Here is a 57,671-nt window from a genome sequence, read left to right as displayed (position 1 = left end):
TGCAAGCCTGGAATATGCGCCAAAATATCGCGGGCTGGCAGGCCGATGCGATGGGCTTTTAATTGACAAGGCGGATGGTAGGGCAAGCTCTCTTCGATTGCACCCAAGTTGCGATCAAATTTGCCTGCTTCGTCGAGCAAACGCAAATATTCAAAAATATCGTAGGTTTGTTCGGCCACCAATTGAACCTCAGGATCATGCCAGCCCAACAATTCGGGAGCTTCATCTTTGAGCGTCAAAGTACAACTGGTCGAAGTTCCTACCACCACATAACCTTGGCGAATCCATGGCAATAAGGCATGAACATTGGCGGCATGATAACGGCGGGCTGCATTAAACTCACCATTAGAAAGCATCGGCAACCCACAACAACCCTGATTAGCCAACACCACCTCACAGCCATTGCGGGTCAGCACTTCTAAGGCAGCTTTGCCAACATGTGGCTCATAATAATTGGTTGAGCAGCCATGAAAATAGACGACTTTACGTGAAATTGTGGAAACTGCTGGTTGTAGGGTTTGAGTTTGGACCAAACGGCGTTGTTCAAGCGGCACAAGCGCGGTGCGGCTGAGCCACGAACGCAGGCCATACGTCCAGCGTAACGGTGTGGCAGCGCGGGGCAGATGTTTGCGTGCCCAGCCGCGCAAGGTATAGCCAGCCCACTGTGGCAGCGGCGCACGCCGATCGATCTTAAATAATTTTTCAATCAACCAACGAATTGGCCGATTGCTCATTGTCCAATTGGCTAGCGGGGCGAAGGGTGTGCCCAGCATTCCCAACAGCTCCGAGCGCCCAAGCAGGCGGTTGCGCAAGGGCAAGCCATGTTCGCGTACCATCTGCGCTCGGGCACGGGCATTGAGTTCAGCGATTGGCACGCCAGTTGGGCAAACCTCGTTACAAACTCGACAGCCAGAGCAATAATCCACTGAATGATCGGGCGAATGCTCAGCTTGATCATGGCGAAAACGGCCTGCTTGCGGCCCGACATACTTGGGACCAGGAAATTGATCGGTGACCGCTGCCACCGGACATGCAGTCGTACAAATATTACATTTAATACAAAAATCGAGCGATTGCTCCAGCCTGATTGATAATCGGTCATCCATAGCGACAAGCCTCAATTGCGATTTAAAGCTTTAGAACGGCCTAAATCGCATTCTATCATAAAACGGCCATGTTTGTTTGTTGTCTTGACAAAGTACCAAATAGTTGCTAAAATCGGAGCCACTTACCAAGTAGGAGCCTGCAAATGAATCGTCCTTCGGCATTGACAGCTGATCTGAGTTTGATGCGAGAACTCAACCGCGCCCTGGTACTCCAGTTAATTCGGCGTGAAGGACGGATTTCGCGGGCAGATATCGCCAAGCACACCAAGTTAAGTCGTTCGACCGTTTCAAGCATCATTAACGATCTGATTGACGCAAGCCTTGTTACGGAAACGGGCATTGGTACCTCAAAAGGTGGCCGACGGCCAATTATCCTCGAATTCAATTATCAAGCCAATTATATTATTGGGCTTGATGTTTCGCGCAACGCCGTTAGTGCCGTTATTACCGATTTGAACGCCCGAATCTGTTCGCGTCGTCAAATTTCCTTCAATGTTAATGATGGCCCTACCGTTGGCATGCCGCTAATCAAACAATTGATTAGCACGATGCTGACCGAATCGCCGGTTGGCCGTGGCCGCATTAGTGCGATTGGGGTTGGCGTGCCTGGCCCATTGGATTTTCGCAATGGCCGCACAATTGCCCCGCCAGTTATGCCTGGTTGGGATAACGTGCCAATTCGCGAAGAGTTAAGCCAAACCTTCCGCTTGCCCGTATCAATTGATAACGATGCCAACTTAGCCGCGATGGCCGAGTATCGTTGGGGCGCAGGTAAAGGTGCGCAAAACATGGTCTACTTATATATGAGTAGCGCCGGGATTGGCGCTGGCTTGATTATTGATAGTCATTTGTTCCGCGGCTCGATTGGTAGCGCTGGCGAGGTTGGGCATACCACCCTCAGCGTCGAAAACGATGAATCATTTGGCCCAATCAACGCTGGCTCACTCGAAGCCTTGGCTTCACAAATCACGGTTTTACGGCTAGCCCGCGAGCAAAAGCTGATTAGTGCCGATGATGATGTGCATGCCTTGGTGCGTAAAGCCGAGAGCAGCCCCGAAATTCAAGCTATTTTGCGGCGAACCGCCCACTATCTTGGTGTGGCAATTGCCAGTATCATTAATATATTCAATCCTGATCGGGTTGTGATTGGCGGGGTTATTCCGGAAACCTCACCATTAGTAATCGAGACGATTCGAGCAACGGTGGCGCGACGCGCTTTAGCGATTGCAGTGAATAATACCTCGATTGTGCCCGGCGCACTAGGCCGCAATGTCGCAGCCTTGGGAGCCGCAGCCCTTGCTACCGAGCGCTTATTCGCGCCGCCAGCCTTGGAACGCCCTGCAACTTTAGGGGTGCATTCCAACGAGGTTGGTTCGTTGGCAAGCTAACAATTGCCCTTGATCGAGCGTGAATAACCTTCACGCGCTCATATTCACCTGTTCGCCCTAATCGGCACGGTAACAGATTTTTCAATATGGTACAAAGGAGTGTACAGCAATGAAGCGTATTTTGAGCTTCCTGCTCGTCAGTATCATGATGGTCGGTTTATTGGCAGCTTGTGGTGGCGAAACCACCCCAACCACTGCTCCAACCACCGCAGCAGAACCAACCGCCGCCCCAACTACTGCGGCAGAAGCAACCGCTGAGCCAACCGCCGCAACTACAGAAGCAACCGCTGCTCCCGAAGCAACTACCGCCCCAGCAACTGGCGGCATGGCAGCAACTGGCGATATCACCTTGTGGCACGCTTACAGCACCGGTGGCGCTGAAGATGCAACCTTGACCGAGTTGATCGAAAAAGCCAAGGCTGCGTTCCCAGAAGCCAACATCAGCGTGTTGCAAGTACCATTCGACCAAGTATTCAGCAAGTTTGAAAACGACGTTGCTGCTGCTGGCGGCCCAGACTTGCTCTTGGCTCCAAATGATAGCTTGGGCGATTTGGCTCGCAAGAACTTGTTGGCCGACCTCGACGCTTACAAAGCCAACTTGACCAACATCGCTCCTGCTGGCGTTGCTGGGATGTCGGTTGATGGCAAGCTCTATGGTATTCCAGAATCATTCAAAGCCGTTGCTTTGTACTACAACAAATCAACCGTAGCCACCCCACCAGCAACCACCGACGAGTTGTTGCAAATGGTCAAAGATGGCAAGAAATTGGTCTTGAACCAAAGCGCTTACCACAACTTCGGCTTCTTCCAAGCTTTCGGTGCTAGCTTGTTCACCGCCGACAAGTCATGTGGCTTAGTCGATGGTGGCGGCGATGCCTTGAAGTATTTGCAAGATCTCAAAGCTGCTGGCGCAACTTTCTCAACCGATGGTGCTCAAGCTGATGCCCTCTTCCGCGAAGGCCAAGCTGACATGATCATCAACGGGCCATGGGTTTTGGCCGACTACCAAGCTGCTTTGAGCGACAAACTTGGTGTTGCCGCAATGCCTGCTGGTCCTAAGGGTCCTGCTGGCCCATTGACTGGCGTTGACGGTTTCTATGTCAACATCAACAGCCAAAATGTTGAAGGTGCAGTTGCTTTGGCAATGTACTTGACCAACACCGAATCACAAAAAATCTACACCGAAAAAGCTGGCCACGTTCCAGCTGATGTCAACGTTGTACCAACCGATGCGTTGGTGCTCGGCTTCAGCCAAGCTGCTTCAACTGGCTATGCTCGCCCACAAGACCAAGAACTTAACAACTTCTGGACTCCAGTTGGCGATGCTGTAACCAAAGCACTTGATGGCGGCGAAGATGCAACCAAGGCGATCACTGATGCCTGTGCTGCAATGGATACCGCTAACGGTAAATAAGGCAATCAACCGACCCGTTCCTTCCTTGTGAGGGAACGGGTCGAGCCAAGGCTATGGTGGGCTTAGCGAAAGATAGTGCTGTAACGATGCCGTAGTCTGGCCTGTTCCTCGCTCACGCGATACCAAATCATCACAGACCCCGCCCCTGTCAGCAAAGGAGCCACGCCATGGCATCGGCAGAAAGCAGCGTCGAGCGTGCTAGTGATAGCGCCATCCCACGACCTTCGTGGTGGGCACGCACCAGAACCTCGCGAACAGCCTATACGTATCTTTTTCCCGCTCTGATCGTGATGTCGATCATCACGTTCTATCCGATTCTCTACCAATTTTGGATGTCGCTAACCGACTTTGGCCCATCCAGCATCAACCCTCTTGCCAAAAACTATACGCCACCCAAATATGTGGGCTTTGAAAACTATCAATTAATTTTGCAAGATAAGTTGGCTACTAAAAACGCCGACTTAGCCAGCTTCAAATTCTGGCGAACCTTGGGCTTCAACATTTGGTGGACATTCTCGAATGTGATTTTTCACGTTTCACTGGGGATCGTCATCGCCGTGATGTTGAACGTCGAGGGTTTGTGGTTTAAAAAGATCTATCGCGCAATTTATATCTTGCCCATGGTGCTGCCACAGTTGGTTATTGCCACGATTTGGCGCAATATGTTCGATGGGCAATATGGCGCGATCAATATGATGTTGAAGATCTTTCTTGGCCCAGCCTTTCCCGATAAGGGGATCGATTGGTTGCAACAAATTCAGCCAGTCGCCTTTGGCTTACCACTTTCGTACTTTGCCATGTTGATTGCCAATATCTGGCTGGGCTGGCCATTTATGACGATTGTGGCCACTGGCGCACTCCAAAGTATCCCCAAAGAATTATATGAAGCGGCTTCAATCGACGGCGCAACTGGCTGGAATAAATTCTGGACAATTACGCTGCCATTGCTGCGCCCCGCCATGGTTCCAGCAACCATCTTGGGGATTATCCAAACCTTCAATCTATTCCATGTGATTTACTTTATCAGCGGCGGCGGCCCACTCGGCCAAACCGAAATTTTGGTGACCCAAGCCTATAAGCTGATCAACGGTAACTCGCTGTTTGGGATTGGGGCAGCATTTAGCGTCTTTATCTTTATTATTCTGGGCTGTATTTCAGCAATTACCGCCAGAATTTCACGAGTAGCGGAGTCATACGATGGCTAATTCATCTATTGCACAACCGACCAGCCGCAAAGGCCTGTTTGCTCGTGGGCGCGGTGCTGGCCGTCAATTGGAATGGTGGCAACAATTGCTGTTGCAGGCATTTTGCTTGACCGTGGCAATTTCAGTCTTGTTTCCAATTATGTGGATCGTTACGCTTTCGTTCAAGGAAGCAGGCAGTGCCCGACCACTCAAATTGGAAGTTATTCCATCGTCGATCTCGTTAAGCTCCTATCAAGCAGTGATCGAGCAACCGCTTTCCAAATCAGCAGGCGATATCTCGTTCTGGAAGTTGATGGGCAATAGCTTTTTCTTGGCAGCAGGGGTCTCGTTCTTCTCAGTGATGATCGGGGTTTCAGCAGCCTATGCCTTCTCGCGCTTGAACTTCGTCGGGCGCAAATTGATTTTCTTGAGCATTGGCTTTATTTTGTTGATGCCAGGGATTGCTACGCTTGCGCCATTGTTTGCGATGTTGGCCAAAATTAGCACCAGCCTTGAAATCTTGCGCATCATTTATTTCACGATGGCAGGCTTGTTGGTCGCTGGCCTAGCGCTTATGACGATCTCACGGGTTCGCTCCGATGATTTTCGGGCTGGCTCAGCTGCATTCTTGGTTGGCGGTTTAGCGGTGGCTGCACTGTTCTTATGGGGCGGTACGCAGATTGAAATTCCTAAAAATGCCCGACCATTTGAGCTTGGTCGCTCGCTATATGGCGTAGGCTTGGCCATGATTTCCGGCGCGTTACCATTCGCGATCTGGAATCTCAAAGGCTATCTGGATACGATTCCCAAGGAGTTGGAAGAAGCCGCGATTATTGACGGCGCTTCACCAAACCAAATCTTCTTCCGGATTATTCTGCCGTTGGCCACCCCAGCTTTGGCCGTAACTGCCTTCTTGGGCTTTATGGCTGGCTGGACAGAATTTGCTTTGACCGCACGCTTTATCAACAAGGCCGACAATTATACCTTGGCAATTGCCTTGCAAACCATGACTGGCCAATATGCCACAGTTTCATGGTCGAATTTTGCGGCGATGTCGATTATGATTTCGCTGCCAGTCTCGATTGTCTATCTGGCGTTGCAAAAATATATCGTTGGCGGCTTAACCTTGGGCGGGGTAAAAGGTTAATCAGCTTCAGCGGGCTTTTGGTATCGCAAACAAAAAACCACTCCAATTGCTGGAGTGGTTTTTTCGTGCCAACTAATTGGCTTATTTGCCAAGGCTTTCGGCGACCAATTTCGCGATATCGGTGGGCAATTTGGCAACTTTCGCGCCAACTGCTTCCAAGGCTTCGATTTTTTCTTGGGCAGTGCCTTCGCCACCAGCGCCGATAATTGCGCCAGCATGGCCCATGCGCTTGCCTGGAGGAGCCGATTGACCAGCGATAAACGAGACCACTGGCTTGGTGACATTTTCCTTGATAAAGGCGGCGGCATCTTGCTCAGCGTTACCACCAATTTCACCGATCAACACAATCGCTTCGGTGGCTGGATCAGCTTGGAACATCGCCAAAACATCGATGAAGTTGGTGCCGATAATTGGGTCGCCACCAATCCCGACGATTGAGGTTTGGCCAAGGCCAATGCGGGTCAAGGCATCGACCGCTTCATAGGTCAATGTACCTGATTTGGAGACCACGCCAACTGGGCCTGGTTTGGCAATCGAGCCGGGGATAATCCCCAATTTGGCTTCGCCTGGGGTCAACAAGCCCGGGCAGTTTGGCCCGATCAAGCGTGAACCTTTGAGCTTTACAAACTCATAGGTTGCCACCATATCCAGCGCTGGCACGCCTTCAGTGATACAAACGATCAACGGAATGCCTGCATCAGCGGCTTCGCGGACGGCATCGGGTGCAAAAGCAGCGGGCACATAAATTACCGTAGCGTTTGCGCCAGTTTCCTTGACGGCTTGCTTGACCGTGTTGAACACAGGCACACGGCCATCAACGGCTTTTTGGCCGCCGCGACCAGGTGTAACCCCACCGACCAAATTTGTGCCATATTCCAGCATTTGGCGCGAATGAAACTCACCTTCGCGGCCTGTAATCCCCTGCACAATCAGGCGGGTATTTTTATCAGCCAAAATACTCAATGGAAATGTCCTCCTTGACAAATGCAAGGATGAGGGATGAATGATGAAGGATGAAATAGTGACGATCAATCAGTTTCATCCTTCAACCCTCATCCTTCATCCTTATGAAATCCGGTATTCATGTTTCAATAATTCGAGGTCAGCTTCGACCATCATGGTCACCAGTTGCTCGAAGGGCGTTTCTGGTTGCCAACCTAAAATGCGCTTGGCCTTGGCTGGGTCGCCAATCAACAAGTCCACTTCGGCAGGTCGCATAAAGCGTTCGTCGATTTTTACATAGTCGGCATAATTTAAGCCAACATGGCCAAACGCGATCTCGCAGAAGCGGCGCACTGAGTGGGTTTCGCCCGTTGAAACCACAAAATCATCGGGCTGGTCTTGTTGCAACATCAAATACATCGCTTTGACGTAATCGCCAGCAAAGCCCCAATCGCGCTGGGCTTCGAGATTACCCAAACGTAATTCAGTCGCTAAGCCAAGCTTAATTCGCGCTACTGCATCGGTGATTTTGCGGGTGACAAATTCGCGGCCACGGCGTGGGCTTTCGTGATTGAACAAAATGCCTGAGCAAGCAAACATATTGTAGCTTTCACGATAATTCACGGTGATCCAGTGGCCATAAACTTTGGCGACCCCATACGGCGAGCGTGGGTAAAATGGCGTATTTTCGGTTTGCGGTACTTCAACCACTTTGCCAAACATCTCCGACGAACTCGCTTGATAAAAGCGAATCGAAGGATCGACCGTGCGTACTGCGTCAAGAATCCGCGTCACGCCCAAGGCTGTAGCTTCGCCAGTAAAGACTGGTTGTGACCATGACGTTTGGACAAAGCTTTGGGCTGCTAAGTTATAAACCTCGGAAGGTCGATAGGTTTGCAGCAAATTAATTAACGAAACTTCATCGAGCAAATCGCCCGTGACCAGTTCGATATCATCTTGAATATGTTTGATGCGTTCGAAATTAACTGTGCTGGAACGCCGTAGCATCCCGACGACGCGGTAGCCTTGGGCCAGCAAATGTTCAGCTAAATACGAACCATCTTGGCCGGTAATTCCGGTCACCACTGCGACTTTATTGGTCATGCTATCCTCATTCGATCTAGGCTAGATTTTATATCGTTCTAGCATAGCTCGATATGGTTGGGGTGGCTGCTAAGTGGCTTAGCAATCACCTTGGCGAATGTGCAGTATCATCAACAGCACCATGTTTGGGAGTATTGTTCTATGCCAGAATCATTTGGCCAGCGGTTGGGCCGTTTGCGGGCTTTGCATGGCTGGACACAACAAGCCCTTGCTGATCGCTTGGCGCTTTCGCGGGTGGCGATCTCCCACTTTGAAATGGGTTTGGCCACGCCTTCGGAGCGCACGGTTATTTTGCTGGCAGGCTTGTTTCGGCTCGAACCCCATGAGTTAGTCGCCGATACGTTTTACCCTGAAGGCAAAAGTTTGCGTTTGCCCAGCGTTGCGCCGCGCTATAGCGAAGTTGAGCTACAACTGGCCTTGTGTGCCCGTGATTTGGCGTGGTGCGAACGTTTGCCAGCAGCTAGAACCGAAACGCTGCTGTATTGGCAAACCAACTTAGAACAACTCCACCGCAATTGTGTTGATCTGCATGAACGCCAATTGATTCAGGCGATGTTAGCCCAACTTAGCTAAATTATTGTTTGGCAATATCAACAGCTTTTTGGGCTGCGTCGGCCAAGGTTGAAGCTGGAGTTAAGCTGGCATCAGCCAAAATGCGTTGGCCTTCGGCTTCGTTGGTGCCAACCAAGCGTACCACCATCGGCACTTGGCGCTTGATAATCTTTTGGGCTTCGACAATCCCCTTGGCAACTTCATCGCAGCGGGTGATGCCACCAAAGATATTGACCATCACAACTTTAACGTTGGGATCATCGAGAATGATATCGAGGGCTGCGGCGACTTTTTGGGCGTTCGCACCACCACCGATGTCAAGGAAGTTGGCTGGTTCGCCACCGAACAGATTTACCACGTCCATGGTGGCCATTGCCAAGCCTGCGCCATTGACCATACAGCCAATATTGCCATCAAGCTTGATAAAGGTCAGGCCATTTTCGCGGGCTTTGATTTCTGATTCTGGCTCGCCTGCGATATCGCGCATGCCAGCAACTTCGCTGTGGCGGAACAAGCCGCTATCGTCAAGCACAATTTTCGAGTCGAGGGCTTGTAATTGGCCGTTTGGCAACACCACCAAGGGGTTGATTTCGGCTAATTCAGCATCATTTTCGACAAATGCCCGATACAAACCGGTTGCAATGCTGGAAAATTGGCGAGCTTGCTTGGCATCGGTAATGCCAATGCTATAGGCCAATTCTTGGGCTTGGTAGGGTTGCAAGCCAAGTAAGGGGTCGGCTGGCAATTTGATAATTGCATCAGGATTGGTTTTGGCGACTTCTTCGATTTCAACGCCACCCTCTGATGAAGCAATCAGCACCACCCGCTTGGTCGCGCGATCCAAAATCACCCCAAGATAAATTTCTTTGTCGAAGGTGATCGCTTCGGCTACCAAGACTTTTTCAACCGTCAAGCCTTTGATATCCATGCCCAAAATCGCTTTGCCAGCATCGAAGGCTTCAGCTGGCGTGTTGGCCAACTTGATCCCGCCAGCTTTACCCCGACCGCCAACATGCACTTGCGCCTTGACCGCCACCGGGCCGCCAATTTGCTCGGCAACTTTTTGAACTTCTTCCGCCGTCGCAGCAACACCGCCGCCTGTCACTGGAATGCCATAACGAGCCACGATATCACGGGCTTGGTATTCGTGGAGCTTCATTGCACCTCCGCACGAGTAAATGCATCAATCAAGATGGCTAAACAGAGGTGTTTAGCCCTTGGGCATGGTATCAGGCTCACCAAGAGAAGTCAAAGTAAGGATGAAGGATGAGGGATGAGGGATGAAGTGAACATAGAGCAAAGAACATAGAACATAGGAGTTGAGGATTGGTATTAACCGCAGAGATCCAGGAATATGAATGATCAGCGAGAAAATTGAACCACGAAGGGCGCGAAGAACCGCTAAAGTTAATTATTTCGTGTCCTTCGTGTTCTTCGTGGATCGATTCTTTAACACAGAGGTACAGAGCAATTATGGCGGTTGGCTATTGGCGCTAGGCTATCGGCTATCGGAACGTTTTTGGGATTGGAATTATCCATTAATCCTACGGCCAAAAGCCAATCGCATGCTTTATGGCTCGTTTCTAGCGAATGCCAATTCGCACATGGTAACTGAAATACCACGGAATTGGCTGCTTGCCAATCAGATCGTGGGCTACTTGTCTGAGTCGATCAAACCCAATTTCCTCCTCAGTAACCGTGCCATGCTTGAGATGATGGCTATATCCACTACTCAAGATCAGACCAATAAAACGATTCGCATCGCCATATTCGCAATGATGGAGCACTAATTCTTGGGTATGTTGAAATAGCCCACTCTGCTGCATTCGCGCAAGGTGTTGCTCCTTGGCCCAACCTGGGCGTTCCGTTGGTGTGCCACGGGTTGCAATTAGGTGCTCAAACCGCTGATCGACCTCTTGAAAAATCTGGTCAATTTCCCAATGAATGGTTGGCGGCCAACTATAATCATAGGCTGCGAACACACCGCCAGGTCGAAGAATGCGAGCAATTTCAGCCAGCGTTGCCGTTGGTTCCATCCAGTGAAAGGCTTGAGCACAGGTAATAATATCGACACTGTTAGATTCAAGACTTGTTTGGTGTGCTACTCCAGCTTGGTAGCTGATAGTTGTAGCTGAAATATGGGCCGCAAGATTTTGGATGGCAACGTTGCGCATTGGCTCACTTGGCTCAATCCCAATGACTTGGGCTGCTCGTTCGTTCCAGATCGTCGTTGATCGACCAGTACCACACCCCAAATCAACGACAAGTTTGGGACGTGGAGTATGGATCAACTGAGTCAGAATATCAATCAAGACCAAAGGCGGTGTCGGACGCGTTTGATCATAACGCTTAGCTTCACCAACCCATACTGCGCTGGAATCAGTCATAGAGTTAGTCCTCATGATCGAATATATGGCGGTTGGCTGAAGGCGCTAGGCTATCGACGATTGGTTGATATGGACACCAATCTTCGATAGCCCAAAGCCCAAAGCCTTGTCTTTCGCGACCTTAGTGCTCTTCGTGGATTGATTCTTTAACGCAGAGGCGCAGAGCAACTATGGCAGTTGGCTGAAGGCGCTAGGCTATCGACGATTGGTTGGTAGGCACACCAATCTCCGATAGCCCATAGCCCAAAGCCTATAGCCACGCTTTACATTCGCTCAGGAGCAGTGATTGAGAGCAGCGCTAAGCCGTTACGGAGCGCTTGAGCAGTGGCAGCAACCACATGGCCACGCGCAACCCGTAACTCTGGCGTTTCGGCTTTGAGCACTGAACAGGCATCGTAGAAAGCCGAAAAGGCCCGTGCCGTGGCATATAGCCAATCGGCGACCACGAACGGCGCATAGCGTGCCGCTGCTTCTTCAATAATTTGGGGCAAACGGGCTAGCTCTTTCAACAAGCCAGTTTCAGCAGGGTGGCTCAACAAACTGCCATCATAGCTAGCAGGCAATTCGCCAAAATCGCGCAGAATTGAACAGCAACGAGCGTGCATATATTGCAAATAGGGCGAGCTATTGCCCTCGAATGCCAACATGCGATCCCAATCGACGGTAATATTACGCTTGGTATCTTGGTATAAATCGTTGTACATCACCGCGCCCACCCCAACTTGCTCGGCAACTTGATCGATCAATTCGGCGGTAAGCTGGGTTTTACCTTCAGCCATTTTTTGCTCAATCAAGGCTTTGGCGCGATTGCGGGCTTCATCCAGCAAGGTTTCGAGATAAATCATATTGCCCTTGCGGGTTGAAAGTGGTTGGCCCTTAGCATCAAACACCGTGCCAAACGAAATATGAATCAACTCGGCATCGGTGTAGCCTAAGGCCTTGCTGATGGCAAAGGTTTGGCGGAAGTGCAATTCTTGGGGCTGACCCACAATGTAAATCATCGCATCAGGATTGTAAGTTTGCTCACGATATTTAATGGTGGCAATATCGCGGGTGATGTAGAGCGTGCCACCATCCGAGCGCTGAATCAAAAAGGTTGGTAATTTTTTGCCGCGATGGTCGGGTAAATCTTTGACAATAATTGCTTTGCCATCACGCTCCGCAAGGTCGCTCTCGCCTGCATCGCTGATGATTTCGGCCAACATATCTTTGTAAAAACTTTCGCCATGTTGCACATCGAAATGCACGCCCAAACGATCATAATTGGGCTGATTGGCAGTTTTGGTTAAATCAACCATCCATTGCCAAATTTCAACTGCTTGGGGATCGCCCTGTTCTAATTTCAACGACCAAGCGCGGGCTTCATCATCCAAATCAACTTCGGCATCGGGATCATAATCGGCATCGTCGGGGTTTGCGCCCTTCATCAACAAATTGTAGCGTTTGTATTGTTCTTCGATCGCTGCGAGCACGGCCTCGCCTTCGCCTTCGGGCTTGCCAAAGCGCAAGGTGGCGGCAATATTAACCCCGAATTGCTTGCCATAATCGCCTAAGTGATTATCGCGAATCACTTGATAGCCCAGCCGTTGGTAGAGATTGGCAATCGCTTGGCCGATGATCGTTGAGCGAATATGGCCAACGTGCATGCGCTTGGCAATGTTGGGTGACGAATATTCGACAATCACTTTGCGATTATTGCCTTTGGTGCTGCTACCATAAGTTGTGCCGCCAGCCTGAATATCGGCCAAAACGGCTTTGGCAAAGGCTTGAGGGTTGAGATTGAAATTAACGTAAGGGCCAGAAATTGTCGCACTGGCTACCAAGCTATCGGGCGCAAATTGTAGCGCGGCAACTAATTCTTGGGCAACTTGAGCAGGGTTGCTGCCACGGCTTTTGGCGGCACGAAAACAAGGCAAGGCTAAATCGGCCTGTACGCCAGCAGCTTTGGGTGCGCCTAAATCAATATCGGCGGCGCTAATTAAATTGGTGGCAAGCAAGGCCTCGCGAATGGCTTGCTCGAAGCGAGCAAAGGTATACATTATTGAAACTCCAATTGGTGAATATCTAGCGGCAGTATAGCCGAAAAGCCTTATTTTAGCCGATCAAAAAGCACCCATCGTTGTCGATGAGTGCGAGCAGAAAAAGCTGCTGGATGCTATCGACTAGACCAAATATTGCTTAAACCAAGCCAGCGTTTCAGCCCACGCCGCTTGGGCAGCCTCTGCATTATACCGCTGTCCAGTATCATTATGAAAAGCGTGATTGACCCCAGGATAAATTTCTTTGCGATAGACTTTGTTGTTTTGTTGCATCGCTGCTTCAACCTCGGCTACCGTGCTGGTAATTCGATCATCCTGTTCGGCGTAAATTGCCAAAACGGGTGCATTGATTTTGGGAATTTCGCTGCTTGGCACTGGTGGGCCGTAAAATGGCACGGCGGCTTTTAATTCGGGCATGCCTGCCGCAACCAACCAGGTAACCCCACCACCAAAGCAAAACCCAACCATGCCAATTTTGCTGGTATCGGCAAACGACTGAGTTTTGAGATACTCGACTCCAGCCTTGAAATCGGCCACATGGCGTTCGGGTGGTGCGCCGCTGAGCAAGCCAGGCACACTATCAGCGTCGGTAATGCTGGCCGTGCCGCCTTCACGCGAGAGCAAATCAAGCGCTAAGCCAACGTAGCCAGCCTTGGCCACCCGCCGCGCAACGTCTTGAATGTGTGGCGTAAGCCCACGGTTTTCGTGGCAAACCAACACAACTGGAAACGAACCATCACCAACTGGCTGCGCCAGATAGGCCATTAGCTGGCCGTCGCCACCAGCAAACTCCACCATTGCCGCTTTGATCGCTGGATCATTTTCGGCCACGCTGTTGGGCACGCTGCTGCCTGTACTGGCGGTGGTTGGTGTGGCTTCAGTTGCAGCGGCAGTCGTGGCGGTTGGTGCGGTAGTTGGGTTGGGTGCACTGGTCGCCGTTGCAGGCGTAGCTGGATCGCCACAGGCTGCCAACAACTGGGTTGCTACCACTAATCCCGTAATGCCTGCGATTTTCTTCAAGGCCTGCCGCCGACTAATCAGCCCTTCTTGATAATCCTCGACGAACTCATCGACCAGATACTGTTGTAAATGATTCATCGTTCATCCTCACACGAATTTCAGTCCATACCTCAGTCTACGCCTGTTTTGGCCTGAACGGATGGCTTGAAAGATGAGGATTTATTAATTTCATTTACTATTTGAATTACACCATCCCCCTCTTCACTCGCGCCTTCGCGATCTTCGCGTTCTTCGCGGTTTCGTGGAGCTGAACCCTTGCCTCTGACAACTCGATTCGCCACCCTTCGCGCTCTTCGCGTTCTTCGCGGTTTCCTCTGCCTGAAGCCTAGCCCCTGACAACTGATCCCTCAGCTTAGGCCGCTAGGCGCTTGGTGCGGCGTAAGGCTAAGCCAGCGATGGTTGCAACCAAAACGGCTTTGTGAGTGTGCAAGCGATTTTCAGCTTGATCAAACACAATCGAACGTTCGCCATCGGCGACAGCAGCGCTAATTTCTTCGCCGCGATGCATTGGCAAGCAGTGCATAACTTTGGCTCCAGTTCGCGCGGCGGCTAAAAGCTCAGCATTAATTTGAAATGGTTGTAAGGCTTCCAAATGACCTTCGGCCACGACTTGACCCATACTGACCCAGACATCGGTATACAACACATCAGCATCTTTCACCGCTTCCAAGGGATCATTGGTCACAACGATTTTAGTGCTATTGGCGGCTGCTTGCAGGCGAGCTTGGGCCAACAAATGCTGATCAACATTGGCCACAAATGGCGTGCCGATCGCAAAATCCATGCCCAAGCGTGGGGCAAGCTCAAGCAACGAATTGGAAACATTATTAGGATCGCCGAGATAGACTAATTTTACGCCTTGGCAGCTACCAAAATGCTCGCGAATGGTCAGGGCATCGGCGAGCGCTTGCACTGGATGCAGCCAATCGGAAAGCCCGTTGATTACTGGCACATCGGCAGCCTGAGCCAACTCGACCAAGGTTGCATGATCATTGACCCGTGCCATAATTGCATCGCACATGCGGCTCAGCACGCGGGCAGTGTCGCCAATTGTCTCGCCACGGCCAATTTGGGTATCGCGCGGGCTAAGGTAGATGCCATGCCCGCCGAGTTGAACCATGGCCGATTCAAAGCCAACGCGAGTGCGGGTTGAGGGCTTTTCGAAAATCATCGCCAAGGTGCGGTTGGCCAAAAGAGGGTGAGCTTTGCGGCGTTGTTGGCGTAGTTTGAGTTCGGCGGCAGTTTCCAGCACGTCGAATAATTCAGTGTCGTTCCAATCCGCCAGGGCCAGTAAATCGCGACCAAGAAGTGGGTGTGTCATTGGGAAGCCTCCGTTTGATTAACGGCAGGGCGAGGTGCTAGCAGCCACCTCAACCTTCTGCTAAAACGTGTTGAGCAGCAATCAGTTGGTCGCGCACGGCGTTGGGCGCTGTTCCACCAGGTACGTCGCGCATGGCGACGGAACGAGCAAAATCGAATAAACCTGCAACATCGGTCAGGCTTGGGTGGGCGGCTACGAAGCTTTCGGCAGGCAATTGGCGCATGCCAACCCCACGTTGTTCGGCTTCGCGTACCAAACGCCCAGCAATATGATGCGCCTCGCGGAATGGCACTCCCCGGCGTACCAATTCATCGGCCACATCGGTTGCCAGCATTGCATCATCAAGCGCCGATTCCATGCGTTTGGTGTTGAAACGAGCGGTGCGAATTGCGCCCGCCACCACTGGCAAGGTCAGGCTTAATGTATCGATCGCATCGAATAAGGGCGCTTTATCTTCTTGTAAATCTTTGTCGTAGGCCGATGGTAGGCCTTTGAGCAAGGTCAAAACGGTAATTAAATTGCCGATCAAACGGCCAGATTTGCCGCGAGCCAACTCCAATGAGTCGGGGTTTTTCTTTTGGGGCATTAAACTTGAGCCAGTTGAATAGGCATCGTCTAGCGCGACAAAACCCCATTCCGAGCTGCTCCAGATGATCCAATCTTCGGCGAGCTGGCTAATATGCACGCCCAACAGCGCAATTGCTGCCAAAATTTCCACAATATAATCGCGGTCGCTGGTCGCATCAAGGCTATTTTGGCTGATGCTGGTAAAACCTAATTCGGCTGCCAGTGCTGCCCGATCAACTGCAAAGGCTGTACCAGCCAGTGCACCTGAGCCTAACGGCAGCACGCTGACGCGCTTGGTTGCATCGTGCAAACGTTGACGATCACGATCTAAACGCCAAAAATGGGCTAAAAGTGCGTGCGATAACAAGACTGGCTGCGCCCGTTGCAGGTGGGTATAGCCAGGTAAAATTGCTTCGCCAACTGCTTTGGCTTGTTCCAGCAAGGCCGCTTGCACATCGCGAATAAGATCATCGGCCAATTTGAGTGCGCCCAATGTCCACAAACGGGTATCGGTCGCAACTTGATCGTTGCGTGAGCGGCCAGTGTGCAATTTGCCCGCCAAGGCTCCGATAAAATCACCCAAGCGGCGTTCGACCGCCGTGTGAATATCTTCGTCGCTGGTTAAGGGCAAAAATAGGCCTTCTTCAAACTCTTGATAGACTTGGCGCAAGCCTGCGATCAATTCTTGGCATTCGGCGGCTTGCAAAATGCCAGCGCGTTCCAGGCCATTGGCCCAAGCAATTGAGCCACGAATATCCTCGGCCCATAAGCGCCGATCGATTGGAAACGAATCGTTGAATAAGCGCATATGCTCAGCCAACGAGCCACTAAATCGTCCACCCCACATGGTTTGGTTACCTCGTTATTTGGATGTCGGTAGTTGGGGATTGGGGATCGGTAAGGCTATAGGCTTTTGGCTATTGATATTTGGTTTTGCAACGAAATTCCACTAGCCCATAGCCTATAGCCTACGCATCTCTGTGACTCTGGGTTAAAACTCCCGATCCCCAAAAACCGATCCCCGATCCCCAACCTCTACGTCCGATAATCAGCGTTAATTCGCACATATTCCGCGCTAAAATCGCAGGTCCAAGCGTAGCCAATGGCCGCGCCAGCCCCAAGATTTAGGCGAATTGCCACCTGTTGGCCGCTGATTTGGCTAGCAGCTTCGCGTTCGTTGTAGTTGGTGGGCGTGCCACCAGCAACTAATTGCACCTCGCCTAACCACAATTCAACTTGGCTGGGATCGAATGGAACACCCGCGACTCCGGCTGCCGCCAAAATTCGCCCCCAATTGGGATCGCCGCCGTGAATCGCGGTTTTGACCAAGGGTGAGCAGGCAATTTTGCGGGCAATGGTACGGGCTGCGGCCACACTCGGCGCATGATCAACCGTAATGGTGATTAACTTGGTTGCGCCTTCGCCATCGGCAGCAATTTGTTTGGCCAAATCGATGCAGACAATTTCAAGCGCTTGGCGGAAGGCCGTAATATTGCTGGCGTTGATCGTCACACCACTCACGCCTGAAGCCAACAACAATAGCGTATCGTTGGTGCTCGGGTCGCCATCCACCGTTACACAGTTAAATGATGCATCGGTGACTTCGCGCAACAAACTTTGGGCCAAATCGGCATCGATTGCTGCATCGGTGGTGACAATTGAAAGCATGGTTGCCATCATCGGATGGATCATGCCTGCGCCTTTGGCCACCCCAGCCACCGTTACCTCAACCCCATCGATCACCGCCGTGGCGCTCGACGTTTTGGGGCGGGTATCGGTGGTCATAATTGCTTCGGCCAGCGCTGGAGCATGCTCAACGCCCAGTTCAGGCGCAATTGCCGCCACGCCCTTGGCAACTTTTTCAACATTCAGTTGATGGCCGATTACGCCAGTTGAAAGCACCAAAACTTGGTGTGGCTCGCAACCAACTGCTTCAGCCGCCAAGCGGGCCATCTCACGAGCTGCCGCATCGCCTTGTGCTCCGGTACAAGCGTTGGCACAGCCAGCATTGGCAATAATTGCCCGAATTTCGCTGGCATGCTCGGCCAACACTGCTTGATCGTAGAGCACTGGCGCGGCTTTGACGAGGCTGGTGGTAAAAACCCCAGCCCCGGTGCAAACACTATCAGCAACAAGTAAACTTAAATCAGGATTACCACTGGCCTTCAAGCCACATCGCCCCGCAGCACTGCGGAAGCCGGCGGCAAAACGAAAGATACTCATGCTTATTCGGCTCCTGAGGTTAAGGCTTCGACTTTTTGAGGCAAGCCAAAGAGCTTGATAAAGCCTTCAGCATCGGCTTGGTTATAAACGGCATCTTCGCTGAAGGTTGCCAAATCGGGCACGTACAAGCTGCGTTCAGCCTTGCGCCCAACCAAATGCACACCACCCTTGAAGACTTTCAAGCGGGTAACGCCTGTAACATTCTTTTGGGTTTCACTGAAGAATGCCGATAAGGCATAGCGCAACGGTGACCACCATTGACCGTTGTAAATCAACTCTGAGAAGCGGATTGCCAAGGTATCTTTGAAGTGCAAGGTTTCGCGATCAAGCGCCAATTCTTCGAGGCCTTGGTGAGCACGATAGAGCAATGTACCGCCTGGCGTTTCGTATACGCCATGGCTTTTCATGCCAACCAAGCGATTTTCGACCAAATCGACGCGGCCAACGCCATGACGAGCGCCAATGTCGTTAAGGGTTTGCAGCAACGCCACGGGGCCAAGTTGCTCGCCATTCACGCTCACTGGAATACCACGTTCGAAGCCAATTTCCAAATATTCGGGTAAATCGGGGGCTTCTTCAGGGGTCACGGTGCGTTGGAACATGGTTAATTCTGGCTCTAACCATGGATCTTCCAACGAGCCACCTTCATGGCTCAAGTGCCAAATATTGCCATCGCGACTGTAGATCGAGGCGCGAGTGCTGGTGACTGGCACATTATGTAATGCAGCATAATCCAGCGCATCTTCCCGTGAGCGAATGTGCCATTCACGCCATGGCGCGATAATTTTCATGTGGGGAGCCAAGGCCATGTAGGTCAATTCAAAGCGCACTTGATCGTTGCCTTTGCCGGTACAGCCGTGGGAAAGTGCATCAGCGCCAACTTTCAAGGCGGTTTGCACCTGACCGCGAGCGATCAATGGGCGAGCGATGCTCGTGCCGAGCAAGTAGGTGCGTTCGTAGGTTGCACCTGATTGCAACATCGGGAACAAGAAATCGCGCACAAATTCTTCGCGCAAATCTTCGACATAGCAGGCACTTGCGCCCGAAGCAATTGCTTTGGCCTCTACGCCGCTCAGATCGTCATCTTGGCCAAGATTGGCGCAATAGCAGACGACTTCACAGCCATAGTGTTCCTTCAACCACGGCACGATCACGCTGGTATCCAAACCACCAGAGTAGGCTAGCACCACTTTATTTGCAGTCGCATTCGACATGACCAATGAACTCCTTATTGAAAGGATGAAGGAAGAATTATGAGGGATGAAATCCCTGAACTGTCCTTCATTTCACAACAGACAACGTTAAGAATAAACCTAAGCTAAGGATGAAGGAAGAATTATGAGGGATAAAATCCCTGAACTATCCTTCATTTCACAACAGACAACGTTAAGAATAAACCCAAGGGATTGGATCTTCATCCTTCATCCCTCATCCCTCATCCTTTTATTTAATGTTCCCAAACGACGGCGGTTTCGTCACAGCAGGTGACGAGTGGACACTTGACACAATCGCGCCAAACCTTTTCGGGGAAGCGTTCTTTGTCGGTGATGCTAAAGCCCAAGCGCACAAAAAACGAGACAGCGCGGGTCAAGGCAAAAACGGTATGAATGCGGCGCAATTTGGCTTGAGCAACCAGTTCGAGCACAATTTTGGCTCCTACGCCAGCAGCGCGATACTCGGTTGCTACAGCTAATGAGCGAACCTCGACCAGATCAGGATTCATCAGCAACAACGAGCCGATGCCAATCACCCGTTGGCCATGGCAGGCAACTACCCAATTTGCTAAAGAAGCACGAATTTCGTCAGCGGAACGGGGTAATAAATGCCCAGCCCGCACATTTTCAGCTACCAATTCACTCATGCCAGCCACATCGTTTTCATGGGCGGGCCGAACCACAATGTCCGCAGGATCGATTGGAGCCAAAAGTGTACTGTGTTGAATGGCAACCATTGATTGGTTACTCCCAAAACGGCTTGCGCCGGATAATGTTTAAATATCGATATATGTTAGGCCCAATACAGGGCTTGATTTCGTTGATCAATGCTCATGGTTCTCCACCCTTCTGTACCATGGGTGGTTTCCCATCCCCCAACAACCAATCCCCAAGCCTCGTTTCTCCACCCTTCCGTCCCGCCGCTGGCGGGAGACGCAGGGGGTTTTCATCCCCCTGCACCCCCAAATATTTGTATGCTGGATTGTTGATGCGTTTCTGTAACTCCAGCCTTCGCGTGCTTCGCGCTCTTCGCGGTTTCCTTCTCTCTGAATCCTGATTAGCTCCAGTCGATTGCTGGTGGGATTGCCCAACCAGATTCAAAGCTGCTAACGAATGAATGGACGGCGCTTGGGCGTTGGCCTTGAGCCAAAAACGTTGCCAACGATTTCAGCTCTTTGGGCCAAAATGGCATGCTAGCAATTTCAGCCAACGCTCGCCATTCGGGCATTGGTTTATCGGCAGCCTCGGCACGAAGTGTAGCTTGCGGATCTAACGGCGTAGCATACAGAAACACTTCTAAGCCATAGTTTGGCTCGCGATCATTTGGGTCGATGATGGCATAGGTTGGAATAACCCACTCGCGCAAGAAAGCAACTTTGCCAACTTGCACCCGAATGCCGCATTCTTCCCAAACTTCGCGGGCAGCACAATCGGCCAACGATTCGCCCTGTTCTAAACCACCGCCAGGCAAGCGCCAAACCAATTCTGGCTGATCTTCGGTGGCTAGAATCAAGAGTTCTTGCTCACGTAGCACAATCACTCGCGTTCGAATATTGTCGTAAACCGAATGACTGGGCATTAGGCGGCCTCGATAATTGTGCCAGCATCGAGCTGATCGATATTCGTGATGCGCACGATTTTTACGCCAGCTTGCAAGCCGCTCAAGGCCGATTCGACCTTAGGAATCATGCCGCCGCTGATTGTGCCGTTAGCGATTAATGCCTGAATGTCGTTGGTGTTGAGCCGTGGCGAAACCACACCATCAACCAAAACCCCAGGCACATTTGAGATAAACACAGCTTCGTCGGCTCCAACGGCGGCGGCGATCGCGCCCGCAAACACATCAGCGTTGACATTCAGCGTGCCGCCAACGCCATCAGCGCACAAAGGAGCCAGCACAGGCACAACATCTGCCGCTAAGGCTTCATATAAAACCGTGGCACGAATGCGGGCTGGCTTGCCGACCGCACCCAAATCGCCAGCGGCATGCTCTAAGCGGGTGGCATACACCAAGTTGCGATCAACGCCCGACAAGCCGAGGGCTTCTACGCCAACCGCATTCAAGGCTGCAACTAAGCGAGTACTGACCATGCCACAAAGCACCATCGTGGCCGCTTTGAGCGCCGTTTGATCGGTGACACGCAGGCCAGCCACAAATTGCGGTTCGCCACCAAGCGCTACCTGCAATTGGCCAATTTCTTTGCCACCGCCATGCACCAAAATCGGCACATCGTTGACATTGACCATGGTTTGGATCACCGCGACCAAGCGAGCTAGCCAAGTTGGATCATCTATTTCATTGCCGCCAAGCTTCAAGATCCGCATTGCACACTCCTAGCGCAAGCCCGTGGTTTCAGGCAAACCAAACATAATATTCATATTTTGAATTGCTTGACCCGAAGCACCCTTGAGCAAATTATCAATCGCCGCTGTGACGATCAACATGCCAGGCTGAGCGAGCGTCAAGCCAATTGCACAATCGTTGGTATGCACAACATGCGCCAAACTGGCCAACTGACCTTGATCAAGCACATTGACGAATGGTTCAGCAGCATAACGCTGGCGATAAAGCGCATGAATACTGGCCAAATCCAGCTCTGGCTGAATTGGCACATAGATTGTGCTTAAAATACCGCGTTGGGTCGGCAAGAGGTGTGGTGCAAAAATCGTATTAACTGGTGCATTTGCCAACTTGCTCAGTTCTTGCTCAATTTCGCCAACATGGCGATGGGTATGGCCAATGTTGTAGGGGCTATAATTTTCGTGAGCCTCGACAAAATGTAAGTGCTGTTTGGGTGCGCGGCCAGCGCCCGAAACGCCCGAAGCAGCATTAATGATGATGGTTTGGCCAGTTTGCCACCAGCCTTGTTCCAGCAAAGGTGCTAAACCAAGCAAAACACTAGTGGGATAGCAACCTGGGTTGGCGATCGCTGGCACATCAACCAATGCAGCGCGATTCAGTTCAGGCAAGCCATAGGGAGCGTTCAAAAGTTCAGGGTGGGGATGCGTGTGGTCGTACCAGCGGGTGTAAGCGGCGGGGCTGTCCAGGCGAAGGTCGGCGGAGAGGTCGATGGCTTTGACACCATGCTTGCGGGCCTCTGCCACCGTTTGGGCAGCGACACCGTGCGGCAACCCCGTGAAAATCAGATCAACCGCCTGCCAATCAACCTGATTCGCAGCCAACAACGGCATGTCAAGTGGGCCAGGCACAACCTGCGCCAAGCGCTTGCCCGCCGACGATTCGGAAACAGCCCAAACCACGCTGGCGCTTGGGTGGCGCTGCAACCAGCGAGCTAGTTCGTATCCAGCGTATCCAGTTACGCCAAAAATACCAACACGAATCATTGCGAACTCCCTACGGTTAAGGATGAAGGATGAATTATGAGGGATGAATACATGGCTAGTGCATCATTCAAATGTTTCATCCTTTATCCCTCATCCTTCATAATTTTGCCTAAAAAAGATTCCCCCCGAACCATCAAATGAGGTTCGGGGGGAAACGCTTGGGCGTTTGTTATCTTGCTCGTTGCCTGTTATGCAGCACAAACGGCGCAAGCCCACCGAACCTCGTTGGTACGGGGACGACGCAGCCGCAATGCTGGCGAAAAAAGGGTTGTGAGCATTTGTTTCTTCATAATGTCGCGAATAATAGTGCGATTTAGATATTTTGTCAAGTAGTGCTTAAAAGCTCAATTTAGCCCATTAGAATCGGCTAAATAACGCGTTGCAGCACAGGTTAAATCTTGATTATATTTGGTCGTTCGCCGGTGTAGCGAGCGCGTGGCCGAATCAACCGTGCATCGCTATATTGCTCCAAGGCATGGCCAATCCAGCCAAGGCTGCGGCCTAGGGCAAATAGGCTCATTGCGCTGCCCAAGGGCAAATTCAGCACCCGCCCAACCCACGCCAAGCCAAAATCGATCGTCGGATGATCGCCTAATAATTCATAAACGGCTTGGATAATGCGATCAATATCGTTGCTAAATTGTGGCGCTAATCGACGAATCAGATCGAGCAATACCTTGCCGCGTGGGTCGCCGTTGGGATACATCGGGTGGCCAAAGCCAGGTATCGGCTGGCCTAAGCGCAGTTTTTGGGCCAACGCTGCATACATATCAGGGCTACGCAAGAGCTCATCCAACAGCAGCTCGCTTAATTCGCTTTGCTTGCCATGATGCACTCCACCCAGCGCCGCCAAGCCTGCACTAACTACAGCATACAAGGTTGTGCCCGCCGAAGCCACGCAGCGAGCAGTAAACGATGAAACATTGAGTTCATGATCGGCGCTAACAATTAATGCAGCATTGAGCAACGGCTGTAAATCTGGCGGAATCTTCCAAGCCTCGGCCAATTGCGCCACGATCGGGCCTTGCAAGGGACGTTTGGCGGCCACGCTGATCAACAATTGCACCACGCGTACCGCTGTGCGTTGCAAGCCTTGCGGGCGTTGATCGAAAGCGGCATGATCGTTGCTGCCAACGATTGCCAACGCTACCACAAATTGTTCAAGCAACGGTAGATCAGGCAACTGGGGAATGTTCAGCGCTGGCAAATCTCCCCATAATTGCTGGCTTTGTTGCCGATCGCCGACCCAAATCAGGCTAGCAACCTCTTCGATGCTGGCACTACTGGCCAATTCGCGCACATCAAACCCACGATAATAGACCTGTTGATTATCGATCAGCGTGATCGCTGAATCGAGTACTGGCGTGCCCCAGTGCAATGCTCCAGCCGCCACACTAGCCGGATTGCGCCGACCTTCACGGCGTAATTTCAATTGCTCAACCTCATCAAATAAATAGCGATGAGCATGCGCTCCGGCTGGCTCCGAGTGCAACAACCCGCGACTCACATAGGCATAAACGGTTGGCACACTAATTCCCAAATGCTCGGCCACTTCGCGAGCACTCAAATAGCGCGTCATTGCGTTGCTCCATTCCAATATTGATTTGTCAATCAACATTGACAACATTGATAAATCTATTTATAGTCGATAGCAGCAGGAATTTCAAGCGGCAAAATTGCCGCTCAAGGCCTAACACGCTGGAAAGGATCGATTGTCAATGGCGACTGAAACCCAAGTTCATGTAGGTTTAGAAGGGATTGTTGCTGCGGCAACGCGGCTCAGCAGTGTCGATGGCCAAGCTGGGGAATTAATTATTGCCGGTTTTCCCTTGGAGCGTTTGGCTCCGTTTGCAACCTTCGAGGAAACGATTTTTCTCCTCTGGAATGACCATTTACCAAGCCAAAGTGAGTTGGCCGAATTGCGCCAGAGCCTTGCCAGCCAGCGCCAATTGCCAGCCCTGACCTTAGAAGTTGCTCAACAGCTGGGCCGCGAACAGGCCGACCCGATGGATGCACTGCGGGCTGCGACCGCCACATTAACCCCATTGGCCGATGAAAAAGCTACGGCCCAACGAATTGTGGCTGCTTTGCCAACGATTGTGGCGGCCTACTGGCGAGCACGTAACCAAGCCGAATTTATCGAACCACGCAACGATTTAAGCCATGCTGCCAATTATTTGTGGATGTTGACTGGCAAAGAGCCAAGCGCCGAACAAGTGCGGGCACTCGAAACCTATCTCAACACGGTGGTTGACCATGGCCTGAATGCCTCGACCTTCACCACCCGCGTGATTATCTCGACTGAATCGGATTTGGTTTCGGCGATTACGGGAGCAATTGGAGCGCTCAAAGGGCCGTTGCATGGCGGCGCACCTGGCCCAGCCTTGGATATGGTGTTTGAAATTGGCACAGCTGATCGCGCTGAGGAAGTGCTTCGCGCCAAGTTAGCACGCGGCGAGCGCTTGATGGGCTTTGGTCATCGTGTCTACAAAGTACGTGATCCACGGGCTGAGGTTTTGGCAGGTGCAGCCGATCAACTCTTTGCCAACGATGGCAACCGCGAGTTATACGAACTTGTACGCCATGTTGAGCAAACCGCAATTCGGCTGCTCGAAGAACACAAGCCAGGCCGCAAATTGCAAACCAACGTCGAGTTCTACACTGCCTTGCTATTGCATGGCATCGATTTTGAAACCGACCTATTTACCCCAACCTTCACGATCAGCCGCGCTGTTGGCTGGATTGCCCACGCCTTCGAGCAACGCGCCGTTGGCCGGATTATTCGCCCACAATCGATTTACACGGGCGAGCGCAACCGTATTTGGGTTGAAGTTGCTGAGCGCTAAATCGTTGCTCAGCCCTCGCCAACAGTGCAGGTAAGGGCTGAACAGTAGGCATAACGACCTCGGATTGATTGGGTGGGGCTGAAACCAAACCCAAACCGAGGTCGGATGCCGAGTATCTCAGCCATTACCCGCCAGATCGATGTCATTCCGACCACAGCTCGCCTCGTCTGTTATGCGGGAGTGGGAGCTGGCGGTTGCGGGAATTCCAAAACGCTTTCAATCGCTTGCTTGGCGGCAGCATACGGGTCGAGTTGGCGCTCGCTCATCTGTTTGAGTAGTTGTTCATGGACGTGCGGCTCAAGTCGTTGCAGCAATTGGCGCAACAACGTTTCACGCATAATCACTTTCCACTCGCGCTCAATCCGTTCACGTTCGCGTAATTCGAGCAAATTGTTGCTTTTGAGATGGGCGAGATGCCGTTCGACTGCCGCCGCAGCCTCGGCGATATTCTTGCCAGTGTTGGAAACGGTCTGGACAATTGGTGGCTCCCAGCCATCGCGATGTTCGCCACTGCCAAGATGCAACATCATCTGCAATTGCCGAACTGTGCGCTCAACGCCCTCGCGATCAGCTTTATTGACCACAAATACATCGGCAATTTCCAAAATCCCAGCCTTGATCGCCTGAATATCATCGCCCATGCCTGGCACTTCGACCACCACCACCGTATGGGCTTCGCGAGCAATTTCGACCTCGGCCTGACCAGCCCCCACAGTTTCAACAATCACAATGTCGAAGCCTGCTGCATCGAGCGCTTTGACGGCATCGCCAGTGGCCCGCGACAAACCGCCAAGGCTGCCACGGCTCGCCATCGAACGAATATAACAGCCGCTATCGCCGCCCAACGCTTGCATGCGAATCCGATCGCCAAGGATTGCGCCACCACTAAATGGCGAAGTTGGGTCTACCGCCAAGACGGCGACCGTGCGCCCAAGGCTGCGCCAATGCAAGGCCATTTGGGTTACCAAGGTCGATTTGCCAGTGCCAGGTGCGCCAGTTACCCCAACGATATGAGCATGGCCAGTGTAGGGGTAGAGCGCCGCCAAAGCCGTTTGGGCTTGGGCATCGCCAGCTTCAACCAAGGTTATCAAGCGGGCCAGTGCACGGCGATTGCCCGCACGAGCCTTTGCTACAAGTTCCACGCCCAACCTACCCTTCTACCGAGCTACGCTCAACATGCTCACGAATAAAATCGATAATTGCATGGGTCGAAGAGCCAGGCCCGAAAATTCCCGCAATCCCATGATCGTTGCGCAAGATTGCTGCATCTTCATCGGAGATAATGCCACCAGCTACAACCAAAATATCCGCGCCATCGTTTTCGCGCAGCATGGTGGTGATTTTGGGCAGCAAGGTCATATGCGCCCCTGAGAGAATCGACAAGCCGATGCAATCAACATCTTCTTGCAAGGCGGCTTCAACGATCATTTGGGGGGTTTGTTGCAACCCAGTATAAATAACTTCCATGCCTGCATCACGCAAGGCACGGGCGATCACTTTTGCGCCACGGTCGTGGCCATCAAGCCCTGGTTTGGCCACTAACACCCGAATTGGTCGTTCCATAAGGGTCTTTCCTCCACATTGAGAAATGACGATATGCCCCATTGTAGCGCAGTTTAGCCCACCTGCGAATCAGCAATCAGTTGCAGATCGTCACTTCATTTGAGCGCAGCAATTTAGATTAACGCTGCGACTTCTTTCAACCGCACCCGCTTGACCCATTGATAGCCGCGCTTGCCTTGCAAACATTGTTGGCGGGTGGTGGCGATGTTGCCCAAGCCCCAACGCTGACCATTGGCGAGATCAAAGTTCATACTGGCTTCAACCACATCGAAATTGGCACTCAGCGCATAATTCGTGCCTGAACGATCAGTGCCTTGGAAGGGGCCAACATACAACGTTACATGGCCCGCCCGCGCCGCGCCGTTATTGCCAAACACTAGCACATCGCCTGGTTGCCAATCGTTGCCATCGGTAATTTCTTGCAGGGTAGCTGGGCCAGGCGCATAATGCTGGGCCATATGCGGGTTGGCTCCGCTGTTCCAATCCACATTAAAGCCTGCTGCTGCCAAACAAATGCTCACCAAATCGGCGCAAACAATATCTTTATAGTATTGATGATTGGGATTGCTGGCGAATTGCGCTCCATAACACATTTGTTGCAAATTCGTGGGCAGCGCATCGTAGACGGTTTTTTCATCGCCCAGCATAAACAAGGCTTGATCAATAATCGCTCGCACTTTGGGATGTAAAGCATTATAGCTGGGGTGAGCCGAACGTACGCCGCTGCCACCACCGCGCACATTGATCGGCTGATTAATTGTATTATTGACAATCACTGGCACACGAACGGGGGTATAACCAGCGACATTGACTTCGAGCAAGCCAACTGCGCCTGCTCCAATATTGTCAAAGCGATAATTGCCTTGGGCATCGGTTTTGACTTCGCAGGCCGCACGGGCTACAGGCGCAACATCGGGAATCAGATAGGTTTTGGCGGTTTGGAATAAACGCCCATCAGCAGCCAATTGGGGATTATGAATCAAAGCATTATCCCGAAACGATTCCCAGCTAATTGGCACACGCTTATCAATATATTGCACCCAGCAATCCCAACGTGAGCCAGCAAATCCAGTGATTTGGCGTGTCCAGCTCACTTCTTGGGCTGGCGAAACTTCGGGCATCAAATAGGTTTTATCGCTATGAAACACCCGTCCATCATCGCTCAAATGGGGATTGTAGATGAGCGCACCATCGCGAAAATCGCCCCAAGCAATTGCCACTTTGCCGTTGATCTGCTGCTCCCAACATTCCCAGCGCGTGCCGCTAAACCCTGTCAGCGAGCGCGTCCAATCGACTTGGCCTGCTGGCAAGAGGCTGCGATTGGCCACATTGCTCAGATAGCCTGCTTGTGAGATAAACCGCACGCTAATGTTGGCAAGCGGCGCAAGATCAATCGTCCGAACCACCCGCCCAGTGATGCTATAACTGGTCATGCCGTTGGCTCCCTACTAGATGCTTTCGTAGTTCAATGGTAGCGGTGGCGCTCAGAGATTGCAATAGCCCAAGGAAAGTATGAGGGACGAGGGATGAGGGATGAAATTTAACCACGAAGGACACGAAGAGCACCAAGGATCATTACTTAGTGGTCTTCGCGTTCTTCGTGGTTACGAAACGTTTGGCTACAAACTAGGGTGTTGTTTGTGCCAGCTGTTATTTTGCTCGTAGGCATGGCCGACGCGCAGCAAGGTCGCTTCATCGAATGGCTTACCAATTAATTGCAGGCCAGTTGGCAAATTGTCACTGAAGCCACAGGGCACGACCAAGCCAGGCACACCCGCCAAGTTAATCGGCAATGTACACACATCCGAGAGATACATCGCCACTGGATCATCGGCTTTTTCGCCAATTTTGAAGGCCACGCTGGGCGAGGTTGGTGCTGCCAATACATCAACTTTGCTCCAAACTTCTTGGAAATCGCGGCGAATCAAGGTACGCACTTGTTGGGCACGGCGATAGTAGGCATCGTAATAGCCCGATGAGAGTGCATAGGTACCAAGCATAATCCGGCGGCGCACTTCCGCGCCAAACAATTGGCCGCGGGTCGATTCAATTTCATCGAACAGTCCATTGCCTTCCAAGCGCACGCCATAGCGCACACCATCGAAGCGAGCCAAGTTGGTGCTACATTCGGCTGGCGCAATGATGTAATAGACTGGTAAGGCATATTTGGTGTGTGGCAGCGAAACCTCAACGATTTCAGCACCTAAATCTTTAATCTGCTCGATCGCCGTGCGTACCGCTTTTTCAACCCCAGGCTCCATACCATCGACGAAATATTCGCTAGGCACGCCAACTTTGAGTCCGCGAATATCGCCAGTGAGGCTGGCGCGATAGTCGGGCACAGGCAAATTGGCGCTGGTTGAATCTTTGGGATCATGACCAGCAATTGTTTCGAGCAACAAGGCGACATCTTCAACCGTGCGGGCGAATGGCCCACATTGATCGAGTGATGAGGCAAAGGCCACCAAACCATAGCGTGAAACCCGCCCGTAGGTTGGCTTCAAGCCAACGATGCCACACAACGCGGCAGGTTGGCGAATTGAGCCACCAGTATCAGTGCCCAATGTGCCAAAAGCTTGGCCAGCAGCAACCGCCGCCGCCGAACCACCCGACGAGCCACCAGGCACGCGTTCGGTATCCCATGGGTTGCGGGTACCGCCAAACGCACTATTTTCATTGGACGAACCCATGGCAAACTCATCCATATTAAGCTTGCCGAGGGTTACCGTGCCAGCCTCGTTGAGTTTGCTCACGACGGTGGCATCGTAGGGCGGAACCCAATTTTCCAGCACTTTTGAGCCGCAGGTAGTGCGCACATCTTTGGTGACAATCACATCTTTAATGCCTAATGGAATACCAGTTAAGCTCGTGGCGTTACCAGCCTTGATGCGCTCGTCGGCAGCTTGCGCTTGTTGCAAGGCCAAATCGGGCGTTTGAGTTAAAAACGAATGGAGGGTTGGCTCTAACGCGGCGATGCGTTCCAGCAGAGCCTCGGTCAGTTGCACCGAGGTAATCTCACCGCGATCTAATTGGGCGCGGGCCTCGGCAATTGTCAATTCATGGAGGGCCATAATCACATCCTCACGCATGGGCTTGCTTGTTTACCAACGCGCATTGTAGCATAGCGCATCGTTTCACGATCAAATGGCATTATTTGGCCTTTTGAATGGGCTATTTTCGCAGTTGGGGCCATGACAAGCAACGATTGGCTGTGGTATACTGCTGATGAATTTTCCCCTTCGAGGCACTGCAAGGAGGTTGACGTGGCCAATCGCAACCGCAAATCCACCGATTCGACCAAAACAACTGCTGTTGAACGAGTTGATATCGATCGCTCGTACAAGTTTATGATCATGACCTCCTTTATCCTCAATGTTGTATTAATCATTGGCTTAGGTGTTTTAGCAATTGCGTTATTTGGCTATAAAACAGGCCTCGCGCCGCTTAAACCAACGATCGCCAAATTAACTGATACGATTGATGGGCTGAGCAATGCCACGATTAAAGCCAGTGTACCGCTCAATGAGCAGTTGCCGATCACCTTACAAGTGCCTGTTAGCCAAAATACCAATGTGCGGGTGACCCAGGCTGTGCCGTTGCAAGTGCCTGCCGATATCACCCTTCCAGGGGTGGGCTATCTCAAAGCCAGCGTGGCCTTGAATTTGCCCGAAGGCTTGGAATTGCCGGTCTATTTGAGCCTGACGATTCCGCTGCAAGCCTCAGTGCCTGTCAGTTTAACCGTGCCAGTCAATATTCCACTCAAAGATACTGAGTTAGGCCCGCAATTCCGTAGCCTTGGTGAATTGGTGCAGCCGCTGGCCGACCTTGTAAATGGGGAACCAACCGAACAATGAAATTGCTACTTTGGGATATTGATGGAACCCTGATTCGGTCACATGGGCGCAGTCTTGAAGCTTTCAAGGCTGCGTTTCAGCATGTATACGAGGTTGATCTGCCGCTTAGCCCAACCGCTGGCAAAACTGATGGCCTGATCGTTCGCGAGACACTCCATTCATGGGAAGAGGCGGCAATTCTCGAACGGCTTGAACAATTTTACGCCGTGTATGAAGGCGAATTACAAGCTCGTTTTGAATATCTGCGACGTGAAACCACAATTTTACATGGGGTTCAGGCAGCTTTGAGCCACTTACAACCGCATACAATTCATTCGTTGCTAACAGGCAATATGCAGCGTACCGCCAAAATCAAACTTGATGCTGTTGAGCTAAGCCGCTATTTTCGTTGGGAATGGGGCGCATTCGGCTCGGATAGCCATATTCGCAACGATTTAGTGCCCGTCGCATTGCAACGGGCGCAAGCTGCTGGTTGGCATGGCACGTTTGATGATGTGGTGGTAATTGGCGATACGCCGTTTGATATTGCTTGCGCTAAAATTGCTGGAGCATGCTCGGTCGCCGTGGCAAGTGGTAAGTTCAGCCTCGAACAACTCGCTGAGCACCAGCCCGATTTGCTGTTGGCAGATCTGGGCGAATTGGCCCAGCTTCAGGCATTTTTAGGAGTAGCCGATGAAATTGCTCGATAAAGTAATTGTCATTACTGGTGGCAGTCGTGGCTTGGGCTTGGCAATGGCCGAAGCAATGCTACGCCAAGGTGCCAAAGTTGTGATCGCTGGCCGCGATCAAGCCAGCCTTGAACAAGCCTTTGCTCAACTCAAACGCCAATCGAGCCATGTGCTGGCGACAACTTGCGATGTTGGCGATTTGGCGGCAATTGAGGCATTACGCGATCAAACTATCGCCCGGTTTGGCAAACTCGATGTTTGGATCAACAATGCTGGCGTGGCTGGGCCTTATGGCGCGACTGTGGCTATACATCCCCGCGATTATCGGCGCGTGATCGACACTAATATTTTTGGCACCTATCATGGCTCAATCGTGGCGCTCAAATATTTTCAACAACAAGGCCATGGCAAATTGATCAATCTGTTTGGGCGTGGCGATACTGGGCCTGTGCCGTTTCAAACCGCGTATGGCGCTAGCAAAAGCTGGGTGCGCAACTTTACCTTGGCCCTCGCCAAAGAACATCGTAACCAAGGCATTGAAATTTTGGGCTTCAACCCCGGCTTGATGACCACCGATATGCTGACCGATGTGCAAGTGATGGCAGGCTACGAAGCCAAACTTGAAGCCCTCAGCACCATTTTGCGCATGTGGGGCAATCCGCCCAGTGTACCGGCGCAAAAAGCGGTTTGGCTTGCATCGAAGGCCACCAATGGCCGCAATGGCTTGAGCATCAGCCTACTTTCGCCACCACGCTTGTTGCTGGGTGCACTCAAAGAAGCAATTCGGCGTGTACGCGGCAAGCCCGCCCCAGCATTGCCAATCAAACTGACCACCATCGATTAAGGATTGATTGAGCAACGAAACCACGCAGCGAGGTTGGGTCGGGAATTGGAAATACTAAAAACTCAACCAGCCAAAAGAGCGCTAAATCTGTCTTATATTGATCAGTACAAAATTGCTCAAACCTGCTAAAATAGCGCGATTGACGCTTATTTGTGGTTTGAGGATGTTCCCCATGGCCAAATCAACTGTTGAAACCATTCGTGCCCGCTTCGATGCTGATGTTGAGCGGTTTTCCAATTTGGAAACAGGTCAATCGGCGACGGTCGATGCCCCGTTAGCAATGACTTTGGTTGCCCAAGCGGCGGCGGCCACCACGCCTAATGCTCGCCATATCTTGGATATTGGCTGCGGTGCTGGCAATTACAGCCTGCGAGTTTTGCAAGAATTGCCCAACCTTGATGTGACGCTGATCGATTTGAGCTTGCCAATGCTTGAGCGAGCGCAACAACGGGTCGAGGCCGCCACAACAGGCAAGGTCACTACGTTGCAAGGCGATGTCCGCCAGCTTGAGTTGGGCAGTGAGCAGGTTGATATTATTGTGGCAGCGGCGGTATTTCATCACCTACGCGACGATGCTGAATGGCAGGCGGTCTTTGCTCAATGCTATGCAGCCTTGCGTCCAGGCGGCTCACTGTGGATTTTCGATCTGGTGGAACATTCTAGTGAGGCTGTTCATAGCTTGATGTGGCAACGCTATGGTCAATATCTCAGCGATTTCCGCGATGAGGCTTACCGCAACCAAGTATTTGAATATATCGAGATCGAAGATTCGCCGCGCCCATTACTCTGGCAAATTGACGTTTTGCGCAGCGTCGGCTTCCAAAAGATCGATATTTTGCATAAAAATAGCTGCTTCGCCGCGTTTGGCGGGGCGAAATAGCCAGAGGATCAAACAAGCAACAGCTTTACAATAAAAACGTTTGACAAGCATCTTTGATGGCATATATACTACACAAAGCCCGTTGGCAACCCCAAGCGGGCTTGTAGTGTGCTGAAAGGCTGGTGCGCGGTGTCTCAAGAACGGCTCGCAGCGTTGCGGATGCTTTTTGAAGCAGCCCAAATCGATGGATTGTTGGTCGCTAATAGCCAAAATCGGCGCTATCTGAGCGGGTTTACTGGCTCGGCGGGCTTGTTGATCATTGATGCTCAACGGGCATTATTAATCAGCGATGGCCGCTATACCGTGCAAGCAGCCCAAGAGGCCAGCCAATTTGAAACGATCACCCGCACGCTTGATGAAAGCTTGTATAGCTGCGTTGGCCGCCATATTGCGCCGATCAAACGCTTGGGCTTTGAGCCAGCAACACTCAGCGTTGCCGATTACAATGCCTTGCGCCAAGCCTTGCCTGCTGATGTAACCTTGGTTGCAATTGGGGCATTGACCGAGCAACTCCGCGCGATTAAAAGCGACGAAGAAGTTGCGGCCTTGCGTCAAGCAATTAACATCACCGACCAAGCTTTAGCCGCAGTTAAGCCAATGTTGCGCCCAAGCATGCTCGAACGTGAAGTTGCTTGGGAATTGCACAAGGCAATTGTTGAGCATGGCGGCGATGGTTTAGCTTTTGAGATTATCGTGGGTGCTGGCTTAAATAGTGCTTTGCCCCATTATCACGCTGGTAACGCCCCGCTGGGCCAAGGCCAGCCGATTGTGGTCGATTTTGGGGCGCTCTATGCTGGCTATCATGGCGATATGACCCGCACCTTGGTACTCGGACAGCCCGATGCCAAATTTGATGAAATTTATGGCATTGTGCGCCACGCGCTTGCGGATGCAACCAACGGCATCACCGCCAATACCACTGGCAAAGAAGCCGATGCCTTGGCTCGCGATGTGATCGAAGCCTCAGGCTATGGCGAATATTTCAGCCATGGCACAGGCCACGGGGTTGGCCTGCAAATTCACGAAGAGCCACGGCTCAGCCGCGTTCACAACGATTTGCTGCCAGTTGGCTCAATTTTTAGCATTGAGCCAGGCATTTATTTGCCCGATTGGGGCGGCGTGCGGCTCGAAAACTTGGTTTTACTCAATGCCAATGGCATTGAAACGCTTACACAATCGCCACTTGACCCGATCATTGTGATCGAGCAAGCCTAAAATTTATTACAACCCAAAGGGAGTTCGTGTATCATGGTCTCAACAGGTGAAGTACGCAAAGGTCTAACCCTCATTATTGATGGTGAATTGTTCCGCGTGATGGAAGCCAACCACGTCAAGCAAGGTCGTGGCACGGCATTCTTGCGCCTGACCTTACGCAATGTCCGCACCAGTGCTACAACGGTTAAAACGTTTATGGCTGGCGAACGCTTCGAAGTTGCCCGCTTGTCAACCCGTAACGTGCAATATCTCTATCGCGAAGATAACTATATCTATGTGATGAACACCGAAACCTACGATCAATTCCCCGTCAGCGTGGATTTGCTCGAAGATGCGTTGTTGTATATTCGCGAAAACGAAACCTTCGACGTTTTGACCTACGAAGATGAAGTGCTGGATATTTCGTTGCCACCTTCAGTTGAGATGGTTGTGGTTGAAACCGAGCCAAACTACAAGGGCGATACCGCTTCAGGTGGCGGCAAGCCTGCAACCACCGATACTGGCTTAGTGGTGCAAGTGCCTTCATTCGTCGCGGTTGGCGAACGGATTCGGGTTGATACCACCAACGGCAAGTACATCACGCGGATCTAAGTGGGGTTTGGCCCATTATTTTAAAGCTGATCATCACGGCGCTGGGCACGAATCCCTGCGCCGTCGCCATTTCTCCTTGTGTAGTTGAGGATGCTAGCCCATGAGTGAGCAAACGCCCGAACAGAATTTACTCACCGAGGATGTGCGTGAGTTGCTGCGGTTAATCACCCAAACTGATATTACTGAGCTAAGCCTTGAGCGTGGCGATGCCAAAATTCATGTCAAGCGCACGCCCTATGCTGTGGCAGCACCTGTAGTCGTGACCAGTGGCGTAGCGGCGACACCAGTTGCAGCCAGTATTGCCGAAACGCCCGCCGCGCCTATTGGTCAACCAATCAATTCGCCAATGGTGGGAACCTTCTATGCCTCACCATCGCCCAAAGATCCACCGTATGTCAAAGTTGGCGATGAAGTGCACCCAGGCGATGTCGTTGGCATCGTTGAAGCCATGAAGATGATGAACGAAATCGAGAGCGAAATTCATGGCCGCGTGGCAGCGATCCACGTTGAAAATAACCAGCCGGTTGAATATGGTCAAGTGCTCATTTCAATCGTGCCGCTCGATTAAGTTCCATACAATGTTGGGTACTGGCTATCCAACATTGTTTTTTTAGTTAAATTCTCGTACAATTGTGCTACTACCATCTGCAAGCAGGCCAAGCTATGGAACAACTTTCAGTCAGTGAGTTATGTGGCTATATCAATGCAGTGCTCACTAGCGACCCCGTGGTGAGTGATGTTTGGGTTTATGGCGAGGTTTCTAACTGCAAACGCCATTCATCAGGCCATTGGTATTTGACCCTTAAAGAGGCCGATGCCCGTATTGATGCGGTGATTTGGCGTTCCACAGCCTTGCGTTTGAGCCACCTACCCCAAGATGGCATGGCAATTTTAGGTCATGGCAAAGTTGAACTGTATAATGGACGCTTGCAAATTTATCTTGATTTTATTACTCCTGCTGGCGAAGGCCTGTTGCAAGCCCAATATGAACGGCTCAAAGCCCAATTAGAAGCCGAGGGTTTAACCGAGCGCAAACGGCCATTGCCGCTATTTCCTCAACGCATTGGCATTGTCACTTCGCCAACTGGAGCGGCCTTGCAGGATATGTTGAATGTGCTGCGCCGCCGTTTCCCTTTGGCCGAAGTGATTATCGCGCCAGCTCTCGTGCAGGGCGAAGATGCCGCGCCTTCGATCGTTGAAGCCTTGTATGAGCTATTCGATTTCGAGCCAGATGTGATTATTGTGGCCCGTGGTGGTGGCTCAATTGAAGATCTTTGGGCGTTCAACGAGGAGATTGTGGCGCGAGCGGTTTTTGCCTCGCCAGTGCCAGTTGTCACCGGAGTTGGTCACGAAACCGATACAACAATTGTCGATTTTGTTGCCGATTTGCGTGCGCCAACGCCTTCGGCTGCCGCTGAGTTAGTTACACCCGATTTAGCGACGTTGCGCGATGAATTGATCAGCCAAGTTGGGCTGTTGCATGGCTTGTTTCAAGGGCGTTTGCAATTGCTGCGCAGCGAATTAGGCCAACAGCAACAACAACTTTTACGTCACAATCCGCAAATGCGGCTGCATCAAGCGCGTGAGCAGGTCAATACCCAACAACAACAGTTGCAGCGAGCGATCCAGCGTATGCTCGAAATGGCTCGCTTAAAAGTTCAAGTTGCTGAGCGCAGTTTAGTTGCACTCAATCCCGAACGAACCTTGGCGCGCGGCTATGCCGTTGTATTGCATAACGATCGTGCCCTGACCAACACCAGCCAAGTAGCAATTGGCGATAATGTGAGTATTCAATTGCATCAAGGCCAGGTTCAAGCCACAATTACTGAGCTACGAGATTGAGCGATGCTACTCGCTAGTTTGAAAATTCAACCACCAGCTGCCCACGATGCTGAGCAATTTCCCCTAAATGTGCCAGCAATCCAAGCCTTGGTTGGCCAAACCTTCGATTTTGACGTGCCTGTGACGATTATTGTGGGTGACAATGGATCGGGCAAATCAACGTTTTTAGAAGGTTTGGCGGTTGCTACGCGTTCAATCGCCGTCGGAACCCACGATTTAGAGCGTGATCAAAGCCTGACTTCGGCTCAACGTTTAGCCAAATATCTCAAACTTAGCTGGCATAAACGCACTGGGCGCGGCTTTTTCTTGCGGGCTGAAGATTTTTTTGGCTATGCTCAGCGGGTAAATCAATTGCGGCTTGAAGCCGAAGCTGGCTTACGCGAGATCGAGGCGGATACCACACTTTCGCCCTTGGCGCGTGCCCAAGCTCGTCAAACCCATTCGCGCACGATTGGGGAGTTGCGCCATCATTATGGCAATGGCCTCGATCATATGTCGCATGGCGAAAGTTTTTTGCGTTTGTTTCAATCGCGTTTTGTCCCAAATGGCTTATATTTACTCGACGAACCAGAAGCCCCGCTAGCACCAATTCGCCAATTGAGTTTGTTGGCATTAATTCGCGATGCAGTTGAACAACAACAAAGCCAATTTGTGATTGTGACCCACTCGCCAATTATTATGGCCTACCCCAAAGCTCGCTTGCTCCAGATTAGCCCTACAGGTTTGCAACCGATTGAATATAACGCGATTGAACATGTCAGCTTATTGCGCGATTTTCTCAATCATCCTGAGCGTTTCTTGCGTCACTTGTAAATTTTGGGGTCGGGGATTGGTTGTTGGGGTCGGGTTTAAACCACGAAGGACACGAAGTTGCGCGAAGGATGAGACGCTAGGCTGAAGGCTATCGGAACAATCGTTGGTATTTCCAGCCAATCTCCGATAGCCCATAGCCTTTAGCCAATAGCCCTTCGTGTTATTTCGTGTCCTTCGTGGATCAAAACCTATTAGCCGCGGAAGCCACCACCACGGCGGTCATTGCCACCGCTGCTTGGGCGTGGGCCACGGTCGCCGCCTTCACGAGGGCGGTCACCTTCGGGGCGCGGGCCGCGATCACCTTCAGGGCGTGGGCCACGATCGCCACCTGGGCGTGGGCCACGATCGCCACCACCACCGCCACCGCGAGGGCCGCCTTTGCTACTGCTGCTCTTGCGTTGCTCAGCGGTTTCGCCAGTCAGAATTGCGCGACGTGAAAGGCTCAATTTGCCAGTGCCTGGTTCAACATCGATCACCATCACGGTCAATTCGTCGCCAATTTTGACCACATCTTCAACGTTTTCGACGCGCTTTTCATCAAGCTCGGAAACGTGAACCATGCCATCTTTGCCTGGCAACACGTTGACGAATGCGCCATACGGCATAATCCGCACAACTTTACCAGTAAAGATTTCGCCAACTTTGGCTTCGCGGGTCAAGCCTTCGATCAACGATTGCGCCATGCGTGCGCCATCGGCATCGGGCGTGGTCACGAATACGCGGCCATCATCCTCAACATCAATTTGAGCGCCAGTTTGCTCGATAATTGATCGAATCGTCTTACCACCAGGCCCAATCAATGCCCCAATTTTCGATGGGTCGATTTGCAGGGTGATAATTCGTGGGGCAAATTGGGAAATATCGTTACGCGCAGTGTTGATAATTTCATTCATCTTATCGAGAATGAACACGCGCCCTTGGCGAGCTTGCTCAAACGCTTGCTGCATAATTTCATAGGTAATGCCCGTGGTTTTGATATCCATTTGCAGCGCGGTGATGCCAGCGGTCGTGCCAGCAACCTTGAAGTCCATATCACCCAAAGCATCTTCCAAGCCTTGGATGTCGGTCAAAACGCTGAATTGGCCAGCGGCTTTGCCTGTGATCAATCCCATCGCTACGCCAGCAACCGGAGCTTTGATTGGCACACCAGCATCCATCAAGGCCAGCGATGAACCACACACCGAAGCCATTGACGATGAACCGTTCGAGGCCAAAACTTCTGAGACCAAACGCATGGTATAAGGGAACTTATCTTTTTCAGGCAAGACTGCGACCAAAGCGCGTTCGGCCAACTTACCGTGGCCAATATCGCGGCGACGTGGGCCACGTGAAGGTCGAGCTTCGCCAGTCGAGAAGGCTGGGAAGTTGTAGTGGTGCATGTAGTGACGAGTGGTTTCGATACCCAAATCGTCGAGCCGTTGCTCATCGCCAGGCGAGCCAAGCGTTGCTACGGTGAGCACTTGGGTTTGACCACGGGTAAACAAGCCTGAGCCGTGAACGCGCGGCAAAACCCCAACATCGACCGCAATTGGGCGAATTTCGTTGACCTTACGGCCATCGACGCGAATCCCTTGCTCAAGAATCGAAGAACGAACTTCATCTTTAACCAAGGCATCGTAGTTTTTGGTTACTGCCTTGACCCGTGCTGCCAATTCTTCTTCGGCCACGCCAGCGCTGAATTGCTCCAACACTTCGGTGCGCAAGCCATCGGTAGCAGCTTCACGAGCAGCTTTGTCGCTATTGTTCAAAGCTTGCAAGAAGCGATTGCCCATCCACGCTTTGATTTCGTCTTGTAGGCTGGTATCGACGACTGGAGCCACAAATTCTTTTTTGGGCTTGCCACATTTTTCGGCCAACTCAAGTTGAGCTTGAATAACCGCTTGCATGGCTTCGTGACCGCGTTTGACGGCTTCGAGCATTTCAGCTTCGGTCAATTCGTAGGCGCTAGCTTCGACCATCATCACGGCTTCGCTGGTACCAGCAACCACCAAATCGAGGCGGCTATTTTCCATCAAGCCCATAACTGGGTTGACTGCAAAAACGCCATCGATATGACCCATTTGCACTGCACCAACTGGCGCAGCAAACGGGATATCCGAAATCACCAAGGCTGCCGAAGCGCCAATAATCGCCAACGGACCAGGATCATTAACTTGATCGGTTGAAAGCGTCGTAATCGAGACCTGCACGTCATTGTAGTAACCTTTGGGAAACAAAGGTCGCAATGGGCGGTCGGTCAAGCGCGAGGTTAAAATAGCAGTTTCGGTTGGGCGGCCTTCACGTTTGAAGAACGAACCGGGGATTTTACCTGCGGCATACATCTTTTCTTCATAGTCAACCGTCAGTGGGAAGAAATCAATCCCATCGCGTGGTTCGGCTGACGCGGTGACAGCGGCGAGCAAAACTGTATCGCCATACCGCACCAAAACTGCTCCATTGGCCAACTGCGCAACCCGACCTGCTTCAATCGTTAACGGGCGACCCGCCAGCTCGACAGTTACGCTATGAACTTGTTGTTCACTCAAAATGTGCCTCCAAACACCCCACTTGGGTGCTTCACGATGTGGAGCGTTAGGCACTGGAGCCTGCACAGCAACTCCCTGTCACTGTTCACGCGCCAATTCCTAACGTCCACAAAACATCAGTGCGCCTCTTTTATTGCAATCATTGAGCCAGCGAGGCTATGTTTGGCTCAACACAAAAACGTCTGGGAGCAATTGTACTCCCAGACGTGTATTTTAGCATGCTTTGCAAGCACTCTACCCAATTTAGGCTTTGATCCGCAGACCCAAGCGTTCGCTGACAGCGCGGAACCGAGCATTATCTTTTTTGCTCAGGTAGGCCAACAAGCGACGGCGACGACCAACCAACTTCAGCAAACCACGGCGTGAGTGGTGGTCTTGCTTGTGCAATTTCAAGTGCTCAATCAATTGGTTGATGCGGTCGGTCAAAAGGGCAATTTGTACGTCTGCCGAGCCAGTATCTGATTCGTGCAGTTTATAGTTATTGATAACGGTTGACTTATCTTTTTCCAGCGACACAGTGTGCCTCCTTGAGTAATTGGGCATGGGAATGCCGGTTTTCCCACCCTTCCCTGTGCAACGCCATTCGCGGCACATTGGCTGCGAGTATACCAGCAAAATCGATTCTGTGCAAATTGATATGTCAAGCCGATTTAACATTTTGGATGAGAAGTGGATGAGAATGATAGGCAAAATTGCTCATGCTAATGGCCTAAAAGCAATTTCGCTGCTAGCTTGGGTAGTTGTAGCAATGAGTCGTGCGCACCAATCCGGTCGCTGGCGCAAACCCACAACGCAGATACAACTGCGCCGCCGCCGGATTGCTCGTATATAAACTAATTTGTGCAAAGTGGCCAGCAGCATGCTTCAGGCTATGCAGCACAATTTGTTGCGCCAAGCCATGTCGTCGCCAAGCTGGCAGCACATAGACATGGCGAATGCGCCCAATCTGAATGTTTGGTTGGTAGGGGTCGCGACTGATGCCGCCAATTGCCCGCAAACGCTGGCCTTGCCAAATGCCCCAAAAGCCCTCGCCAACTTGGGCAAAGGTTTGTACGCCACTCTGCCATTCATCGTAAAAACGTTGCACCATGCTATAGCCTTCGGCGGTGCTAGCGGCGATCAAAGGAGCCAATTCGGCCAGATGGTTGTGGTTGAATGTGCGTAGCTCCTGCATACCCGAACTCCCTTGCTAAATTGAAAATAGCCCTTGCAAGCCTGCCAATTCGTTTTTGGGGTCGCGCTGCATTAAATCGAGGCCTGCTTGCTGTGGCGATTTGCCCTCAAATAATACTCGATACAACTCATCAGCAATTGGCAATTCAACGCCATACTGTTGAGCAAGTTGTCGTGCTGTGGCGGTGGTATTCACGCCTTCGGCCACCTGCCCAAGCTGCGCCAAGGCCGTTTCGAGCGATTGGCCGCGTGCTAAGGCTTCACCCAAGCGGCGGTTGCGGCTGTGCGGCGAGGCACACGTGGCAATTAAATCGCCTAAGCCCGCCAAGCCTGCAAAGGTCAGCGGATGTGCGCCGCGTGCCATGCCCAAGCGGGTCATTTCGGCCAAACCACGGGTGATAAACGCTGCTTTAGCATTATCGCCCAAGCCCATGCCATCGCAAATGCCCGCGCCGAGCGCCACAATATTTTTGAGTGCCCCGCCCAGTTCAACCCCAACCACATCGCTCGAACGATAGATCCGCAGCAGATTGGTGGTGAGCAAGCTCTGCGCCCGCTGACCAGCTTGATCATCACTTAACGCTACAACACTGGTTGCAGGCAAGCCTTTGGCAATTTCGTTGGCAATATTTGGCCCCGAAAGCGCCCCAATCAAGCCGCGTGGGTGCGGCGCAAGTGCCTCAGCCAGCACTTCGCTCATCGTTTCAAGGCTGCCCGACTCGATACCTTTGGCGCAACTCAAAATAATGCTATCGGCGGCGAGCTGTGGGGCAAGTTGAAGCGCATTGCTGCGAATTGTTTTCGAAGGCACAGCGAGGAGAATAACTTGGGCTTGAGCGGCCAGCGCCAGATCATAGGCCAAGCCCAAATTTGCAGGAAAGCGCTGCCCAGGCAAAAAGCGGCTGTTTTCGCCAGCAGCTTGCAATTGAGCAACTTCAGCTTGGTTGCGGCCAAATAGCGTGACATTCCGCCCGCCGCGAGCCAAAACCAAGGCTAAAGTTGTGCCCCAATTGCCAGTGCCAATCACAGCTACATCAAGCCGTTGGTTCATAATGATGCCTCCAATGTTGCGATTCAGGTGCTCTTAGCATACCATTATTCCTAAGCGTCCCAGGTTGAACAATCATGAACCAGCAATTGCAAGTTGTGACCCAAGCTGCGATTTTGGCCGAATGTAGCGAAATGTTTACAGCAGGTTGGGGTTAAAAAGCGGTAAAATCAAACCAGCGACAAACTTGCAATTAGCATCAAAGGTGGTCTGGTATGGCTCCGGAAACAATTTATTTAGATCATGCAGCGACGACTGCGACCGATCCAAGGGTGGTTGAGGCCATGCTGCCCTACTTCAACACGGCCTATGGCAATCCATCAAGCATCTATCGACTTGGCCGCGCAGCGCTCGAAGGCGTAGATGAAGCCCGCGAAACCGTTGCGAGTTTGCTGGGAGCAAAACGCAAAGAAATTGTGTTTACTAGCGGTGGCTCCGAAGCCGATAATTTGGCGATCAAGGGCGTGGCGTTTGCTCAGCGTGATGCAGGCAAAGGCAATCACATCATCACTAGCGCCATCGAGCATCATGCGGTGCTGCATGCGGTGGAATATCTCGAACACTTTGGCTTTGAAATCACGATTTTGCCGGTCGATAGCACGGGCTTGGTTGCCGTGGCCGATTTACGAGCGGCACTGCGCCCAACCACGGTGTTGGTCAGCATTATGGCCGCCAACAACGAGATTGGCACGATTCAGCCGATTGCCGAATTGGGCGCGGTTTGTCGCGAGCACAATGTGCTGTTTCATACCGATGCAGTGCAGTTGATCGGGGCGCAACCAATTAATGTTAAAGAATTGAATGTTGATTTATTAAGCTTAACTGCGCATAAATTTTATGGGCCAAAAGGCGTAGGCGCGTTGTATATGCGGCGTGGCGTGCCCTTGCTACCGTTGATTAATGGTGGCTCGCAGGAACGGCGTTTACGTGCTGGCACCGAAAATGTGCCTGGGATCGTTGGGCTAGCCAAAGCTTTGCAACTTGCCGTCGATGAATTGCCACAGAGTAGCAACCAACTAACCAGCCTGCGTGATCGGCTGATTAGCGGAATTGAAGCAGCGATTCCGCATGTCTACTTAAACGGCCATCGCAGCCAGCGTTTGCCCAATAATGTCAACATGTCGTTTGATTTTATTGAGGGCGAAAGCATGTTGCTGTTGCTTGATCAACAGGGCATTTATGCCTCAAGTGGTTCGGCCTGCACCAGCGGTTCGCTTGACCCATCGCATGTGCTGATGGCCTTGGGCTTGAGTGCCGAACGCGCCCATGGCAGCCTGCGCATGACCCTTGGCCGCGAGAACACTGCCGAGCAAATCGAGCGCGTATTAGCCTTGTTGCCGCCAATCGTCGAGCGTTTACGGGCAGTTTCGCCGATGTATCGCCATTTCTTGGCGGAGCAAACTGTTTACTAAGCTTGCTTTGTTAATTTCACCCAGATTCGCTAGCCCAGCCTGAGCGATGTTCTGGTATAATGTCACGCTAGACTGCCTTCGTTGGCGATAGTTAAAGATCGCTTAAATAACATATACTTTGGAGATCGTGTGAAAGTCACAACTGAACAATTACCAAAGCGCATTGTTGCGCTTGAGATCGAGCCAGACGCAGCGACGATAGAAAAAGAATTGAACAAGGCCGCGCAACGGATTGCCAGCAAGGTTGCCATTCCAGGCTTCCGCAAAGGTAAAGCTCCTCGCTTTATCGTTGAAAATTACTATGGCAAGGCCGCAATTTTAGAAGAAGCGACCGACGAAATTATCAATGTGGCCTTCCGTGCTGCGCTCGAACAAGAAAATATCAAGCCAGTTGCTCAAGCTTCCTTAGAAAAATTAGAGCCAGAGCCATTCCGCTTCCGCATCTTGGTTCCGGTTGAGCCAGAAGTGATCTTGCCCGATTACAAGGCGATCACGGTTGATCTCACCGAAGAACCAGTTACCGATGCAACCTTGGAAGTCGCGTTAGATCAAGCTCGTGAAAAACACGTCGTTTTGAGTGCTCCCGAAGGCGAACCAGAAGCCGCTGAAGGCGATCAACTCACCGCAACCGTCCAAACCTTGGTCGATGGTGTGCCTTTGCACAAACTTGACGAAGAAGAAGATGACGAAGAAGAAGATGACGATGATGACGATGATGATGATGACGATGATGACGATGATGATGAAGACGACGATGACGATGATGACGATGATGACGATGATGACGATGATGACGATGATGACGATGATGATGAAGGCGAACCAACGACCTTAATCATGGAAGAACGCCGCATCGTGCCTGAACTGTATGCAGGCTTGAAAGGCATCAAAGCTGGTGAAACCCGCGAAATCAGCGCTCACCTGCCAGCCGATCATCCTGATGCTCGGGTTGCCGATAAAGATGTTGTGTTCAAAGTAACCGTCAGCGAAATTCAAAATCGCCAATTGCCAGCATGGGAAGAACTCCCAGGTTTGGAAGAATTTGAAGGCGATTTGGATACTTACAAGGCTGACCTGATGGAGCGTTTGGTCAAGAATTCAGGCGATCATCATCGCCGTAATGTCTTGAACCAATACCTCGAAGAAGTTGTCGCCGCAACTAGCTTCGATGTGCCCGATGCCTTGATTGCTGAACGCGCCCACGAATTGCTCCACGAGCAAGTTGAATCGTTGGCTCGCTATGGCATCAACATGGAGCAATACCTGCAAATCGTTGGCAAAACCCACGACGAAGCAGTCCAAGAATTGTTGCCCCGTGGCGAAGAAAGCTTGAAATCATCGTTGGTTGTGCGCAAAATCGTTGAAGCCGAAGGCTTGAGCGTTGACGAAAGCGAAATCAATGCTGAAATCGAACGCATCTTGAATGATTTCCCTGATGCTCAACGTGGCCCAGCTCGCCGCCGCCTCGAAAAAGAATTGCGGCCTCAAGTTGCTGGCTCGTTGCTCGACAAGAAATTGCAAGATCGCTTGGTCGAATTGGCAACTGGCAACGCCGCTGCCTAATTCAAAACCTCAATCAAGCCCCCTTGTCCCAGCAATTGGGCGAGGGGGTTTTAGTTTAAAGGCAAAAGGCAAACGAGGATGGGCTAGGATTCAGGGGTCAGGGGTCAGTATGAGCTGCGGGAATGGAGGTAAGCCCATTGGGAATGAGAAGCATAATTCGTGCAATTCGTGCAATTCGTGGCTAAAAATAACTTCGTGTCCTTCGTGGATCAAACCAGTAAGCGGGTCGGCACACCAACTGCCTTGGCTTGGCTGGGCAAATCGCGAATAACCACTGCGCCCGCCCCAACCACTGTCCATGCCCCAATGCTACGGCCTTGAATAACCTGTGCGCCCATGCCCAATGAAACGCCTTCGCCAATTTTGCATGTGCCAGCCACCCGTGAGCCAGGGTTGAGATTGCAAAACGCTGCCACAACGCTATCGTGGCTAACGCTTGCCCCAACATTCACAATGCTATATTCGCCAATGACGGCAAGCGGCCCAACCACGGCATTGGGGAAAATCATTGCGCCTGCGCCAATCGTGGCATGCGGCGAAACCAGCGCATGCGGTGAGATTGCGCTGGTCGCTTGTAACGCTGCGCCAAATTGGTGGGCGATGCGTTGGCGGGTGGCATTATCACCAATCGCAATCACGACATGCACTTGAGCCAAACGAGTGGTCAGCCAATCGATCGGCCCCAAAACCCGAATACCTAAAATGCTTGTGCCATGCTGCGCAGCATCGTCGGTGAGCAAGCCACGTAATGGGCCGCCTTTACCAGCCGCATGTTGGGCTTGCACAATTTCGGCTACCTCACGCGCATGGCCGCCAGTTCCAACAATAATTACTGGTCGCATTATTTACTCCGCAAATCTTTGGCCACACCATCGCGCCCATAAATGCCAACTGGCCGCAATATTGCGCCAATTGTCCGCCACAAAATCAAGCCATCAAGTCGCCAACTCCAATGCTCAATATACCAACAATCAAGCTGAATCCGAGCAGCCCAATCGATATCATTGCGGCCATTAACCTGTGCCCAGCCCGTAATCCCTGGCCGCACCGCCAAACGTTGGCGCTGGTCGGGAGTATAACGCGCTACTTGTTCGGGCAAGCTGGGTCGCGGGCCGATTAAGCTCATCTCACCCTGCACAACATTGAATAATTGCGGTAATTCATCGAAACTCCAACGGCGTAGCCATTGGCCAACCAGCGTAATGCGTTGATCGTTGTGGGCGACCTCAATGCCCAAGCCTTGGCCTTCAGCATTCACCACCATCGTGCGAAATTTATAGAAGGGAAATTCATGACTATCACGGCCAACGCGCGGGCGAATGTAGAAAATTGGGCCACGCGAGGTTAATTTAATCGCTAAGCTAATCAGCAACAGCAATGGACTCAGCAGCAGCAAGCCCAAACTAGCAACGATTAGATCAAACCAGCGTTTACTTGGCGCAAGCGGCTTTGGTGACATGATTCGTCCTCTAGCTCAGGCGTAGGCGTTCGATGCGAGCGAGTGCTTGCTCAAGCTCACGGGTAACTTCGCTTTTGACGATGCTCATTGGCACCACTTTGGCAACTGGCCCCAAAATTGGCTTGAGATCAAAGCTAAGGCTGGCATGCACTTTGGTGTTATTAGCATGCGGTTGGAGTTGCCAGTGAGCCATAATTGGCAAGGGTTGCTCAGCATCAAAACGAATCGATTGCTGCTCGATCAGGCTAAATCTGCCTTGGGCGGCCTGCGTACCAAGCGGAATGCCAAAATCAAAATAGGCAGTTACCGGTTGGCTATCGTTGGCTAGCTCACTAACTTCGACGCGGGCGATGCGTGGCAAAATTCGCGGCAAATTATGCGGATTGGCTAACAGTTGCCAGAGTTCGCTGATTGGACGGCGGAGTTGGCGTTCGCGGGTAACGGTGATCATCGGCGCTCCTTAGGATTTGTGGCGGCCTTGGATCGCCGCTAGTTCCAATGAAAAGGCTTGAATTGGGGCATTCGGTCGCCATTGCGGCCAATTGCGGCCATAGCGCTCAGCCAGCGCCACCAGCGCAATTTGTGGCTCGGCCAAAGGCTGGGCGCTGGCTTGAGCAACAACTGAACGAAACGTCCAATCAGGGTTAATCTGATCGGCTTCGATGCACCAGCCTTGGGGTTGTAGTTGCAATAGCTGGGCCAAGCGTCCTGTAGCGCGAATCGCAATCAGCAGGCTTTGCTCACGCCGCACAAAAGCCAAGGGCACGGCATAGCTGGCAGATCGCGCTTGATCAAAGCCTGCAATTCGGAGCACCGACAGTTCATCGAGCAAAGCCAAGGCTGCGGCTGGCGCTAAAATCCGCATCATAAGCCATGCTCCCAGCGTCGCCCGCCGATCCGTTCGATTTGAATGCAACCAGTCGTGGCTTGGCTAATTGTGGTGATTACCGCGCGAGGCCCAGCCTTCAAAGCCTTGGTGGCTTGATCGATAATTTGTTGCCAAAAGCCAGTGCCATACTTGAAGGCCAGCAATCGCGTGGCATGGGCATACTCCGCGCCCAGCGGCACATCACGGTAGCGCCCCCAAACAAAAACGCTGGTTGAAGATTCTGGCTCAAAGGCATCGGCTTGTAAGCCCACGCCTTGGGGATAGCGCCGCAACAAATTCAGCTTATGGCCAGGTTGGGTTGCGAAATAAATATGCGGTGCTTCGCAGACAAAAAAGAGCGGCGTAAGATTACTCTGGTTGCGGGCGTGATCGTGAGTTGCCAAGCGGCCAACTGCGGCTTTGGCTAAAAATGCCCAAATTTGAGCCGCATTTAATCGCTGCCCATCGCTTAATTGTTCGGTTTGCTGTTGCATAATGTCAATTATACGAGCAATTCGATTAAAAGAGTATCTATGCAGCCAAAAACCTTGTTTCGCACATCGCTGATTTTGATTGCCGCAACCGCCGCCTATAAAGTGCTGGGGTTTGCTGAAAAAGTCGCTTTAGCCCATTTTTTTGGTACAAGCACGACCGCTGATGCCTATTTGGCCGGAGCAGCGGTGGTGTTATTAATGGGATTTTTACTGGGCGATATTGCTGGGCCAACCCTCGTTCCCATGATTTTGCACGATCAAACGAATAGTCCGCGCACGCTTCGCGCGAGTTTGGGCTTAGTCAGCTTGGCGGCAATTCCACTCACAGGCTTGGGCTGGCTGTATGCCAAGCAATTAGCCCGCTTATTTGGACCAGGCTTCGATCAACCAACCTTGCTTATGACCGCCACGATTATTCGCATTGGCTTATTGGCCTTTCCGATCATGTGTTTTACCGCAGTGTTGGGCGCGTGGTATCAAGCGTTCGAGCAATTTACCCGCCCAGCCTTGGCCGATTTGATGTTGAAATTAGCTCCCGTAATTGCTTTGATTGCAACTGGCAGCGTGTATGGCTTGGCTTGGGGCTTGGTGGTTGGGGCAGTTTTGCGATTAATTCCGTTGTTGCAAGCTGATGTACCGTGGTTGCCAAGTTGGCGCTGGCGCGGAGCGCGGCTCACCAGCGTTTTACAGCATGCCTATCCCTTATTATTAACCTCGCTGGTATCGGTGCATTTGATTAGTGTGATTGAGAATGCGATTGCTTCGACGGTTGGCGCTGGCGCAGTAGCGGCTCAAACCTATGCCCGCCGAATTGTCGAAGTGCCAATTATTTTGTTGCCGCAGGTGCTAGGCCGTGTATTGTTTCCAGTGCTAACAGGCTTGGTATTGCAACGCAATTATCAGGCCTTGCAACAATGGCTGGCGCGTTGTTGGCGTTGGTCGTTGCTGCTCACCTTGCCGCTGATGGTCTTGGGCATGGTGCTGTGTCAGCAGATTGTTGTCTTGTTGCTGCAACGTGGCGCATTTGACCAACAATCGGTGCAGCTGACCAGCACTGCCTTATGGGCGGCTTTGCCTGGCTTGCCTGCTTTGGCATTGAGCACCTTGTTGATTCGGTTTAGTTATGCCATGGGCGATACCCGATGGCCCAGTGTGATGCGGGTGCTCGGCGCGTTGTTACAAATTGGCTTGGCCTTGTGGTGGCGACGTTGGGGTTTAGCTGGGCTTGGTTGGGCGACTACCGTTTCGTTATGGGCCGAAACCTTAGCCTTGGCATGGCTGGCACAAAAAACCGTTGAGCAACCAATTAAGCTCAATTGGCGTTTTATGTGGCAGGTACTAGCAGCGAGCAGTGTGGCTGGTGGTTTGGCCTGGTGGGTAATCCAGCGTTGGCAACCATCCAGCTCCAGCAGTTTATTGCTTAGTTTAACCAGTTCCTCGGTTTTGGGCTTAATTGGCTTTGTGGTAAGCTTGGCTTTGGGGCGCAATGCCGAAATCGGCTTGCTCTGGCAACGTTGGCAACAAGGAAAAATACAATGATTTGGCTGTATCTAAGTTTATTTAGCGTGAGTTTTTTGGCGGCCACAGTCTTGCCACTCGGTTCAGAGTTGGCCTTAGCGGCAATGGTCGTTCATGCCGAATCTCTATGGTTGCCATTGTTGATTGCCACGTTGGGCAATGTGCTTGGCTCGGCTACGACCTTTTGGCTTGGTCAACGAGCACGGACTGTCATCGACCAGCGCAATAACACGATGGCTGAGCGCATGCAACGGGCTGAGCGTTGGCTAGGGCGTTGGGGTACGCCAGCCTTAATTTTAGCCTGGTTGCCTGTAATTGGGGATGTATTGGTTGGGGTGGCCGGAGCCTTAGGCAAACCATGGCTGCCAAGTTTGGCTTGGATTACGCTGGGCAAGGCTTTGCGTTATGCAGCAATCGGCGCAGCAGCGCTTGCCAAAACCCAAATACCCCTGTTTACGTAACAACGATATGCGATAATACAGCTAGGCTGCAACTACCCAGTTGACCATAACGTCCAAAACAGCAGTGCAGCGAGTGATTCATGTATTCTCGCAATGCAGCGAAAGGAAGATACAATGCGTTTGATTTTATATCTTGGCAAGGGTGGCGTTGGCAAAACCACAACCGCTGCGGCAACCGCCGTGCGAGCATCACGCATGGGCTATCGAACATTGGTGGTCAGCACCGATGTGGCGCACTCCTTGGCCGATGCGCTTGATTGCCAAGTTGGCCCTAGCCCCACCAAGCTGAGCGAAAACCTTTGGGCTCAAGAAATCAATGTGTTGGAGGAAGTGCGCCAACACTGGGGCGAGTTGCAAGGCTTTGTCTCCAATTTGCTCAAGCGCAAGGGTGTTAACGAAGTTGCTGCCGAAGAATTAGCAGTGATTCCAGGCATGGAAGAAGTTGTCAGTTTGTTGCATATTCGCAAACAAGCTAAAGAAGGCAACTACGATGCAGTCATTGTTGATGCAGCGCCAACTGGCGAAACCGTGCGCTTGCTGACCATGCCCGAAACCTTCACTTGGTATGCTTCGCGGGTGATGCAATGGGAAACCAGCACCATGAAAGTGGCTAAGCCCTTGATTCGGGCACTGGTGCCAGCTTCGGATATGTTCGATACCTTGCCACGCTTTGTTGAGCAGGTTGAAGCACTGCGAGCAACCTTGGCCGACCCCAAAATTAGTTCCTATCGCTTGGTGGTCAACCCCGAGCGTATGGTAATAAAAGAGGCCCAACGCGCCGCAACCTACTTGGCCTTGTATGGCTATCCGGTCGATGGCGTGGTGCTTAATCGGGTGATGCCCAGCGATGTGCGTGGTCATAGCTTTATCGAACAAATGCAAGAAATTCAGGCTAGCTATCGCGCTCAAGTTCATGATATTTTCACGCCGCTGCCAATTTGGGAAGCCCCAATGTATGCCCGTGAGATCAAAGGGCTCGATGATCTGGCCGATGTTGGCGCAGCCTTGTTTGGCGAGCGCAATCCGCTTGATGTGTTTTACGTGGGCAAAACCATGGACATCACTAAGCAGGGCGATCAGTATGAGCTACGTTTGCCCTTGCCGCATGTCGAAGTTAATAAAGTGAACATGACCAAACGTGGCGATCAATTGTTTATTGAAATTGGCAACTTCCGGCGTGAGATGATTTTGCCGACGATGTTGGCTGATCGGCCAGCCCTGCGAGCGGTGTTTCGCAATGGCGAGTTGGTCGTACAATTTGGTGCGCCAGCTCCGCTCGAAACTGTTTAATTCTTACGGCCAAGCGCAACGGCATAGCATTCGCGGATATAGGCGAATGCTATGCCGTTGGTGATTCTACAAAACTTCTGAGGGATGTAGGGTATGAAGCTAGGCTAGAAAATTTCCTGCAAGCTCACCATTTGCTCACGCGATGGGCCGACCGAAATCATGCCCAAGCGCACGCCAACCAATTGGCTTAGGCGGCGAACATAGCGTTGAGCCGCTTCGGGCAATTCATCTAAGGTGCGAGCATGACTGGTGTTGGTTTTCCAACCTGGATATTCTTCGTAAATTGGCTCGATTTGGCTGAGCACCGAAATCGACGAAGGAAAGGAATCAAGCTCGGTGTCGTTCCAGCGATAGCCAGTACAAATTTTGAGCGTCTCAACATCGTCGAGCACATCGAGTTTGGTGAGGGCGATTGAGCTAATGCCATTAATTTCAGCAGCGTAACGCGCCGCCACCGCATCGAACCAGCCAACCCGCCGTGGGCGACCAGTGGTTGTGCCAAATTCATGGCCAGCTTGGCGAATATGCTCACCAAGTTCGTCGGTTAATTCGGTTGGGAATGGCCCACCACCAACGCGGGTGGTGTAGGCTTTGTAAATTCCGACTACGCCATTTAAGCGCATTGGCGGAATTCCAGCGCCTTGGCATGCGCCCGCTGAGCCAGTTGCGGTCGAAGTAACATACGGGAATGTGCCATAATCCACATCCAACAACGCCCCTTGATTGCCCTCGATCAAAATTGGAATATCGCGACGCAAGGCATCTTGAACCATGGTGTGGATGGGCACGATGTGGGCTTCGAGTTGGCGACCAAACTCCAAATATTGCAGATACATATCGTGCAATGAAGCGCTTGGCTGAGCACCATACATCTTGTTGAGCACGCGGCCTTTATATTCGAGCACACTGGTTAGGCGGCTGAGCAAGGTTTCTTCGTGGAGCAAATCGCCCATGCGAATACCCATCCGCGAAGCTTTATCAACATAGGCTGGACCAATGCCCCGTTTGGTTGTGCCAATTTCGTTCGCGCCGCGATCTTTTTCTTCGAGGGCATCGAGCGAAACGTGATAGGGCATAACCACATGTGCCCGATCGCTGATATAGAGTTGATCAAGCGAAACATTGGCCTCACGTAAGGCTTGCAACTCCTTCATCAACACCGCAGGATCGATCACCGTGCCTGCGCCGATAATATTGACTACATTGGCATCGAAAATTCCGGCGGGCGTAAGGTGCAATTTAAATGTGCCAAGATGGTTAATCACCGTATGGCCGGCATTAGAGCCACCGGCAGCACGAATAACCATTTTAGCTTTGGTTGCCAATAAATCGACAACACGACCTTTGCCCTCGTCGCCCCACTGAGCGCCAAGAACTGCAACGACTGGCATATGTATCACCTTTTCTGTAAGAGGAGCAAATACCGTGGTTATGGGCGACCGAGCAAACGCAACCGGAATAACGCCCAAACCGTCAAAAAGCCATATTTGGGGTGCATCTTCTTACCTTCCTCGTAAGTACGCCCCAAGTATGTAATTGGCACTTCAAAAATTCGCTCACCCTGCATCAGAACCTTCGCCGTTATTTCTGCCTCAATCCGAAAATCGTTGGAAACCAGGTTCATCGAGCGCATAATATCGGTGCGCATCACCTTGTAGCAGGTTTCCATGTCGGAGATCCAACAGTTAAACAGCAAATTGGTTAAAAAGGTGAGACCTTTATTGCCAATAGCATTCCAGAAATACATACCCGTATGCCGACCCATAAAGCGCGAACCAAACACGACATTAACCAAACCAGCTTCAATTGGTTTGATCAATTCATAAAAATCGTGAGGGTCATATTCGAGGTCGGCATCTTGAATAATCACAATCTCGCCAGTGGCATGGGCTAAGGCCGTGCGGATAGCCGCACCCTTGCCACTATTTTGGCGATGTTGGACAACCTGCATGTGTGGGTATGTTGCAGTTAATTGTTGTAAAACTTGGTAGGTCGCATCACGTGAGCAATCATCAACGGCGATCCATTGCATGGGAATTGTAATTTGCGCCAACCGCTCTAGCATTTTTGCAATTGTTGCTGCTTCATTGTAGCAAGGAATTAACACAGATAAAAGCATCATTTTGTCCTAAAAATTTAACCCCCAAGCGTGAATCCAGCTAGAGTACAACCAACACAAGCACAATCAGAATTGCTAATACAGCGACAGCAGCACCTAAAAATTTGAGTTGTTCAGTTTGGCGTTGTTTGGCAATAATCACCCGACATTCTGGGCAATAGGGGACATCGGGCAAGCTTGCGCTGAGCAAGGAAGGGGTTTTAATCGCAGCTTGCACCAGCTCTTTGAAGGTGATCAAAGGCTGCGCCATGCGCACGTCATCGGACGAAAGCTGTCGTTTACAGCGGGTACATTCAACAGGTGATTCGGTACTCATGGCGCATCCTTCTAAACTTACAATGAACGAACGTAGCGCTCAATTCGTTCTAAGGCGGTTTCGATATTATCCATACTGGTAGCGTAACACATGCGCACGAAGCCAGCGCCGCTTGGGCCAAAGGCATCGCCTGGGACAACTGCGACTTTTTCGCCGTAAAGCAGGCCTTCAACAAAGGCTTCGCTGGTGAGGCCAAGGCTACTGACCTGCGGGAAAACGTAGAACGCGCCCTGTGGCTCAAAGGTTGGCAAGCCAATTTGGCGCAATCCAGCCACAATCACTTGCCGACGGCGATCATATTCGCTGACCATGCGCTGAACATCTTCTTCGCCAGTTTGCAGCGCCGCCAAGCCAGCATATTGGGCTACCGTTGGCGCAGACATAATAGCGTATTGATGGATTTTGCGCACAGCATTGGCAATTTCGGCGCTAGCCGCCAACCAACCCAAACGCCAGCCAGTCATGGCATAGGCCTTGGAGAACCCACCAAGCAAAATTGTGCGATCGCGCATGCCAGGTAATTGGGCAAAGCTCGTATGCTCAACCCCATAGACTAAACGATCGTAAATCTCATCGGAAAATACCAACAGATCGTATTGTTCAGCTAGGGCGGCGATCTCCAACAAGCGTTCACGGCTCATCACTGCGCCAGTTGGATTATTGGGATAGCCAATTAAGATCGCTTTGGTTTTCGGCGTGATCGCGGCCTCGATTGCCTCGCGGGTTACTTGAAACTCCTGCTCGACCGAGGTACTGACATACACCGGAACCCCGCCAGCAAACACCACACTTGGGCCATAGGCCACAAAACATGGCTCAGGAATGATCACCTCATCGCCGGGATCGATCGTTGCTAGCATGGCATTTTGCAAGGCTTCGCTGACCCCAACCGTAATCAATAACTCATTCTCAGGATCATAATTGAGTCCATACAAATGATCGAGGTGTTTTTGTAATTCCTGGCGTAATTCGATCGTCCCAGAATTCGAAGTATAGGCAGTTTTGCCCTGTTGCAATGAGCGAATCCCAGCTTGGGTAATCGTATATGGCGTGACAAAATCTGGCTCGCCGATCCCGAGCGAAATCACATTCTCCATTGTGGCAGCAATATCGAAAAACCGCCGTATCCCTGAAGGTGGAACGCTCTGCACCCTTGCAGAAAGTCGTTCGCGCGTCATGGCTGCCTCCTTGGCTGCTTGATTTGGATCGCGGGTGTATGATACCACAGTCATTTTGCAAAAAAACATCCCCCTGAATCGCCGAAGCAACTCAGGGGGAACCGATAGTTAATTAAGCCTAAAGCTTATTGGCCAGCTTTGATGATGATGACCAAAATGCCATCGCCCATGCCCATGCTGCTGCGATCAACAGTCATAATGACCAAGGCTTCGCCAGCGCTCATGTTGGCATAGGTCAAGGTTTGCGTGCCAGCCATGCCGCCAGTGGTATCAGCACCAGTTGGCATTGAAGTCCAGCCAGCAGCGGTCAATTCGTCATCATAGAAGGTTTTGATTTCTTCTGGAGTTGCGGTTGAGATATAGGCTTGCTTGCCCAAGACAGCCGTGCTGCCAGCGCTACCAGCAAAGCCTTTTTCAAAGCTATCCATGAAGGTATCGGTCAAGGCATCGTCACCCGATTGATATTCTTCGCTGCTTGGTGGAGCTGGAATATCGCTCAAGTCGCCAGTGGTCACTGGGTCGGTGGTGCTGCCACCACTATCAGGGGTTGGCATAGTCATGCCGCCACCCAAGCGACCAACCGTGGTGAAGATGATCGATTGTTTCATGCTTGGATCAACGGTTGAAAGATCCAACACACCGATCATGGCGATGGTGGTCAATTCGCTGGCGCTTGGATAAACCAAGACTTTGCCGAAGGTTTGATCTTCGACTTGGCCTGTGCCCCAGCCGTAGGTTGCCATTTCACCTTCGTAGAAGTCCACAATCGTTTGTGGGTCTTCTTCGGTCAAGTAGTAGGTCAATGGTTCGAGATCCAAGCCAGTTTGTTGTTCTTGGTTTTCGAATTCACCTTCCATGCCACCGATTGCTGCATCAATGATTTCGTTTTCGCCCTTAACGTAGGGATCGCTTTGCGGTGGTGCTGGAATTTCAGCAGCGGCTCCGCTTGGATCAGTTGATGGAGCTTCGGTTGGTGCAGCCGCTTCTTCGGTTGCAGTTGGCGCTGGCACTTCAGTTGGAGCTGTCGTTGCCGTTGGAGCGGTCGTCGCGGTTGGAGCAGCACTACCACCACATGCACTTAATGCAAGGGCAATTAAAATTGCGCTAATCGTCCGTTTTGACATGAGGGTTATTCCTCCTAAATAAAATCTGTTGTTGGCATTCGCATTGCCAAGGGCTTTACGCTCAGCAATGTTCGCGCCACCCATTCATCCTAACTCTCAAATCAAAAACGTGCTATACCCAAAACAGTGTGGTAATAATCACAAGGCTTGGTACGCCGATACATTTAAAAGGTTACAACTTAGCCAAACTCTTGCAATCTGCCACACGAAGCCCTCAGCCTAAGCAATTGCTCAACACTGAGGGCGCTTGAAAACTCAGCAGATTGTGACGCTTATTTGACGTTAGTGCCAGTCGTGATGACCAGAATTCCAGTGCTGCCAGTCATCGTCAAATCAATCGCGTTGATTGCCGCTACATTAGCATCAGCTTGGAAATTGACTGATACCGTGTTAGGAACTGCTGGTGATTCGATGGTTTTCCAACCACGCTTGGGCATTTCAGTTGTATAGAAATTCTTAATTTCATCCATAGTTGCGGTTGAAATATAGAATTTGGTAGTTGTGCCAGTGCCAACGTTGGCGGCGCTTTGGCTGAAACTGCTAACTGCTGCATCAAGAATTGGATCTTGGCCATTTTGATATTCGCTGCTGCTGGGTGGAGCCGGAATAGTTGTATCAGTTACGCCACCACCACAGCCAACCAAGCCGACCATCAATACGACGAGCAATACATACCCAAAAAACCGTTGCATGTGACTATCCTCCTACTGGTTGTTTATTGTTACGCAATCATGACGTAGCAATTTTGCAAACCGTTCCTTAAAAGTTAGTCCAATTGCTTGGCAAGGGATTTTTGGTTGTTAAGGCAGATCAAGGACGATAATTGTGCGTTGTTGACGAACGCATCATACACGCCTTGTCAACCCCTGAACCAAAGGATGAAATATGAATTATGAAGGAGGAAGGCAAAAATTATCGTTTCCCAGTATCATTGAATGCCACGAAAAGATTTCATCCCTCATCCCTCATCCCTCATCCCTCATCCCTCATCCCTCATCCCTCATCCCTCATCCCTCATCCCTCATCCCTCATCCCTCATCCCTCATCCCTCATC

General features: G+C 51.6%; 55 protein-coding genes (1 of these 55 running past the window's edge). 20 read left to right on the top strand and 35 right to left on the bottom strand.

All coding sequences use genetic code 11. The features are described 5' to 3' along the window. Window positions 1-1,106 carry the 5' portion of an anaerobic glycerol-3-phosphate dehydrogenase subunit C gene (locus tag LCH85_17970; GenBank protein MCA0353886.1) on the bottom strand. Its footprint begins 256 nt before the window's first position, so only the first 1,106 of its 1,362 coding nucleotides appear in the window; it begins with the start codon at window positions 1,104-1,106; its stop codon lies beyond the left edge, outside the window. Window positions 1,107-1,249: 143 nt separating this feature from the next. Between LCH85_17970 and LCH85_17965 the strand changes: the two genes are divergently transcribed. From LCH85_17965 to LCH85_17950, 4 genes are all read left to right on the top strand, one after another. Continuing rightward, window positions 1,250-2,494, top strand: a complete 1,245-nt coding sequence (locus tag LCH85_17965; GenBank protein MCA0353885.1) for an ROK family transcriptional regulator — start codon at window positions 1,250-1,252, stop codon at window positions 2,492-2,494. A 109-nt stretch (window positions 2,495-2,603) separates the two neighbouring features. Next, window positions 2,604-3,908: an extracellular solute-binding protein gene (locus tag LCH85_17960; protein ID MCA0353884.1), complete on the top strand. Its 1,305-nt coding sequence runs from the start codon at window positions 2,604-2,606 to the stop codon at window positions 3,906-3,908. Between the two features lie 167 nt (window positions 3,909-4,075). Next, window positions 4,076-5,113 (top strand): sugar ABC transporter permease, encoded by a 1,038-nt coding sequence (locus LCH85_17955; protein MCA0353883.1) that lies wholly within the window; start codon window positions 4,076-4,078, stop codon window positions 5,111-5,113. Then, window positions 5,106-6,239: an ABC transporter permease subunit gene (locus LCH85_17950; GenBank protein ID MCA0353882.1), complete on the top strand. Its 1,134-nt coding sequence runs from the start codon at window positions 5,106-5,108 to the stop codon at window positions 6,237-6,239. Before LCH85_17955 ends, LCH85_17950 begins: the two co-directional genes overlap by 8 nt. An 81-nt stretch (window positions 6,240-6,320) precedes the next feature. On the opposite strand, the gene sucD is transcribed toward LCH85_17950, so the two are convergent. Then, window positions 6,321-7,202: a succinate--CoA ligase subunit alpha gene (sucD, locus tag LCH85_17945; protein MCA0353881.1), complete on the bottom strand. Its 882-nt coding sequence runs from the start codon at window positions 7,200-7,202 to the stop codon at window positions 6,321-6,323. A 102-nt stretch (window positions 7,203-7,304) separates the two neighbouring features. Then, window positions 7,305-8,285, bottom strand: a complete 981-nt coding sequence (gene gmd / locus LCH85_17940) for a GDP-mannose 4,6-dehydratase (GenBank protein MCA0353880.1) — start codon at window positions 8,283-8,285, stop codon at window positions 7,305-7,307. A 141-nt stretch (window positions 8,286-8,426) separates the two neighbouring features. Here gmd and LCH85_17935 point away from each other — a divergent pair, with 141 nt between their 5' ends. Beyond that, window positions 8,427-8,858, top strand: coding sequence for a helix-turn-helix domain-containing protein (locus tag LCH85_17935; GenBank protein ID MCA0353879.1), 432 nt, complete (start codon window positions 8,427-8,429; stop codon window positions 8,856-8,858). 1 nt (window position 8,859) lies between these two features. On the opposite strand, the gene sucC is transcribed toward LCH85_17935, so the two are convergent. The 13 genes from sucC to LCH85_17870 form a co-directional block, all read right to left on the bottom strand. After that, window positions 8,860-9,996, bottom strand: coding sequence for an ADP-forming succinate--CoA ligase subunit beta (gene sucC / locus LCH85_17930; protein ID MCA0353878.1), 1,137 nt, complete (start codon window positions 9,994-9,996; stop codon window positions 8,860-8,862). A 424-nt stretch (window positions 9,997-10,420) separates the two neighbouring features. Further along, window positions 10,421-11,224 (bottom strand): class I SAM-dependent methyltransferase, encoded by an 804-nt coding sequence (locus LCH85_17925; protein MCA0353877.1) that lies wholly within the window; start codon window positions 11,222-11,224, stop codon window positions 10,421-10,423. A 263-nt stretch (window positions 11,225-11,487) separates the two neighbouring features. After that, window positions 11,488-13,263, bottom strand: a complete 1,776-nt coding sequence (gene argS / locus LCH85_17920; GenBank protein MCA0353876.1) for an arginine--tRNA ligase — start codon at window positions 13,261-13,263, stop codon at window positions 11,488-11,490. A 123-nt stretch (window positions 13,264-13,386) separates the two neighbouring features. Further along, window positions 13,387-14,361, bottom strand: coding sequence for a dienelactone hydrolase family protein (locus LCH85_17915; GenBank protein ID MCA0353875.1), 975 nt, complete (start codon window positions 14,359-14,361; stop codon window positions 13,387-13,389). 274 nt (window positions 14,362-14,635) lie between these two features. Next, window positions 14,636-15,604: an ornithine carbamoyltransferase gene (argF, locus tag LCH85_17910; protein MCA0353874.1), complete on the bottom strand. Its 969-nt coding sequence runs from the start codon at window positions 15,602-15,604 to the stop codon at window positions 14,636-14,638. 49 nt (window positions 15,605-15,653) lie between these two features. Then, window positions 15,654-17,018 carry an argininosuccinate lyase gene (argH, locus tag LCH85_17905; protein MCA0353873.1) on the bottom strand — a complete coding sequence of 455 codons (1,365 nt, stop codon included), beginning with the start codon at window positions 17,016-17,018 and terminating at the stop codon, window positions 15,654-15,656. Between the two features lie 188 nt (window positions 17,019-17,206). Continuing rightward, window positions 17,207-18,394 carry a bifunctional glutamate N-acetyltransferase/amino-acid acetyltransferase ArgJ gene (gene argJ, locus LCH85_17900; protein MCA0353872.1) on the bottom strand — a complete coding sequence of 396 codons (1,188 nt, stop codon included), beginning with the start codon at window positions 18,392-18,394 and terminating at the stop codon, window positions 17,207-17,209. A gap of 2 nt (window positions 18,395-18,396) precedes the next feature. After that, window positions 18,397-19,608 carry an argininosuccinate synthase gene (locus LCH85_17895; protein ID MCA0353871.1) on the bottom strand — a complete coding sequence of 404 codons (1,212 nt, stop codon included), beginning with the start codon at window positions 19,606-19,608 and terminating at the stop codon, window positions 18,397-18,399. A gap of 233 nt (window positions 19,609-19,841) precedes the next feature. Further along, the gene (locus tag LCH85_17890) at window positions 19,842-20,345 is read right to left on the bottom strand and encodes a GNAT family N-acetyltransferase (protein ID MCA0353870.1); all 504 of its coding nucleotides are present in this window, start codon (window positions 20,343-20,345) and stop codon (window positions 19,842-19,844) included. A 320-nt stretch (window positions 20,346-20,665) separates the two neighbouring features. Next, on the bottom strand, window positions 20,666-21,187 hold the full coding sequence (locus tag LCH85_17885; GenBank protein ID MCA0353869.1) for an NUDIX domain-containing protein: 522 nt from the start codon (window positions 21,185-21,187) through the stop codon (window positions 20,666-20,668). Next, window positions 21,187-21,933 carry an acetylglutamate kinase gene (gene argB, locus LCH85_17880; protein MCA0353868.1) on the bottom strand — a complete coding sequence of 249 codons (747 nt, stop codon included), beginning with the start codon at window positions 21,931-21,933 and terminating at the stop codon, window positions 21,187-21,189. Before argB ends, LCH85_17885 begins: the two co-directional genes overlap by 1 nt. Window positions 21,934-21,942: 9 nt before the next feature. Continuing rightward, window positions 21,943-22,953: an N-acetyl-gamma-glutamyl-phosphate reductase gene (gene argC, locus LCH85_17875; GenBank protein MCA0353867.1), complete on the bottom strand. Its 1,011-nt coding sequence runs from the start codon at window positions 22,951-22,953 to the stop codon at window positions 21,943-21,945. Between the two features lie 391 nt (window positions 22,954-23,344). Continuing rightward, entirely contained in the window at window positions 23,345-24,532 is a 1,188-nt protein-coding gene (locus LCH85_17870) for a citrate synthase family protein (protein MCA0353866.1), read from the bottom strand. 139 nt (window positions 24,533-24,671) lie between these two features. Here LCH85_17870 and LCH85_17865 point away from each other — a divergent pair, with 139 nt between their 5' ends. Next, window positions 24,672-25,799 (top strand): citrate synthase/methylcitrate synthase, encoded by a 1,128-nt coding sequence (locus LCH85_17865; protein ID MCA0353865.1) that lies wholly within the window; start codon window positions 24,672-24,674, stop codon window positions 25,797-25,799. 170 nt (window positions 25,800-25,969) lie between these two features. On the opposite strand, the gene meaB is transcribed toward LCH85_17865, so the two are convergent. The 4 genes from meaB to gatA all read right to left on the bottom strand — a co-directional run bounded on the left by meaB (window position 25,970) and on the right by gatA (window position 30,436). Then, complete coding sequence (gene meaB / locus LCH85_17860; protein ID MCA0353864.1) at window positions 25,970-26,941, bottom strand: methylmalonyl Co-A mutase-associated GTPase MeaB; 972 nt, start codon at window positions 26,939-26,941, stop codon at window positions 25,970-25,972. Window positions 26,942-26,948: 7 nt separating this feature from the next. Beyond that, window positions 26,949-27,362 (bottom strand): cobalamin B12-binding domain-containing protein, encoded by a 414-nt coding sequence (locus LCH85_17855; protein MCA0353863.1) that lies wholly within the window; start codon window positions 27,360-27,362, stop codon window positions 26,949-26,951. Between the two features lie 113 nt (window positions 27,363-27,475). Then, on the bottom strand, window positions 27,476-28,795 hold the full coding sequence (locus tag LCH85_17850) for a hypothetical protein (GenBank protein MCA0353862.1): 1,320 nt from the start codon (window positions 28,793-28,795) through the stop codon (window positions 27,476-27,478). A 186-nt stretch (window positions 28,796-28,981) separates the two neighbouring features. Continuing rightward, the gene (gene gatA, locus LCH85_17845) at window positions 28,982-30,436 is read right to left on the bottom strand and encodes an Asp-tRNA(Asn)/Glu-tRNA(Gln) amidotransferase subunit GatA (GenBank protein MCA0353861.1); all 1,455 of its coding nucleotides are present in this window, start codon (window positions 30,434-30,436) and stop codon (window positions 28,982-28,984) included. A 189-nt stretch (window positions 30,437-30,625) separates the two neighbouring features. Between gatA and LCH85_17840 the strand changes: the two genes are divergently transcribed. From LCH85_17840 to LCH85_17800, 9 genes are all read left to right on the top strand, one after another. Then, a complete protein-coding gene (locus tag LCH85_17840) occupies window positions 30,626-31,216 on the top strand; it encodes a hypothetical protein (GenBank protein MCA0353860.1) in 591 nt (196 codons plus the stop codon). Beyond that, on the top strand, window positions 31,213-31,905 hold the full coding sequence (locus LCH85_17835; protein MCA0353859.1) for a haloacid dehalogenase-like hydrolase: 693 nt from the start codon (window positions 31,213-31,215) through the stop codon (window positions 31,903-31,905). The genes LCH85_17840 and LCH85_17835 overlap by 4 nt, the downstream gene beginning before the upstream one ends. Continuing rightward, window positions 31,889-32,728, top strand: a complete 840-nt coding sequence (locus tag LCH85_17830) for an SDR family oxidoreductase (protein MCA0353858.1) — start codon at window positions 31,889-31,891, stop codon at window positions 32,726-32,728. Before LCH85_17835 ends, LCH85_17830 begins: the two co-directional genes overlap by 17 nt. Before the next feature lie 172 nt (window positions 32,729-32,900). Beyond that, a complete protein-coding gene (locus LCH85_17825; GenBank protein MCA0353857.1) occupies window positions 32,901-33,608 on the top strand; it encodes a class I SAM-dependent methyltransferase in 708 nt (235 codons plus the stop codon). Between the two features lie 129 nt (window positions 33,609-33,737). Beyond that, window positions 33,738-34,823, top strand: coding sequence for a Xaa-Pro peptidase family protein (locus tag LCH85_17820; protein ID MCA0353856.1), 1,086 nt, complete (start codon window positions 33,738-33,740; stop codon window positions 34,821-34,823). A gap of 33 nt (window positions 34,824-34,856) precedes the next feature. Then, window positions 34,857-35,414, top strand: coding sequence for an elongation factor P (gene efp, locus LCH85_17815; GenBank protein MCA0353855.1), 558 nt, complete (start codon window positions 34,857-34,859; stop codon window positions 35,412-35,414). 100 nt (window positions 35,415-35,514) lie between these two features. Beyond that, a complete protein-coding gene (accB, locus tag LCH85_17810; GenBank protein ID MCA0353854.1) occupies window positions 35,515-35,982 on the top strand; it encodes an acetyl-CoA carboxylase biotin carboxyl carrier protein in 468 nt (155 codons plus the stop codon). Between the two features lie 95 nt (window positions 35,983-36,077). Continuing rightward, window positions 36,078-37,256 carry an exodeoxyribonuclease VII large subunit gene (gene xseA / locus LCH85_17805; protein MCA0353853.1) on the top strand — a complete coding sequence of 393 codons (1,179 nt, stop codon included), beginning with the start codon at window positions 36,078-36,080 and terminating at the stop codon, window positions 37,254-37,256. A 3-nt stretch (window positions 37,257-37,259) separates the two neighbouring features. Beyond that, on the top strand, window positions 37,260-38,069 hold the full coding sequence (locus tag LCH85_17800) for an AAA family ATPase (GenBank protein MCA0353852.1): 810 nt from the start codon (window positions 37,260-37,262) through the stop codon (window positions 38,067-38,069). A gap of 191 nt (window positions 38,070-38,260) precedes the next feature. On the opposite strand, the gene pnp is transcribed toward LCH85_17800, so the two are convergent. The 4 genes from pnp to LCH85_17780 form a co-directional block, all read right to left on the bottom strand. Continuing rightward, complete coding sequence (pnp, locus tag LCH85_17795; GenBank protein MCA0353851.1) at window positions 38,261-40,594, bottom strand: polyribonucleotide nucleotidyltransferase; 2,334 nt, start codon at window positions 40,592-40,594, stop codon at window positions 38,261-38,263. Window positions 40,595-40,837: 243 nt separating this feature from the next. Further along, window positions 40,838-41,110 (bottom strand): 30S ribosomal protein S15, encoded by a 273-nt coding sequence (rpsO, locus tag LCH85_17790; protein MCA0353850.1) that lies wholly within the window; start codon window positions 41,108-41,110, stop codon window positions 40,838-40,840. Between the two features lie 211 nt (window positions 41,111-41,321). Next, on the bottom strand, window positions 41,322-41,768 hold the full coding sequence (locus LCH85_17785) for a GNAT family N-acetyltransferase (GenBank protein MCA0353849.1): 447 nt from the start codon (window positions 41,766-41,768) through the stop codon (window positions 41,322-41,324). A 15-nt stretch (window positions 41,769-41,783) separates the two neighbouring features. After that, the gene (locus LCH85_17780) at window positions 41,784-42,818 is read right to left on the bottom strand and encodes an NAD(P)-dependent glycerol-3-phosphate dehydrogenase (GenBank protein ID MCA0353848.1); all 1,035 of its coding nucleotides are present in this window, start codon (window positions 42,816-42,818) and stop codon (window positions 41,784-41,786) included. Window positions 42,819-43,030: 212 nt separating this feature from the next. On the opposite strand from LCH85_17780, the gene nifS reads away from it, so the two are divergent. After that, the gene (gene nifS / locus LCH85_17775; protein MCA0353847.1) at window positions 43,031-44,227 is read left to right on the top strand and encodes a cysteine desulfurase NifS; all 1,197 of its coding nucleotides are present in this window, start codon (window positions 43,031-43,033) and stop codon (window positions 44,225-44,227) included. Between the two features lie 129 nt (window positions 44,228-44,356). Continuing rightward, window positions 44,357-45,790 (top strand): trigger factor, encoded by a 1,434-nt coding sequence (locus LCH85_17770; protein MCA0353846.1) that lies wholly within the window; start codon window positions 44,357-44,359, stop codon window positions 45,788-45,790. 209 nt (window positions 45,791-45,999) lie between these two features. On the opposite strand, the gene LCH85_17765 is transcribed toward LCH85_17770, so the two are convergent. The 5 genes from LCH85_17765 to LCH85_17745 are packed head-to-tail and all read right to left on the bottom strand — an operon-like array spanning window position 46,000 to window position 48,611. Continuing rightward, complete coding sequence (locus LCH85_17765) at window positions 46,000-46,632, bottom strand: acetyltransferase (GenBank protein ID MCA0353845.1); 633 nt, start codon at window positions 46,630-46,632, stop codon at window positions 46,000-46,002. Next, window positions 46,632-47,249 (bottom strand): sugar transferase, encoded by a 618-nt coding sequence (locus tag LCH85_17760; GenBank protein ID MCA0353844.1) that lies wholly within the window; start codon window positions 47,247-47,249, stop codon window positions 46,632-46,634. The genes LCH85_17765 and LCH85_17760 overlap by 1 nt, the downstream gene beginning before the upstream one ends. 10 nt (window positions 47,250-47,259) lie before the next feature. Beyond that, entirely contained in the window at window positions 47,260-47,700 is a 441-nt protein-coding gene (locus tag LCH85_17755; protein MCA0353843.1) for an SRPBCC family protein, read from the bottom strand. Between the two features lie 9 nt (window positions 47,701-47,709). Then, entirely contained in the window at window positions 47,710-48,117 is a 408-nt protein-coding gene (locus tag LCH85_17750) for a pyridoxamine 5'-phosphate oxidase family protein (protein ID MCA0353842.1), read from the bottom strand. Continuing rightward, the gene (locus LCH85_17745) at window positions 48,114-48,611 is read right to left on the bottom strand and encodes a pyridoxamine 5'-phosphate oxidase family protein (protein ID MCA0353841.1); all 498 of its coding nucleotides are present in this window, start codon (window positions 48,609-48,611) and stop codon (window positions 48,114-48,116) included. Before LCH85_17745 ends, LCH85_17750 begins: the two co-directional genes overlap by 4 nt. A gap of 39 nt (window positions 48,612-48,650) precedes the next feature. Between LCH85_17745 and LCH85_17740 the strand changes: the two genes are divergently transcribed. From LCH85_17740 to LCH85_17730, 3 genes are all read left to right on the top strand, one after another. Next, a complete protein-coding gene (locus LCH85_17740) occupies window positions 48,651-50,150 on the top strand; it encodes an oligosaccharide flippase family protein (protein MCA0353840.1) in 1,500 nt (499 codons plus the stop codon). Continuing rightward, window positions 50,147-50,590, top strand: coding sequence for a DedA family protein (locus LCH85_17735; GenBank protein MCA0353839.1), 444 nt, complete (start codon window positions 50,147-50,149; stop codon window positions 50,588-50,590). Before LCH85_17740 ends, LCH85_17735 begins: the two co-directional genes overlap by 4 nt. A 114-nt stretch (window positions 50,591-50,704) precedes the next feature. Continuing rightward, window positions 50,705-51,880, top strand: a complete 1,176-nt coding sequence (locus LCH85_17730; GenBank protein ID MCA0353838.1) for a TRC40/GET3/ArsA family transport-energizing ATPase — start codon at window positions 50,705-50,707, stop codon at window positions 51,878-51,880. A 104-nt stretch (window positions 51,881-51,984) separates the two neighbouring features. Here the strand turns inward: LCH85_17730 and LCH85_17725 are convergent, their stop codons facing one another. The 6 genes from LCH85_17725 to LCH85_17700 form a co-directional block, all read right to left on the bottom strand. Next, on the bottom strand, window positions 51,985-53,271 hold the full coding sequence (locus LCH85_17725; protein MCA0353837.1) for an adenylosuccinate synthase: 1,287 nt from the start codon (window positions 53,269-53,271) through the stop codon (window positions 51,985-51,987). A 38-nt stretch (window positions 53,272-53,309) separates the two neighbouring features. Then, window positions 53,310-54,002: a glycosyltransferase family 2 protein gene (locus LCH85_17720; protein MCA0353836.1), complete on the bottom strand. Its 693-nt coding sequence runs from the start codon at window positions 54,000-54,002 to the stop codon at window positions 53,310-53,312. Between the two features lie 37 nt (window positions 54,003-54,039). Further along, on the bottom strand, window positions 54,040-54,315 hold the full coding sequence (locus LCH85_17715) for a hypothetical protein (GenBank protein MCA0353835.1): 276 nt from the start codon (window positions 54,313-54,315) through the stop codon (window positions 54,040-54,042). Between the two features lie 17 nt (window positions 54,316-54,332). Next, window positions 54,333-55,493 carry an aminotransferase class I/II-fold pyridoxal phosphate-dependent enzyme gene (locus LCH85_17710; GenBank protein MCA0353834.1) on the bottom strand — a complete coding sequence of 387 codons (1,161 nt, stop codon included), beginning with the start codon at window positions 55,491-55,493 and terminating at the stop codon, window positions 54,333-54,335. 125 nt (window positions 55,494-55,618) lie between these two features. Next, on the bottom strand, window positions 55,619-56,617 hold the full coding sequence (locus tag LCH85_17705) for a hypothetical protein (protein MCA0353833.1): 999 nt from the start codon (window positions 56,615-56,617) through the stop codon (window positions 55,619-55,621). 272 nt (window positions 56,618-56,889) lie between these two features. Further along, window positions 56,890-57,309: a hypothetical protein gene (locus tag LCH85_17700; GenBank protein MCA0353832.1), complete on the bottom strand. Its 420-nt coding sequence runs from the start codon at window positions 57,307-57,309 to the stop codon at window positions 56,890-56,892. Window positions 57,310-57,671 lie beyond the last annotated feature (362 nt).

It is taken from the genome of Chloroflexota bacterium, from assembly GCA_020161265.1.
Classification (GTDB): domain Bacteria; phylum Chloroflexota; class Chloroflexia; order Chloroflexales; family Herpetosiphonaceae; genus Herpetosiphon.
Note: the sequence above shows the minus strand (reverse complement) of the source record. Positions and strands in the feature narration are given on the sequence as shown.

Coding starts and splice junctions, on each gene's coding strand:
- LCH85_17710 (MCA0353834.1), bottom strand. CDS start 55,493: ATGACGCGCGAACGACTTTCTGCAAGGGTGCAGAGCGTTCCACCTTCA.
- LCH85_17745 (MCA0353841.1), bottom strand. CDS start 48,611: ATGCAACAGCAAACCGAACAATTAAGCGATGGGCAGCGATTAAATGCG.
- xseA (MCA0353853.1), top strand. CDS start 36,078: ATGGAACAACTTTCAGTCAGTGAGTTATGTGGCTATATCAATGCAGTG.
- accB (MCA0353854.1), top strand. CDS start 35,515: ATGAGTGAGCAAACGCCCGAACAGAATTTACTCACCGAGGATGTGCGT.
- LCH85_17730 (MCA0353838.1), top strand. CDS start 50,705: ATGCGTTTGATTTTATATCTTGGCAAGGGTGGCGTTGGCAAAACCACA.
- efp (MCA0353855.1), top strand. CDS start 34,857: ATGGTCTCAACAGGTGAAGTACGCAAAGGTCTAACCCTCATTATTGAT.
- LCH85_17955 (MCA0353883.1), top strand. CDS start 4,076: ATGGCATCGGCAGAAAGCAGCGTCGAGCGTGCTAGTGATAGCGCCATC.
- LCH85_17720 (MCA0353836.1), bottom strand. CDS start 54,002: ATGATGCTTTTATCTGTGTTAATTCCTTGCTACAATGAAGCAGCAACA.
- LCH85_17935 (MCA0353879.1), top strand. CDS start 8,427: ATGCCAGAATCATTTGGCCAGCGGTTGGGCCGTTTGCGGGCTTTGCAT.
- LCH85_17850 (MCA0353862.1), bottom strand. CDS start 28,795: ATGACCAGTTATAGCATCACTGGGCGGGTGGTTCGGACGATTGATCTT.
- LCH85_17705 (MCA0353833.1), bottom strand. CDS start 56,617: ATGTCAAAACGGACGATTAGCGCAATTTTAATTGCCCTTGCATTAAGT.
- LCH85_17915 (MCA0353875.1), bottom strand. CDS start 14,361: ATGAATCATTTACAACAGTATCTGGTCGATGAGTTCGTCGAGGATTAT.
- argB (MCA0353868.1), bottom strand. CDS start 21,933: ATGCGGATCTTGAAGCTTGGCGGCAATGAAATAGATGATCCAACTTGG.
- LCH85_17870 (MCA0353866.1), bottom strand. CDS start 24,532: ATGACGCGCTATTTGAGTGCTCGCGAAGTGGCCGAGCATTTGGGAATT.
- LCH85_17960 (MCA0353884.1), top strand. CDS start 2,604: ATGAAGCGTATTTTGAGCTTCCTGCTCGTCAGTATCATGATGGTCGGT.
- sucC (MCA0353878.1), bottom strand. CDS start 9,996: ATGAAGCTCCACGAATACCAAGCCCGTGATATCGTGGCTCGTTATGGC.
- LCH85_17740 (MCA0353840.1), top strand. CDS start 48,651: ATGCAGCCAAAAACCTTGTTTCGCACATCGCTGATTTTGATTGCCGCA.
- LCH85_17735 (MCA0353839.1), top strand. CDS start 50,147: ATGATTTGGCTGTATCTAAGTTTATTTAGCGTGAGTTTTTTGGCGGCC.
- LCH85_17760 (MCA0353844.1), bottom strand. CDS start 47,249: ATGTCACCAAAGCCGCTTGCGCCAAGTAAACGCTGGTTTGATCTAATC.
- LCH85_17885 (MCA0353869.1), bottom strand. CDS start 21,187: ATGCCCAGTCATTCGGTTTACGACAATATTCGAACGCGAGTGATTGTG.
- LCH85_17750 (MCA0353842.1), bottom strand. CDS start 48,117: ATGATGCGGATTTTAGCGCCAGCCGCAGCCTTGGCTTTGCTCGATGAA.
- argC (MCA0353867.1), bottom strand. CDS start 22,953: ATGATTCGTGTTGGTATTTTTGGCGTAACTGGATACGCTGGATACGAA.
- LCH85_17765 (MCA0353845.1), bottom strand. CDS start 46,632: ATGCGACCAGTAATTATTGTTGGAACTGGCGGCCATGCGCGTGAGGTA.
- LCH85_17865 (MCA0353865.1), top strand. CDS start 24,672: ATGGCGACTGAAACCCAAGTTCATGTAGGTTTAGAAGGGATTGTTGCT.
- LCH85_17950 (MCA0353882.1), top strand. CDS start 5,106: ATGGCTAATTCATCTATTGCACAACCGACCAGCCGCAAAGGCCTGTTT.
- gmd (MCA0353880.1), bottom strand. CDS start 8,285: ATGACCAATAAAGTCGCAGTGGTGACCGGAATTACCGGCCAAGATGGT.
- LCH85_17800 (MCA0353852.1), top strand. CDS start 37,260: ATGCTACTCGCTAGTTTGAAAATTCAACCACCAGCTGCCCACGATGCT.
- LCH85_17855 (MCA0353863.1), bottom strand. CDS start 27,362: ATGGAACGACCAATTCGGGTGTTAGTGGCCAAACCAGGGCTTGATGGC.
- LCH85_17780 (MCA0353848.1), bottom strand. CDS start 42,818: ATGAACCAACGGCTTGATGTAGCTGTGATTGGCACTGGCAATTGGGGC.
- LCH85_17830 (MCA0353858.1), top strand. CDS start 31,889: ATGAAATTGCTCGATAAAGTAATTGTCATTACTGGTGGCAGTCGTGGC.
- LCH85_17925 (MCA0353877.1), bottom strand. CDS start 11,224: ATGACTGATTCCAGCGCAGTATGGGTTGGTGAAGCTAAGCGTTATGAT.
- LCH85_17700 (MCA0353832.1), bottom strand. CDS start 57,309: ATGCAACGGTTTTTTGGGTATGTATTGCTCGTCGTATTGATGGTCGGC.
- LCH85_17965 (MCA0353885.1), top strand. CDS start 1,250: ATGAATCGTCCTTCGGCATTGACAGCTGATCTGAGTTTGATGCGAGAA.
- LCH85_17725 (MCA0353837.1), bottom strand. CDS start 53,271: ATGCCAGTCGTTGCAGTTCTTGGCGCTCAGTGGGGCGACGAGGGCAAA.
- LCH85_17785 (MCA0353849.1), bottom strand. CDS start 41,768: ATGCAGGAGCTACGCACATTCAACCACAACCATCTGGCCGAATTGGCT.
- LCH85_17835 (MCA0353859.1), top strand. CDS start 31,213: ATGAAATTGCTACTTTGGGATATTGATGGAACCCTGATTCGGTCACAT.
- argS (MCA0353876.1), bottom strand. CDS start 13,263: ATGTATACCTTTGCTCGCTTCGAGCAAGCCATTCGCGAGGCCTTGCTT.
- LCH85_17715 (MCA0353835.1), bottom strand. CDS start 54,315: ATGAGTACCGAATCACCTGTTGAATGTACCCGCTGTAAACGACAGCTT.
- LCH85_17755 (MCA0353843.1), bottom strand. CDS start 47,700: ATGATCACCGTTACCCGCGAACGCCAACTCCGCCGTCCAATCAGCGAA.
- nifS (MCA0353847.1), top strand. CDS start 43,031: ATGGCTCCGGAAACAATTTATTTAGATCATGCAGCGACGACTGCGACC.
- argH (MCA0353873.1), bottom strand. CDS start 17,018: ATGTGGGGTGGACGATTTAGTGGCTCGTTGGCTGAGCATATGCGCTTA.
- LCH85_17890 (MCA0353870.1), bottom strand. CDS start 20,345: ATGGTTGCCATTCAACACAGTACACTTTTGGCTCCAATCGATCCTGCG.
- LCH85_17825 (MCA0353857.1), top strand. CDS start 32,901: ATGGCCAAATCAACTGTTGAAACCATTCGTGCCCGCTTCGATGCTGAT.
- LCH85_17895 (MCA0353871.1), bottom strand. CDS start 19,608: ATGTCGAATGCGACTGCAAATAAAGTGGTGCTAGCCTACTCTGGTGGT.
- argF (MCA0353874.1), bottom strand. CDS start 15,604: ATGACACACCCACTTCTTGGTCGCGATTTACTGGCCCTGGCGGATTGG.
- argJ (MCA0353872.1), bottom strand. CDS start 18,394: ATGAGTATCTTTCGTTTTGCCGCCGGCTTCCGCAGTGCTGCGGGGCGA.